Origin of the sequence: Ardenticatena maritima, from assembly GCF_001306175.1 — a bacterium.
Lineage (GTDB): Bacteria > Chloroflexota > Anaerolineae > Ardenticatenales > Ardenticatenaceae > Ardenticatena > Ardenticatena maritima.
Genome location: NZ_LGKN01000007.1, coordinates 1 through 48,159, shown reverse-complemented (window position 1 = coordinate 48,159; position 48,159 = coordinate 1). Strand labels below are relative to the sequence as shown.

Below are 48,159 nucleotides of genomic sequence, written 5' to 3'. Positions count from 1 at the left end.
AGTCTTCGACCACCAACTCCACCGGGTGCCCCTTGATTTCCGGCTTGTCTTCCACCGCCAACTCCGCGGCGTTCTGCATGTCAATCCCCAGGTTCGCCACGTCGCCGCTCAGCCCCGCGGCAAACCCAATCCTCACCGGTTCACCCGGCGCCAACTCCACTACGCCCCACGGGTCATTGCTCACGTCCACAGCGCCTTCTTCACCGCCCATGCTTTCGCCCTCAGGCGGGAAGACGCGCACCCATTCGCCGTTCTGCACCTGGTAGATGATGATGTTCGCCGAACCACAGTCGCCTTTCTCGTCGCACGTAATCGTGCCGCTCAGACCCTGGTAGTTCTTCGTCGCACGCACCGCTTCCGCCAACGCCTTGCGCGGAATCAGCAGCGTGCCGTCTTCCCGTTCCACCGCCACTTTCTCAATCGCGTTCAGCAGCACCATCGTCGCGTCATACGCGTGCGCGTGGAACGGTCCCAGTTCGCTCGGCTCCACGCCGTACTTCTCCTTGTACCGTGCGCGGAACGCTTCCAACTCCGGCGACCCCGCCGGCAGGTCTGCAAACGTCGCATACGACCCTTCCGCCGCCCCACCGGCCGCTTCAATGTACTGGTCCGAGAACGCACCGTCGTCCGTGAAGAAAATCGCATCTTCCAGGCCCACTTCGTTCTTCTGGCTCACCAGCAACGCCGCTTCCGCCTGGAACCCACCAAAGTAAATCGCCTCCGGTGCGTTCGCCGCAATCTTCGTCAACGTCGCACGGAAGTCCTTTTCGCCAACCGTGATCCCTTCGTAGTCGGTCACTTCCCCGCCAAGACCCTCGAACGTTTCCTTGAACACGTCCGCCAGGCCCTGACCATACGCCGACCCGTCGTGAATCACCGCGACCTTCCGCACTCCCAACTCGTTGTACAGGTACTCGGCTGCCGCCGACCCCTGCACTGCGTCGTTCCACGCCACGCGGTTCACCGTCTCCAACCCGCGGCTCGTCAGCGCCACCGCCGTCGAAGACGGGCTAATCATCACGATGTGCGCCTGTTCGTAAATGTCGCTCGCCGGAATCGATGCGCTCGAGCACATGTGCCCCACAACGCCCAGGATCTTCCCGTCCGCCGCAAACTTCTGCGCCACGGCCGTCCCGCCTTCACCCGAGCATTGCGAGTCTTCGACCACCAACTCCACCGGGTGCCCCTTGATTTCCGGCTTGTCTTCCACCGCCAACTCCGCGGCGTTCTGCATGTCAATCCCCAGGTTCGCCACGTCGCCGCTCAGCCCCGCGGCAAACCCTATCTTCACCGGTTCTCCCGGCGCCAACTCCACCACACCCCACGGGTCTTCCACTGTCGCGGCTTCCCCGCCGGTCTGCTCCGTGGTTTCCCTGCCGGCTTGCGGTTCTTCCGTCGCCGTCGTCTCTTCACCGCCACCACCACAGGCGGCCAACGCCAGCGCCAGAAGCACCATCAAGGCAATGAGATATTTGCGCATAGGCCTCCTCCTTTTGCGGTTGGTTGACACAACGCAACCACGTTGGCAGAACCGTCTCAACCGCCCAGATAGGCGGCTTTGACTTCCTCGCTATCCATCAACTCGGCCGCCGGTCCGGCCAAGCGAATGCGTCCGGTTTCGAGGACATAGCCGCGCGTAGCAATTGAAAGCGCCAAGCGCGCGTTTTGTTCCACCAGCAGGACAGTTGTGCCTTGCTCGTTGATTTCCTTGATGATGTCGAAAATTTGCTGAACCAGAATCGGCGCCAACCCCATGCTCGGCTCGTCCAACAGGAGAATGCGCGGACGGCTCATCAACGCGCGTCCAATCGCCAGCATCTGCTGTTCACCGCCGGAGAGTGTTCCCCCCGGTTGTTTGAGCCGTTCGCGCAAGCGCGGGAACAGGTTGAGCACACGCTCGAAGTCTTCCTTGATACCATCTTTATCTTTACGCAAAAAAGCGCCCAGTTCCAAATTTTCGCGCACCGTCAAACGCCCGAAAATTTTGCGCCCTTCGGGACAATGCGCGATACCCATCTCGGTAATCTTGTGCGCCGGCAAGCCGTCAATACGCTGTCCTTCAAACCAAATTTCCCCTTCGCGCGGCGTCAACAAGCCGCTGATGGTGCGCAGGGTGGTTGTTTTCCCGGCGCCGTTCGAGCCAATCAGGGTGACAATCTCGCCTTCTTCCACCGTCAGCGAGATCCCTTTCAGCGCGTGAATATGACCATAGAACGTGTGAACATTCTTCAATTCGAGCACTAGTCGTCCCTCCCGCGTCGCCGTGCTTCGGCGGCCTGTTCCGTCCCCACTGTCCCAAGATACGCCTCAATGACCTTGGGATTCTTTTGCACTTCTTCGGGCGTCCCCTCGGCGATGAGTTCGCCATGGTCAAGCACGCTGACTTTGTCGGAAATCCCCATCACCACACGCATATCGTGTTCAATCAGCAGAATGCTCAGCCCCAAATCATCACACAAGCGCCGAATCAGGTCGGTCATCTCTTCGGTTTCGTTCGGGTTCATCCCCGCCGTCGGCTCGTCGAGCAAGAGCAGTTTCGGCTCGGTTGCCAACGCGCGGGCGATTTCCAGGCGGCGCTGGTAGCCATAGGGCAGGCTGGTTGCCACTTCATCCGCGGCATCCGCCATTCCCACGTATTCCAGCAATTCCAGCGCACGTTTGCGCGCCCACGCCTCTTCACGGCGATAGCGCGGCGTGTGGAAAATCGCATCAATCATGTTCGACTTGGTGCGGCAATGCGTGCCGACCATGACATTTTCCAACGCCGTCATACTCCCGAAAAGACGAATGTTCTGGAACGTGCGGCTAATCCCCAACGCCGTAATACGGTCGGGCGGGACGCCAATCAGCGAATACTTGCCGTCAAAGATGATTTCGCCCTCATCAGCCTTGTACAATCCGGTGAGACAGTTGAAAAACGTCGTCTTGCCAGCCCCGTTTGGGCCAATCAGCCCGGCAATCGTGCGGCGTTCAATCGTGAAATTGACGCGATTGACCGCCACCAGACCGCCAAAGCGTTTGGTCACCCCACGTGCTTCGAGAATGTAATCGCTCATCTGCGTGCTCCGTCTTCTCACACTCGGCTATGCCGTACTTTTCAACTCGGCTTCGTCAATCTCGATGTCTTCCATGGCTTCATGGATTTCGCGTGCACGTCGGCGCGAGGGCAACAACCCTTCGGGGCGTACCAGCATCATCACCACCAGCAAAGCCCCGTAGATGAGCAGGCGGTATTCCTGCAAGGCGCGCAACAGCTCAGGCAACCCCTTGAGCGCCACCGCGCCGGCAATCACGCCGGGAATCGAGCCCATCCCACCGATGATGATGAGCGAAAGCGCTTCAATCGAAACCAGCAACCCAAAGTCGGCGGGGAAGATGTTGCGCTGACGGGCGGCGAAAATCAGCCCGGCCAGGCCGGCAAACGCGGCACCCGTGGCAAACGCCAGCAACTTGTAATTGACGGTGTTGATTCCCATGGCTTGCGCAACGTCTTCATCTTCACGCATTGCAATCCAGGCGCGCCCAATACGCGAATTGTTGAGCCGCGCCGTCACAAACGCAACCAACACCGCCCCGATGAAAATCAAGTAGTAGAAGCGCAGCGGTGTATTGATGACAAAGCCAAAAATCTCCGGCGGCTGAATCTGCAAAATGCCCTGCGCCCCACCGGTCAGCTCAGTCTGGTTGTTCATGATGAGGCGGATGATTTCACCAAAGCCCAGCGTCACAATCGCCAGGTAGTCGCCACGCATCCGCAACACCGGCACACCCAGGATAATCCCCGCCAACGCCGCCACCATCATCGCAATCGGTAGCGAAAGCCAGAACGAAAGGTCCAGCCCATACTTTGGCGAATTGAGAAAGGCGTAGGTGTACGCGCCAATAGCGAAGAAGGCGACATACCCCAGGTCGAGCAAGCCGGCGAAACCGACCACCACGTTCAAGCCCAACCCCATCATCACGAAAATGCCAATGGTGGTGAGCACCTGGTTCCAATAGCTCCCCAGCGAAAGCGGGAAGAAGAGCGCCAGCAGAATGAAGGCAATGCCAAAGAGGCGGCGCGTGGTGGTCAGGCGTTCTTTGAGGCGCACGGCTTGCGCCGGCGCCGCCAGCGACAGGGCAATCCCGCCCAGATACCCGACAATCAGCACCACAGCACCAATGCGCAAAATGCGGTAGAGGTCATTCGGAAGCGCAAAGCCCAACGGGCCTTCCGCGAGTTCACGCAGGGCGGGCATCCACTGCCCCAAGGCGAACAAGAGCGCCGTCACCCCGCCGACGATGACATAGAGCACCAGCAAGAAGGAAGCGAGGCGGTTGCCCGTTGCGGTTGCGCCTTCGGGCAAACGAATGCGGTTCCACGCCACATTGCCGAAAGCGCCTACCAGCGCCAACACCACGCCGCCAACCACTTGCAGCACCAAACCGGTGGGCACACCGCGCCCAAACGTCAGCAGCTCCACCGTCTCAGGTGTGATATTGGCGAACACGTCGCGCAAGTTGACACGGCTCGCCCAGAAGGTGAAGAGCGCCAGCAAAACCGTCATCGTGGCGCCGGCCACGGCAGCCGACAGCGCACCTTCGCCAATCTGTCCACCATCACGGCGAACCGTTCGCATCACATACGCGCCCACCCACACCCCAAAGAGCGCAAAAATCATATTCGGCACACTGACACCCAGCAGGCTATTGGCGGCAAACGCCCCATACAAGCCCACCAGCACGACGAACAGAAACACAACGCCAAAAATCAGACCGTCGCGGATTCCCAATCGCACGTTCCGCATGGTGGTTTGTCTCCCCAACTAGGCTCGCTTTTCAGACAACACTTCACCCAACAGACCCGTCGGGCGGAAGATGAGCACCAACACCAGCAAACTGAACGCAATCACGTCCTTGTACTGCGACGGAATACCCAGCGCCGTCGGCCCCAGGGATTCCGCCAACCCCAGGAAGAAGCCGCCGAACATAGCGCCGGGGATGTTACCAATCCCCCCCAACACCGCCGCCGTAAAGGCTTTGATTCCGGGGATGAAGCCGATGAAGGCGTTGACCTGGCTATTGTGGAAGCCCAGCATCACCCCGGCGGCACCCGCCAGCAGCGAACCAAGCATAAACGTTTGGACAATCACGCGGTCAACGTCAATCCCCATCAGCGCGGCGGTGTCTTTGTCTTCAGCGACCGCGCGCATGGCTTTCCCCAACTTGGTGTATTGCACCAACAGGTACAAGCCAATCATCAGCAAAATCGAGGTGACGAAAATGAGCACACCGGTGCGCGGCACAAAAATCCCCGATTCACCCAGGCGGAAGCCCCCTTCAATGACACTCGGCTTCACATACACCCGCAACTTGGAACCGAAGATACGCAGCGCCGCATTCTGCAAGAAAATGGACGCCCCAATAGCGGTAATCAGCGGCACAAGGCGCGGCGCACGCCGCAACGGACGATACGCCACCCGTTCCAGGGTAATCCCGGCCAGCATGGAAACGAGCATCCCCGCGATGAACGTAATCACCAGCGTCAAAATCGGGTTCGTTTCCATAAAGCCGCGCGCATTGAGGAACGTCAGGGTGAAGTAGCCCGCATACGCCCCCAGCATCATCACTTCGCCGTGGGCAAAGTTAATCATGAAGAGAATGCCGTACACGAGCGTGTACCCCAACGCAATCAGGGCATAGACACCCCCAAGAACAAGCCCGTTGACCAGCTGGAACCCCCAAATGGTCGCCGTCAGCTCTTCTTGGGTCGTCAGAACAACAAAAATACGGTAGAGAATGACCAGCAAACTAATGCCACCCAACCCCCAAAGAATGAGCGTGGTGAAGTCGGGCATCGTTCGGGCACGGCGTGAGGCTTTGATCGTCATACGCTCCCCCTACGATTTCCCTACAACACGGAGACGGCGCGGATTATAATCGTTCGCAAAGCAAATTGTCAAACGTCTCCAGCGTGCGGAAACCCCGTCAACAAAACGCCTTTGCTATTTGGGCTTTGCTCTCCCCTTCAACCATGCTACCATATCGTGCCGCCGCCACTCTGCTGGCGGCGAATCGTTGTGCAAGCGTCAAGCAACCGAGCGCCAACCGGTGGTATCATTCAAGCACAAGGAGTAGTCAATGAGCCAGGATTGCATTTTCTGCAAAATCGTCCAGGGTGAGATTCCCGCCACGATTGTCTATCAAGACGAACTGGCGACCGCCTTTCGCGATATCAACCCGCAAGCGCCCATGCATGTGTTGGTGGTGCCCAATCGGCACATTGACGATATCACCGCCCTGAGCGAGGCGGATGAGCCACTGGCGGGGCATCTCCTGCGTGTAGCGGCGCAAGTCGCCGCCCAAGAGGGGCTTGCCACACCCGACCGCGGCTTCCGCGTACTCGTCAACTATGGCGATGAAGGGGGGCTGGTCGTGCATCACCTGCACGTACACGTGCTGGGTGGGCGCAAAATGGGGTGGCCGCCAGGCTGAGCAACGACAACACCATCATACAACGACAGCATACGGGGGAAACAATGAGCCTGAAAGAACGTTTGCAACAAGACCTGAAAGAAGCCTTGCGCAATCGTGATGACGTGCGCCGCAACACCATTCGATTGCTGCTCACCGCCATCAAAAACGCCGAAATCGAACATGGCGGTGAACTGAGCGACGAACAAATCGTGCAATTGCTGCAAAAGCAAGCCAAGCAGCGGCGCGATTCCATCGAGCAATATCGGCAAGGGGGGCGCGAGGATTTGGTGGCCGAAGAAAGCGCCGAACTCGCCATCATCGAAGAATATCTGCCCGAACAATTGAGCGAGGATGAAATCCGCGCCGAAGCGCTTGCGCAAATTGAAGCCGTTGGCGCCACAAGCCCGCGCGATATGGGCAAAGTCATGGGGCCGCTCATGGCGAAACTGCGTGGGCGCGCCGACGGGGCGTTGGTGCAAAAGGTTGTACGCGAATTGTTAGCCGAACGCTCGGCATCCTAAACCTGTATGACTGAACCGCACATTGCCATACCACTCCCACAACAAAAAACGCCGCCCACATCACGCCTGACCTGGCGGCAGACCTCTATCGGTCTGGTGCTGTTGTTGGCGTTTTGGGCGGCTTTGCTGATTATTTTCTTCGCAAACGACTTTATCGGGGCGCGACCACTCAAAGCGGGGAACGTCAGCCCCGTGGATATTCGCGCCCCGCGCCGCATTTCCTACATTAGTAATATCCGCACCGAACGCGCACGCGAGCAAGCCGCCAATCTTGTCGCCGACATCTACACCCCACCCGACCGCTCCATTGCCTTGCAACAATTGCGCACCGCGCAAGATATCGCCAATGTGCTGAGCAATATCCGCCAGTCGTCTTCGCTGACCTTGGAAGAGAAACGCCGCCAGATTGAAGAAATCGAACCCGTTCCCTTTTCGCCAGACGCCATTGACACCATTTTGCAACTCGATGAGACAAGATGGCAACGGGTTGTCAGCGAGGTGCAGCGTATTCTCGACCAACTCTATCGGCGCGGTGTGCGCGAAGACCAGGTGGAAGCGCGTCGCCGTGAAATCAGTTCGCAAATTAGCACGACCATGAGCGACGCCGAAAGCCTGATTATCGAAGAATGGGTCGCGGCGCTCCTGGTGCCCAACAGTTTCCTCGATATCGAAGCCACCGAAAACGCCCGCGAAAACGCCCGCCAGAATGTCCAGCCGGTTGAGGTGCATCTGGAACAGGGGCAAAGCATTGTACGCGCGGGTGAGGTGGTTCAACCTGAACACGTTGAAGCGCTCGAAGCGCTGGGACTGCAATCGTCCACCCCCTCGCGCCAGCAAATCGCCAGCACTGCCTTGCTCCTGGGGTTGCTGGTGCTCATCGTCGGGCTGTACACTGCACGGCTGCACCCCTACACGTGGCAACAACCGCGCTACCTGTTCGCCTACCTTGGCATTCTGGCAGGGGCGGCGGGGTTGGCTTCGTTGTTCCTCGATGCCGAAACGGCGCTGGTCTATCTTGTGCCGCTTTCCGCGGGCATCATGGTGCTAGCGGGTGTGCTGAGCATTGACCTGGCGATTGTCGCCAGCCTGGTGATGACGGTGCTGGTGTTCGACATGACCCGCTCCTACGAACTCAGCCTCTACACGCTTTTGGGAAGCAGTGTCGGCGCACTCGCCATGTGGCAACTCGACCGCCTGCAAGGGTTTGTGCGCGCGGGGCTGCTGGTGGGGCTGACCAACGTGGCGACGTTGCTGGTGTTTGCCCTGCGAGACACCAGCATGGAGCAATCGCTTTCCATGATTTCGCATCTGGGCGCCGCTCTGGGGAACGGGTTGCTCAGCGCCGCCATCACGCTGGCGAGTTTCTACGTGCTGGGGCAATTCCTGGGCGTCACAACCTTCTTGCAACTTTGGGAACTCTCACGCCCCAACCATCCCTTGCTGCGCGAACTCTTGCTCACCGCCCCCGGTACCTACCACCATTCGATTGTGGTGGGCAACCTGGCTGAACGTGCCGCCGACGCGATCGGCGCGGATTCGCTTCTGGTGCGTGTGGCGGCCTACTACCACGACATCGGGAAAACCAAAAACCCCGTCTTTTTCGTGGAAAACCAAACCGGCACGCTCAACCCCCACGACGAACTCAACAACCCATGGGAAAGCGCCAAAATCATCATCGGGCACGTCACGGACGGCATCAAAATTGCGCGCAAACATCGCTTGCCGCGTCGCATCATTGACTTGATCGCCCAACACCACGGGACAACCATGGTCTCCTATTTTTACCGCGTGGCGGTGCGCGAATACGGCGAAGAAAACGTAAACCCCGCCGATTTCACCTACCCCGGCCCACGCCCGCAAAGCGTCGAAGCCGCCATTCTCATGCTGGCGGATTCGGTCGAAGCCATTGCCCGCGCCGAAAAACCCGCCACCGCCGACGCCATTGACGACCTGGTCTGCTCGGTCATTGCCCAAAAATTGCAAGAAGGGCAACTCGTTGACACCAATCTGACCTTGCAAGACCTGGAACAAATCCGCCAGGCGTTCATCAAAACGCTGATGAGCATCTACCATCCGCGCATCAAATACCCAAAACCGGCACCGCGCCAAGACTTCATCAACCTGGTACACGTCCCGCTTGACGAACTAACCCCCGACGCCGAGGTGGCTCATGCTTCATCTGCACGTTGACCCACAATTTGCCGATTTGATTGACGAAGAGCGCCTGCACCGCGCCGTCGAAACGGCGTTGCGTGCCGAACAAGCGCCCCCCCATGCGGCGCTTTCACTTGTCATCGTTGGCGATGAGGAGATGAGCCGCCTGCATCTCCACTTCCGCGGCGAAGAGGGTCCCACCGACGTCCTCACGTTTCCCGCCGATGAAATGCCCGCCGAAGCCGACGAGGAAATCTACTTGGGGGATATTATCGTATGCTGGCCGCAGGCGGAGCGCCAAGCCGCCGAATACGGCGGCCACCAGCCCCATGAAGAATTGGAACTGCTCGCGGTGCACGGCGTCCTGCACCTGCTAGGCTACGACGACGAAGAGGAAACCGCCCGACGCGCCATGTGGGCACGTCAGGCGGCAATTATGGAGCAATTGGGGCTGGGGCATATTGCCCCGCGCGACGGCTCATCCACATCGTCATCCACACCCAGCACGCCGCCACACACGCGATGAACGCCGCCCCAAACGCAAACCAGAGCCGCCATGCGCCCCCCAGTGCGGCAGGCCACACGCCGGTCAAAGGCAGAAGCGACACCTGCACCAGTACGATAGCCCCGACCAGCCCACGGATAGCCGGTTGCGTTGACGGGAAGCGTTCAGCATAACGCGCCAGCAACACGACCGAAACCGTCCCCAACAAGAACCAATGCAGGTAGGGAATTCGCAAACCGACTTGCTCACCCCACATCGCCCCCGCGGGAAGGCTGGCAACCATCAAGCCCGTTGCTTTCAACACGAGGAAGAAAAGCGCCAACCGCTCAACACCGCGCACCTCGCGCCAGAGCGCCAGCGCGTACCCCACACAGCCAAGCGCCAACAGAAGCCCCCCACCACTCGCCACCCAGCGCACATGCGGCGGGGTAAGGGCAACAGGCACACCCAGCAAAAACGCCAGCGGCGCCCCCACAGCCATGCCAAGCGTCAACAGGCGCAAGCGTGGCGTCCAGAGCGCGGGGAAGCGCGCCAGCCAGACCCCCAACAGTGCAAACAAGAACCAACCGTCAGAAAAGAGGTCGAGGAAGAGGTGCACCGCCGCCGTCGTCAAAAAGGGGTCGCGCACATCAAGCGCCACAAAAGCCGCGCGCGCCCACGCCCCACCCGAAGCAAGCACCAAAAACGCCAGCGCCACATCCCACACACGGAGCGCGGGCGTGCGGCGCATTCCCCACGTCGCCCGCACGTATGCCGCTGCAAACGCATACCAGACGAGCATATGCAGGCTTGAAAAAATGGTCGCCAGCGGCAAACGCGCCTCACCCAGCGCCACAACGCCATACCCATATCGCAAAAAAAGCGCCCATGTTGGCACCGCCAGGGCAATCAGCCCCCACACCAACCGCCGCCCAAAGGGGCGCTGTGGCGCGACTGTTTCACTGATGAGAACCATGAGGAGCGGCGTCACCCAGCCAAAGTACATGAGATGAGAGTGGGCATGGCGCACATTGGGCAACGCCAAACCGCCGGGCAACGGGGTGAGCATCCCGTAGCGGTAGAAGACGCCTGTCGCAATCGCCACCACAAACAACGCTAACGAGGCATCCCATATTCGCGTCGGGCGAACCGATATGGCTTTCATGCATGCGCTCCTTCTTCAGCGTCCTTGTTCAGCGGCAAATCAAGCCGCAAAGCCACGCGCCGCGCCAGCGCCATAAACGCATCCGCCAAGGGCGAGTTTTCATCCGCCGCGACGGGACGCCCTGCATCACCGGCAAACGCCAGCGCCGGGTCAAAGGGCAATTGGGCAAGCGGCTGCCACTCGCCGCCAAGCACTTCGGGCGCAGGGCGATTTTGTGGGAAGAACAGGTGCCGCTTCCCGCATTCATCACACACAAAATACGCCATATTCTCCACAAACCCCAGAAGCGGTATATCCAATTTGTGGAACATCGTTGCCGCTTTCAAGGCGTCGTCCCATGCGACAGCCTGCGGTGTGACAACAAGAAGCGCCCCCTCAGGTCGCCCGTATTTTGCCAGCGCCATGGCAATATCCCCCGTCCCAGGCGGCAAATCCACCACCAACACGTCGAGGTCGCCCCATTCCACATCCGCCAGGAACTGACGAATGAGTTTATCCGTCATGGGACCGCGCCAGGCAATCGCCTGGTTGGGCTGCACCATAAAGCCCACCGAAATCAAGCGCACGCCATACGCTTCCGCCGTGGGAATACGCCCCCGCTGGCGGCGCGGCGGCAACGTATCCACCCCCATCATGCGCGGCACATTGGGTCCATACACATCGGCATCCAACAAGCCCACGCGCAACCCCAACCGCGCAAGCGCAACCGCCAGATTGACGCTCACTGTGGATTTGCCAACGCCCCCCTTGCCACTTCCCACAGCCAACACACGCCGAACCGTGGGCGGGCGCGCATGCGACGGGTCTTGTGATGCAGAAACCGCCTGCTGTGTTGCGTGCTCAACGCGAATTACCACATCATCGGGCAACGCCCCCAACGCCTCTTGCACCAGGCGCATCACCTCTTCCTGGCGCTGGGCGGGCAAATGCGAAAGCATCAACGAGACCGTCACCTGACGCCCTTCAACATGCACGCGCTCCACCAACCCGAAAGAAACAATGTCGCGTGTATAGCCAGGGTATGTAATGCGCTTCAACGCTTGCCAAACCCGTTGTTTCAATTCTTGTTCGTTCATCGTATCCACCCCAATGCTCGCTTGGCTTCTTCTGTCATCATGCCGGCATGCCATGGCGGGTCCCACACCAACTGCACATCCACCGCCGAGACACCATCCAACCGCCAGAGCGCCGCTTCCACAGCATCCGTCAAATAGCGCGAAAGCGGACACGCGGGCGTCGTCATCGTCATTTTGACCTGCACGCGCCCTTCCGGCGTGCAATGCACCTCATACACCAACCCCAAATCCACGATATTGACGCCCAATTCCGGGTCAATCACCTGCTTCAAAGCCTCCCACACCTCTTTTTCGGCAACCATACTGAACTCCTTTCTTCGCTTCACGTCTCTGTATGAACACCTCTCACACCGTATCATATGCGTTCTTTGGGGCGTATCTTTGAGCCAGCGCAAAGACAAGCCGTCTTTGTTGAGTAAACTGCTCAACGAAGTGATAAATATCACGATCCTATCACTTCCAAATGGAACAATGAAGGAGGCAACTCATGTCAACAGCAATCAAGGAACTCGACGTCCGCACCATTCCGCCCCGCGAGCGGCATCCTTTGATTTTCCAGACATTTGATGCACTTGCGCCGGGCGAAGCGTTCATCCTGGTCAACGACCACGACCCCAAACCGCTCTTCTACCAATTTTCTTTCGAGCGCGAGGGGCAATTTACGTGGACCTATCTAGAAGAAGGTCCTGACGTCTGGCGTGTTCAGATTGGCAAGGTATAATGCCACACGCTGTAAAAAACGCTTGAAGACCTGACAATCCTAGATGATTGTCAGGTCTTCATTATGTCAATAAAGCAAATGGAGGAAGAGAGCACCAATGAAAGCACTCTACATCGCATCCGTTTGGTTGCACATTCTGGCCGCCATGCTCTGGCTGGGTGGCATGCTCTATTTGGTGTTTGTCCTGGTGCCGGTGCTCCGCCGCCAAACGTATGGTGGTATCGCGGGGCGTTTTCTGCATGAAATGGGCGTCCAGTTCCGCAATCTTGGGTGGGTCTGTTTTGGCTTGCTTCTTGCGAGCGGCACGTTCAATCTCGCCTATCGCGGGTATGGCTGGGCGGATATCTGGAATGGGCGGCTCTGGCAAGGGCCTTTTGGGCGCGCCTTTGCCATCAAAATGGTGCTTTTCACGCTCATTCTGATTGCCAGCGCCCTTCATGACTTCTGGATTGGCCCCAAAGCCACCGCCGCCATGCGCCAAAACCCAACAGACCCCGCGACGCTACGCTTACGGCGGCAAGCAGGGCTTTTTGGGCGCTTCAACCTGCTGTTGGGGTTGCTTGTGGTCTTCATGGCGGTCATGATGGTGCGCGGCTGGTTCTAACGTTTTGACTGATTTGTGATTTTGAGAACAAACTTGCGCCAGCGCAAAGAAAGAACCGCGCAAAGCGACTATGCTCATACTCGACAACGATGGACAACAAGATGTTGAGGTGCCCCATGAGTCCCAAAATATCGCCGGATACAACTGTGGCAACGCTGTTTCAGCAAGAACCACGCCTCGCTCCCTTTTTTGTGGAAAATGGATTGCACTGTGTCGGGTGCATGATGGACATGTTTTGCACGCTGGCGCAGGTAGAAGCCTTCTACGAATTGCCCAATTTTGTCGAACGGGTACAGGCGGCGCTGCAAGCGCTGGCGTCATCAGCGCCGCTTCCCCCCACCAACCACTCGGCAACATGGGAGACGCACGATGACGCGCCGTGAACGGTTCTTTCGCGGTGCGCTGTTTGCCAGCGTCGTCGTGGGGCTGATTGCTGCGCTCGAAGGCGGCTTGTGGCGCATCGGCTGGCAGTTGCCTGGTCCGGCTGATGTGCATGGGCGCTGGGCGGCGTGGCATGGCGCACTTATGGTAGCGGGTTTCCTGGGGACGCTCATCAGCCTGGAACGGGCGGTGGCGTTGCGCCACCCTGCGGGCTATGCGGCGCCGTTTCTGGCGGGCGTCGGGGGGCTGGCGCTGGTGGCGGGCTTTTTCCAAAGCGGCCGGCTTCTGCTTCTCGGCGGGAGCGCGGGGTTGGTTGTGCTGATGTTGGTGGTAGTCCAGAAGCAACGCGCCCTGTTTACCATGACCATGCTCAGCGCCGCGGTGTTCTGGTTCATGGGCCATCTGCTCTGGCTCGTTGGGCAACCTGTTCCCGTTGTAACCTGGTTCTGGCAAGCGTTTCTGGTACTGACCATTGCAGGCGAACGCCTCGAATTGGGGCGTATGCGCCGCCTGACACGCCGCACGTCGCAGGCATTTCTGGCGGTTGCGCTCCTCTACGCGCTGGGGGTGCTCATCGTCCCCTTTGCGCACGCCGTGGGGGTGCGGCTGGCAGGTGTTGGGTTGATGGGGTTAGGGCTTTGGCTCTTGCAGTTTGATATTGCGCGGCGCACCATTCACATGCAAGGGCTGACGCGCTTCATTGCGGCGTGCCTGCTTCCGGGCTACGCCTGGCTGCTGGTCGGTGGACTGCTGGCGCTCATAGCCGGCTTTCAAGGCGGCGGCTTGCTCTACGACGCCCAACTGCATGCGGTGTTCGTGGGCTTCGTGTTCAGCATGATTTTCGGGCACGCGCCCATCATCATGCCGGCGGTGCTGGGTGTTCCCCCCTTCTACCATTCGCGCTTCTACGCGCACCTGGTGTTGCTGCATGCGTCGCTCATCATGCGTGTGGGGGGTGATGTGCTCGCCATCGTGCCCCTGCGACGGTGGGGCGGTTTGCTGAACGGGCTTGCCATCATTCTTTTCTTTGCCAATACCATGCTCGCTGTTTTGCAAGAACGACAAAAACGACGCGAAGGAGGCGCACTCCATGCCGCGTAAGGCACAGATATTCAACATCCACGACCTGGAACGCTACGACGAAGAACCGTTGACGAATGTTTTTCTGTTCCGCGAAGAGGAGTTTTGGGCCTGCATTCTCTACTTCCGCCCCGGCCAAGTGTTGCGGCGGCACAGCCACGAACACGAACATGAAGTGTTTGACGTGCTCGCCGGGCATGGCACAATCTGGCTGGATGGTGAAGCGGTACAAACGCGCCCAGGTGATGTGATTTTCGTCCCGGCGGGTGTGGAGCATGGGTTTGAAAACACGGGTGATGAGCCGTGGATCATCCGCGCCACCATTCACGAACGCACGTATGCACGTCAGGCGTTGCAACGCGCCATCCTCAAACGTCTTGGCAAACTTGAACGTTGACGCAGGAGAACGATGCCACCTGTTACACGCTGGTTCATCAAGTCCGGTTTGCTCTATTTCATCGCCGCCATGGTTGTAGGGTTGTTGCTTGTTCTGCCTTCGTCATTTCCGCTACCGGCGGCTGTCCGTGCCATGACGCCGACCTATTTTCACATGCTCATGGTCGGCTGGGTGACGCAACTCATCTTTGGCGTGGCATTCTGGATGTTTCCGACCATCGGGCGCGGCGCGCAAAAGCGCGGCGACGAACGCCCCGTGTACGCTTCATTCTGGTTGTTGAACGTGGGGTTGGCGTTGCGTGTGCTGGCTGAACCGCTCAACAGCACATCGCCCGGCGGTGTGTGGGGCTGGTTGCTGGTTGTCTCCGCCCTTCTGCAATGGCTGGCGGCGCTGGCGTATGTGGTTCACATTTGGCCGCGTGTACGCGACACCAAAAAACCACGACGCTTGGAGAAGTAGCCATGCCTCTGCTCTCGCGCGTCTACATTCGCACGGCGGCGCTCTATTTTCTGGCGGGTTTCACCGCCGGGGCGCTGATGCTGGCACACAAAGGGGTCTTTCTACACCCCATCATGTGGCGGTTGCTGCCCCTGCATATTGAGTTTTTGCTCTTTGGGTGGACATTTCAATTTGCGTTAGGTGTCGCGTACTGGATTTTGCCCCGCTTTGAGGGGGGCGCTTCGCGTGGGCCGGAAGCCCCTGTGTGGCTGGCGTATGCCCTGCTGAATATCGGGGTGGTGTTGATTGCTCTCGCCGGCTTGCGCGGCGGTGCGCCAACACTCACCCTTATTGGGCGCGTGTGTGAATTGCTGGCGGTGGTCAGTTTTGCAGTCAACGCCTGGCCGCGCGTCAAGCCGTTTCGTGTGGATGCGCACGAGGGGCTTGTTCGCAAATGAAATGAAAGTGTGAAGATGAAAAAACGCCCTGTCAGGGCTTCATGCAACCTGACAGGGCTTTGTTGTTGTTATGCCAGAAAGGTTTACGCGGTTGTGCGTTCCGCCTGCGCCAAATGTTCGCGAACAATGGCGGCAAGCGCTTCAATAAAGCGCGGCGCGGTGTTCATCGAAGCCATACGTTCCAGGTGCAAGCCATGCGCTTCGGCAATCTGCCGCGCTTCGATGTCAATGTCGTAGAGAATTTCGACATGGTCTGCCACAAAGCCCACCGGCGCAACAAGCACCGCTGTTTCACCCTGCGCCGCCAGTTCAGGAAGCACGTCGTTGATGTCGGGTCCCAGCCACTTGGTGTTGCTTGCCCCCGCACTCTGATAGCAGAAGAGCCAGCGGTCTTCCGTCCAGCCGAGCTGCTCAGCGACCAGCCGCGCCGTCGTACGCAATTGGGCGTCGTAGGGGTCTCCCTGTTGCATGATGGCGGCGGGCAAACTGTGCGCCGTGAAGAGCAGTTTGACGCGCTCGCGTTCTTCGGGCGCAAATTTTTGCAACGCCTCGCGAATATGCTCGGCAACGGCTTCGATGTAGAGAGGATGGTCTCCCCAGTGGCGCACATACGTGATGTCCAGGTCAGCGCCCAATTCGGCCACCGCTTCCTCAACCTTCTTGATGTAGGCGCCGATGCTCATGCGCGAATAGTGCGGCGCCATCACCAACGCGACGACGCGCTGCACGCCGTCCGCCACAATCTGCTCGACGGCTTCGCGAATGTAGGGGAACCAGTGGCGCATGCCCACGTAGGGCTTGAAGGTGGCGCGGTTGTCAGCGTTCAAGGCGGCGGCAAGCGCTTCGGCTTGGGCGCGTGTGATATCCAGCAGGGGCGAACGCCCCCCAATCAGCGCATAGCGCTCGCGAATTTCTTCCACCAGTTCGGGGGGCGTCGCGCGACCGCCGCGAATGTCCAGCAAGTAGGGTTCGATGTCGTCCAGTGAATTGGGTCCACCGTATGCCATGACCAGCAAGGCGATGGGGTCTCGTTCGCTCATGCTTGCTCCTCTCTTTCATGTGTTGGCGAAACAACACGCCATTCGTGCACAAAATCCACCAACCGCGCGACGTTGTCAATCGGGGTTTGGGGCAAAATACCATGCCCCAAGTTGAAGATATGGCCGGGGCGACCACCCGCGCGGCGCAAAATATCCTCAGCGCGGCGGCGCAGTTCAGGCCAGGGCGCCATCAGCGCGATGGGGTCGAGATTGCCTTGAATGGCACGGTCGTATCCGATACGCGCCCAGGCGTCGTCCAGGTGGATGCGCCAGTCAATGCTGATGACGTCGCCCCCTGTGGCGCGTATCTGTTCGAGCATGCCGGCTGTGCCCGTGCTGAAATGGATGACGGGCACACCGGTTTGGCGCGCCATGTCGAGCACACGGCGCGAGTAAGGTTGGACATACTCGGCGTAATCGTTGGGGGTGAGCGCCCCCACCCAACTGTCGAACAACTGCAACGCTTGCGCCCCCGCCGCGGCTTGCGCTTGCAAATACGCGCCAATCACCTGCGCCAACTTGTCCATGAGGCTGTGCCACGCCTGCGGTTGGGCGTACATGAAGGTTTTGGTCAGGCGGTAGTGGCGCGATGAACCGCCCTCAATGGCATAACTCGCCAGCGTGAAGGGCGCACCTGAAAAGCCAATCAGCGGCACGCGCCCATCCAACTCACGCCGACAGAGCCGAATCGCCTCGATGGTGAAGGGAGCGATTTCCTCAGCGTCTGGTACGCGCAACGCGGCAACGTCGTCAGGCGTGCGGATGGGGTTGTGAATAACAGGACCTTCCCCCTTCACAAATTCAAGTTCCAGCCCCATGGTCTCCAACAGCGGCAAAATGTCCGCAAAGATGATTGCCGCGTCCAGGTCAAAGCGGCGCAGGGGCTGCAATGTGACTTCGACAGCCAGTTCCGGCGTCTTGATCATCTCCAGGATGGGATGTTTTTCGCGCAAGGCGCGATATTCAGGCAAAAAGCGTCCCGCCTGGCGCATAAACCAGACGGGGGTGGTATCCACGGACTCGCGCCGACAGGCACGGAGAAAACGGTCGTTCATATCGGGTTATCGCTCCTTCCTAGAAAAGTGCCAGCGTCTCTTCGGCTGGGTGATAGACGGCGGTAAAGATGGGTGTATCGCGTTCGGTGTACTTGCGGGCGTCGCTTCCGCGCAATTCCATCACCAGGTCCGAAAATTCGTTCAGGTCGTCGGTTTCATAGGTGACGATGAATTCCTGGTCAGCAAGCCCAAACGAATAGAGCAACAATTGGGTGATTTGCGGGTATTGTTTCCCAATGCGAATATGCTCGTTCATCATCCCCTGGCGCGTATCGCGGCGCAGCAAGTACCAGTCTACGGTTTTCACGAAGGGATAGACGACCATGTAGCGCTTGCGTTCTTCGGCGAAGGGGTCAATCTCTTGCGCGCTGCGCTCACTGCGCGAGTAAATGGATGGCTTGGTGAAGCCCCACATGGTGAAGGTGGGGGTCAGCCAGCGGCGCAACGGGTTGGTTGCTCGCGCAAAGCGTTGGAAGAATTCCGCCGCCACGCCCACTTCCTCGGCGTTGCAAGCGCTCCAGACCATGATGTCGTGTTCATGGCGGGCGGGATAGACCTGGTAAATATCCACACGCTCGGCGGCTTCACGCAAGCCCGCCAGCAATTGCGCCCGAATGGGGGCTTTTTGCTCTTCGTCCAGCGCATAGTAAGCATCCGTGAAACGGAAAAAGGCAAAGTGATTCAACGTCCGAATGCGGCTCATAAACCGTGTTCCTCCCTGTCGTATTTGTTGGTCAGTCTGAGCGTGCCGCGGCGGGGTTATGCTTCCTGCAACCACCGCGCGGCGTCTTTGGCAAAGTAGGTCAAAATCAGGTCGGCGCCTGCACGCTTGATCCCCGTCAACAGTTCAAGCACCACACTCCGCTCGTCAATCCAGCCGTTGGCGGCGGCCGCTTTCACCATGCTGTACTCGCCGCTCACGTTGTACGCCGCCAGCGGCAGGTCAAACGCCTCACGCACCGCACGAATCACATCCAGATAGGGCAGTGCAGGCTTGACCATGAGCATGTCCGCCCCCTCGGCAACGTCCAACGCGGCTTCGCGCAAGGCTTCGCGCACGTTGGCGGGGTCCATTTGGTGCGTCTTGCGGTCGCCAAACTGGGGCGGCGACTCGGCGGCGTCGCGGAAGGGACCGTAGAAGGCGGAGGCGTATTTGACGGCATAGGAGAGCACCGCCACGTTGTGAAAGCCATGGCTGTCAAGCGCTTCACGAATCGCGCCCACCATGCCATCCATCATGCCGCTTGGGGCGACAATGTCGGCGCCCGCCTCGGCATGTGAGACAACCACGCGCTGCAAAATGTTCAGTGTCTCATCGTTGGCAATCTCGAAGGTGTCGCCATGTTGATGCACGATGCCACAGTGGCCATGGTCGGTGTATTCGCACATGCAAACGTCCGTCACAACCACCAACTCAGGGGCGACGTCCTTGATGAGCCGAATCGCTTGCTGGACAATCCCATCGGGGGCAAAGTTTTCGGTACCGATGGGGTCTTTGCTGGCGGGAATACCAAACAGGATGACGGCGGGGATGCCCAATGCGGCAACTTCTTCAATTTCCGCCGCCAGCATGTCCAGCGACCACTGGTATTGCCCCGGCATGGATGGGATTTCGCGCTTCACGCCGCGCCCGTGGGTGACGAAAAGCGGGTAGATGAAGTCGTCCGGCGCGAGCGTTGTTTCGCGCACCATGCGGCGTAAAGCGGGTGTCCGCCGCAACCGACGCATACGCACACGCGGAAACTGCGCGCTTGTGAGCGTTTGCGGTTCATGTTTGCGTGTCATGGCGTCCTCATCTCCACACAGATTTTGACAGTTGATTGCGCTCTGCTTTCAAACAGACAGACTACACGTTGAATACGGAGCCAAAGTTGCCGGCTTGTACCAAAACGCGCTGGTCATGCTTTCATGCACTTGACGATTTCAAGGTTTTGGCGCGCTTCTTCGCGCCTGGCTTTCCCAAACGCATTAGCGCGCCATCACGCCCGCTTGCTGTGCTTCCCACGCGGGGGGCACGTACACGCACAGCGGGTCGCTTTCCAGCGGGTCGCCCGTCGCCGCGTAGGCGCGCGCACGCGAACCGCCACAAACCTTGCGGAACTCACACACCCCACATTTGCCCTTGAAGAGGTCGGGCGTACGCAAGGCGCGGAACAACTCATGCTCACGATAGACCTGCACAGGGTCATCGCGCCGCACATTCCCGACGACGATGGGCAAGAAGCCGGCGGGGTAAATCTCGCCAATGTGGGAAATGAACATGATGCCCGCGCCGTCGCGAATACCGAAGCCCTGGCGCACGCGGCGCGGCTCCTGGTCGTATCCTTCGCTCCGTGTCCGCTGAATCGCCACACGCCGATAGTGATGCGCTTCGGTCGTTTTGATGGCAAAGGGGGCTGTGCGGCTGAAATTGTGAATCCACATCAAGAGGTCTTCGGCTTGCTGTGGCGTAATGTCGCCCAGGACGCGCCCGCGCCCCGTTGAGACGAGGAAGAAGATGCTCCACCGCTCCACGCCCAACGTCGCCAGCAATTCACCAATGGCGGGGATATCGTCATACGTTTCAGCGCATACCAGCGTGTTGATTTGAAGCGGCAAGCCTTCGGCTTTCGCCCACTTGATGGCGCGCACCGTCTGGTCGAAACTGCCCGGCACCTGGCGAATGGCGTCATGGCGTTCGGCGGTTGAGCCGTCGAGACTGACCGACATCATCCAGACGCCTACTTCCTTGAAACGCCGCACCACCTCAGGCGTGAGCGCATACGTGCCGCTGGGCGTAATCGCCGTGAGAAACCCCAGTTCGACCGCGTAGGACATCCAATCGAACAGGTCGGGGCGCTGCAAGGGGTCGCCCCCTGTGAAAACGAGGTGCGGCGGTGGTTCGCTGAATGTGCGCAGACGTTCCAACAAGCGATAGCCTTCCTCGGTCGTCAGTTCCAGGGGATGGCGGCGCGGCATTGCTTCCGCGCGGCAATGGCGGCACGCCAACTCACAAGCACGCGTCACTTCCCAGTAAATCAGCAGTGGGGCTTGATTGAAATCGCGCATAGTGCCTCCTTATTCAGACAGGACGTTTTTCAACAATGCGCCTGCGCCTTGCGCCAGCAACGCTTCGGCGGATGCCATTCCCAACGCTTCAGCATCCGCCCACGCGCCTGAACGCACATCTTCCAACACAGGCGCACCCTCAAAGCCAACAATACGTGTGCGCAACGTCAGGCGGTCAGGCGTCGCCACGGCATACGCCGCCACAGGCAGACGACACCCCGCCCCCAATCGCTGCAAGACTGCCCGCTCAGCACGCACGGCGACATGTGTGGGCGCATCGTCAATCGCCGCTAACAAGGTGCGCATCTCTTCGTCGTCTGCGCGGCACTGCACCCCCAACGCCGCCTGAGCCGGCGCGGGGAGCATCACCTCTACCGGCAAAAATGCGGTCGCGCGGTCGAGCCACCCCAAGCGCGCCAACCCCGCAGCCGCCAGCACAATCGCATCGTACTGACCATCCGCCAGTTTGCGCAGGCGCGTATCCACATTGCCGCGAATATCGGCAACTTGCAGGTCGGGGCGCACCGCGAGGAGTTGCGCCTGACGCCGCAAACTCCCCGTGCCGAGCCGTGCGCCCGCAGGCAAGGCGTCCAGCCCGCCTTCAAAGCGACTGACGAGGACATCGCGCACATCTTCACGTGGGGGAACCGCCGCCAGGCAGAGGCCGTCGGGCATCGTTGAAGGCAAGTCTTTCAGCGAATGTACGGCTACGTCAATGCGCCCATCCAGCAAGGCGGCTTCCAGTTCGCGCGTAAACACCCCCTGGCCACCAATCTGGCGCAATGACGCCGTTGAGTGGTCGCCGCTGGTCTGGATGATGACGGTTTCTATTTCGAGCGCTGGGTGCGCCGCCTGCAACAACGCCACAACGTGCGCTGTTTGTGTTCGCGCCAACAAACTTCCCCGTGTCCCAACTCGAATGCGTCTCATACGGTTTGCTCCGACGCCCGCGAGCCTTCAGCCTGCGGTAATTCAAAAAGTGTTGACAACACCTGCGCATAGAGGTCGCCGTCGCCTTCAACCGCCCGTTGCCGCAACTGCACCGTCGGCGCAGCCAGCAACTTGTTGACGACGTTATGCACCAATGTTTCCAGCACCTTGCGCTCATGGGGGGAAACATCACCCAGGCGGCGCAAGGCGCGTTCCAATTCCGCTTGCTTGATCGCGTCCGCTTTTTGGCGCAACGCCGCCAACGTCGGCGCCACACGCTGGACCGCGTACCACTCCATGAACGCACGCACCTCTTCACGAACAATGGCGGCGGCTTCTTCACGCGCCTGCAACCGCAATTGCATACTGCGGTTGACGACATCGCGCAGGCCATCCACATCAACCAGGGTCACATCGTCAATGTCGGCGCAAAGGGGGTCAATATCGCGCGGCACAGCCAAATCAACCAGCAACAGCGGGCGTCCCTGGCGCTGCTGCATCGCGGCGGCGACGGTTTCGGCATACACAACCAGGTGCGGCGCAGCGGTCGCCGAAATGACAACATCGGCTTCGACCAGCGCTGTTGGAATGGCATCGAGTGGACGAGCATCACCGCCCCATTGTTGCGCCAATTCACACGCCCGCGCCAGCGTGCGGTTTGCAATGGTGAAGTGCGTGGCGCCAAGGTCATGCAACTGCTTGGCGGCGACTTCAATCATCTTGCCGCCCCCAATCAGCAACACATGCCGCCCCTCGAGGTCGCCCAGGTGCTCGCGCACCAGCACTACGGCGGCATGGCTCACGCTCACCGGGTGGCGGGCAATCTCCGTCTCGTGGCGTACCCGCCGCCCACACGCCACCGCTGCATCAAACAGGCGGGTCAGCATCTTGCCGAGCGTGCCGGCATCACGCGCCAATTGCCCCGCCTGTTTCACCTGCCCCAAAATTTGCTTTTCGCCGGGCACCAACGATTCCAGCCCCGCGGCAACGCGGAACAGATGCTCGGCGGCGGCATCTTCGATGAATGAGCGCGTTGTTTCGACAAAATGGGTGCGCGGCAACCGATGCCACGCCGAAAGGAACCCCAATGCGGCGGCTTCCATCGCGCGCGGGTCGTCGCCGTACAACACCACTTCGACGCGGTTGCAGGTGCTCAACAAGGCGGCTTCGGTAATGGCTGGTGAAGCAACCAGCGTTTGCAACGCCTGCGGAATGTCGGTTTCGCGAAACGCCAACCGTTCACGGATTTCGACAGGTGCGGTTGTATGATCAAGTCCCAGCAAAAAGAGTGGCACCGGTCTCTCCTCCACACAGGTTCAATTGGGGCTGAAATTTTCAAAACTATGCAAAACTAAGCAAATCAATCGTTCTTTTGCTCAAAACTGTGCGTGATTGTATGGAATGTGGGTAATTCGTCAACCCTCTTTGTCCCTTCACCCCTTCAATTCGTCATAGGCATTTTAGTGACAAATGTCACAATCTCGATTGCACGCTTGCTGATGGTGTGCATGCGAAAAAATTGCTTTTGCAGCGTTTAGCCTAACGAGCGCCAAATTGGTTCTCCCTATTCAAGCGAGCCCATACAGGAGCCTGCCAGATGTATCAGTTGCGGAAGAAAATTTGCATGCTTGGGTCATTTGCCGTCGGCAAAACCAGCCTGGTGCGCCGCTTCGTAGAAGGAAACTTCGAGCCCACGTATCGGAGCACGCTGGGCGTGCACGTCAGCCGTAAACCTGTTTCCATCGGGGCAACACATCTTGACCTGATTGTGTGCGACCTGACAGGCAATGAGCATTTCACGGGAACACAAGAGCATTACTTGCTTGGCGTTGACGGGGGAATGATTGTGTGCGACCTGACTCGGCCGGAAACCCTGGAAGCGTGGCGGCGATACACAACGCGGCTTCGCGCTGTCAACCCTTATGCGGCTTGCGTGTTGGTCGCCAATAAGTCCGATTTGACCAAACAACAAGCGATTGATGAAGCAGAACTGCATAACATGGCTGAATCCCTTGGCGCCCCCTTCTTTCTCACAAGCGCCAAAACGGGTGAAAATGTTGAGGAAGCCTTCATGGCGTTGGTGCACCAGACACTGAAACGAACGCCTGTGCTGTTGTAATTGTGTTTGTAATCTTTTACGGCTACAGTTTGCAATAGTCCTTGCCAGTATTTTGGTAATTTTTATATCAACCCATTTGGCAAAGGGAATACATTTTGGGTACGTACAACATGCAACAAGGTCTGACCATGGCAGCAGACGACACAAAACAACGCCGAACCAAGGTTCTTATTCTTGAAGATAACCCGACACACCAAAAATTGCTTGAGTGGTTTCTGGCGAAAGAACCATTTGAGATTTTTCTCGCACAGTCCACCGAAGAAGCATGGTCTTATCTTGAAACAGAGTCTCCACGCATCTTGATTGTTGATTGGCTCCTGGAAGATGAATCAAGCGGTCTGGATTTTGTGCGAGCGATTCGCGCACGCAATCTCCCTTACTACACCTACATCATCATGGTGACTGCCAAGAATAGCAAAGCGGAACTCGTCGAGGCGTTGGAAGCCGGCGCCGACGATTTCATCAGCAAACCGTTCGACAGCGATATTTTGCTGGCACGTGTCCATATTGGGCAACGCATTGTGCAGTTGGAAGATTCATTGCGGCAAAACATTGCTGAAATGGAGCAGTTGGCCACATACGACATGCTGACGCACCTCTTGAATCGCCGCGCCGCCACCGAGCAGATAACCGCTGTGCTCGAACGGGCGAAACGCGAGCGCACCCCTGTGGGGTTCTGCATGATTGATATTGACCATTTCAAGCAGGTGAATGATACGTTTGGGCACCTCGCCGGGGATGAAGCCCTGCGAACGGTCGCCGCTCGACTGACGACCAGCGTGCGCCCTTACGACATCGTGGGGCGTTGGGGTGGGGAAGAGTTTGTTGTTATGTTGCCTGATACGCCCGCTGAACAAGTTGCTGAAATTGCGACACGCTTGCTCAACGCTATTCGGAATGAACCCATCCGCCTCAATGAGCAGACAACCATCAACCTGACGGCCAGCATTGGCGCGCTTGCTATTCAAACGCCTGAACAGTCGCTGGACGAATACATCGCCTTGGCAGACAACGCCTTATACGAAGCCAAAAGCGCCGGGCGCAACCGTGTGGCCTTGAAACATCTCGACAGGTAGCCCTCAGGCGTTTTCGCGCCACCAATCGCGAAATGGACGGGACGCCAGCGCAGGCAAATCGCGCTCCCCCGCCGGATGCCAGCGCCCCGGCAAACGGATTTGCCCATCTCGCAGGAACAGCCGTTGCCCCGTAGCCGCCAGGCGGCGCACCAGGCGCAACAGGCGCGGATGCGCCAGTACCCACGCCGCCAGCCGTTCCCCCACACGTTCGTACCATGGCACCAGCCGCCGCTCCACTTCAACCGCGCGCCATTCCAGCAACATACGCGGAATGTCAATGCGCGCGGGGCAGACATCCAGGCACGCGCCGCACAGGGTGCTGGCTTGCGGCAAGCCGCTCATAGCCTCCACGCCAAACAACAAAGGCGCCACAATCGCCCCAATGGGACCACTGTACGGATTGCCATAGGCATGCCCGCCAGCCTCACGGTACACGGGGCAGACATTCAAACACGCCCCACACCGAATGCATTGCAACGCCTCTTCAAAAGGCGACGCCAGCGCCCGACTGCGCCCATTGTCCAGGATGACGATATGCACTTCGCGCGGCCCGTCGGGGTCTTCCGCACGGGCGGGACCTGTGATGACGCTGGTGTAGATGCTCATGGGCTGACCTGTGGCGCTCCGTGCCAACAACGCCAGCCACGCGGCAGCATCACGCCAGGTGGGCACAATCTTTTCGATACCCATCACCGCCACATGCACAGGCGGCACGCTTGTGACCATGCGCCCGTTGCCTTCATTCGTCACCAACACGACGCTCCCCGTTTCGGCAACGGCGACATTCACCCCTGAAATGCCAATCCCCGCCGCCAAAAACTTTTCGCGCAACAAACGGCGCGCTTCGGCGGTCAACACGCCCACATCGTCGGGCGGCAGGGGGCGGCCAACCTCGCGGCTGAAAAGCGCGGCCACTTGTTCGCGCGTTTTGTGAATGGCGGGCCCGATAATGTGTGAAGGTGGTTCGTGCGCCAACTGGATAATCCACTCGCCCAAGTCGGTTTCGACGGGCTGCACGTTGGCGGCCTCCAGGGCGTGGTTCAAATGAATTTCTTCGGTGGTCATGCTCTTGCTTTTGACGGCTAAGCGCGCGCCATGCTGTGCCGCCAGCGCGGTTATCAGCCGCGCCGCATCTTCGGCTGTCTCGCACCAATGCACCTGAGCCCCCGCCGCCAAAGCATTCTGCTCGAACGTTTCCAGATGCTCCGCCAAGCGTGCCAGCGTTGCCGCACGCACACGTTTGAAGTGGTCGCGCAGGGCGTCGGCGTCGGGCAGTTCCGCCAATGCGCGCGTGCGCCCTTCGCGAAACTTGGCTGTGGCGCGTTCCAGCGCGCCCTGCATGCGCGCATCAGCAATCGCTTCGGCGGCTTTGCGGCGAAAATCATCTACCGAGACCATGTCATGCCTCCAGGGAAGCGGCTAAAAGCGTGGCAATGTGCTCAATGCGGACACGCTCACGCGCCAGCCCACGCATTTGCATCAGACAACCGGGGTCGGCGGTGGCGAGCACGTGTGCGCCTGTGTCGGTCGCCTGCGCCAACTTCTCCGCCGTCATCGCGTTCGAGACTTCGGGCATGCGCACCGAAAAAAGCCCTCCAAAGCCACAACAGCGGTCTGGTTCCTGCATTTCCACCAGGTCGTACCCGGCGCGGCGCAAGGCATCGCGTGGCGGTTCACGCAAGCCCAGCAGGCGGCACATGTGGCATGAATCGTGGTAGGCGACCCGCACGCCAGCGACACGTCGCGGGGGGTCCCAATCGAGGACCTGTGTCAAAAACTCGCTCAATTCGTAGGTCTTGGCGGCAAGTTCGCGGGCGCGATGCGCCCACCCCGGCCGATCGCCCAGAAGATGAGGGTACTCAACGCGCAACATGGTGGTACACGAACCGCTCGGCGCGACAACGGCATCAAACGGTTCAAAAGCGGCAATGGTGCGCTCGGCCAAACGGCGGGCTTCGGGGCGAAAGCCACTGTTGAAGAAGGGTTGCCCACAGCAGGTTTGCGCTTCGGGGAAAACCACCTCGCACCCGGCGGCGCGCAAGAGGCGCACAGTTGCGATGCCAATCTCCGGCATCACCTGGTCGACCAGACACGTGACAAAAAGCGCTACACGTTGCATAGAGCCGTGTCCTTTGGTTGAACGCACCTTGGCTTGAAAAGCGCGACCCGACAAGTCGGCGGTTTCTTGTCGGGTCGCATGTTCACGCTTCGGGGGTGTCGTCGCCCTGCCGGCGAGCGGTTTCGGCTTCCATGCGCCGCTTGGTTTGGCGCATCAACCGCAAGCCTACATAGAGCGGGAGCCCAACCAGAAAAATGGAAATGAGCCACAAGATGAGCACATAGTTCGCGGGGTCGCCCAAGCCGGCTTTGATGAGGGCGTTTGTGCGTAGAAAAGCGGCGCACCAGCAAAGCCCCCCCAGCACGGCGATGCCCACCAGCCCACTGCCAATGTAGGCGCTGGTGGGCATGCGCTGCTTCTTTTTTGGCGGTTGCGGTTCGGTCATGCTCTGCCTCACGGATAAATGTGGTCCAGCATGCGCGGGAAGGCGATCGTTTCACGCACATGCGGCAACTTGCAAATCCATGCGAGCGTGCGCTCCACACCCAGGCCAAAACCGGCGTGCGGCACAGACCCATAGCGGCGCAAGTCAATGTACCACTCGTAGGCTTCGCGCGGCAGGTTGTGCTCGCGCAAACGCTGTTCCAGCAACTCCACCGAGGCAATGCGCTGCCCACCGCCGATAATTTCGCCATACCCCTCAGGCGCCAACAAGTCCACACTGCGGCAGACTTCGGGGCGGCCAGGCACTTCTTCCATGTAGAACGCCTTGGCTTTGGTCGGGTAGTGGTAGACGAAAACAGGTTTCTCGAACTGGCTGCTGATGGTTGTTTCATGCGGTGCGCCAAAATCTTCGCCCCACGGGAAATCTTCAAAGCCGTTGGCGTGCAAAATCTCCACCGCTTCGTCGTACGAGATGCGCGGGAAGGGGGGCGTAATCTTTTCGAGCACGCTCACATCACGTTCCAGCACTTCTTCCAACTCGCGGCGGTGCTTTTCAAGCACAGTCTGCACCACATACGAGACCATCTGCTCGCCGACGTCCATCACATCTTCCAACGTGGCGAACGCCATTTCAGGCTCCACCATCCAGAACTCGGTGAGATGGCGGCGCGTCTTGGACTTTTCGGCGCGGAATGTGGGGCCAAAGCAATAGACTTTACCCAGCGCAAAAATGTTCGCTTCGTTGTACAACTGCCCGCTTTGCGAGAGGTAGGCCGGCTTGCCGAAATAATCGGTCTCAAAAAGCGTGGTGGTGCCTTCCACGGCGGCGGGCGTCAGGATTGGCGTATCCACATTGACGAAATCGTGGCTATCCAGCCAATCGCGAATGGCGCGGATGACCGTTGCGCGAATCCGCAAGATGGTCGCCTGGCGCGGCGAGCGAATCCACAAATGGCGGTTCTGCATCAAAAAGCCCACGCCGTGCTCTTTCGGCTGGATGGGGTAGTCAGGCTCGGCGTAGTGCACAACTTCGAGGTCGCTCACATCCAGTTCGTAGCCCCCCGGTGCGCGTTCATCCGCCCGCACCGTCCCCGTCACAATCAACGAGGATTCCTGCGTCAACTTGTCGGCGGCTTCCCACGCTTCGGGCGGCACATTCTTCTTGAACACAACCGCCTGAATGACGCCGCTCCCATCACGCACACGCAAGAACTTCAAGCGCCCCTTGTCAGTGCGCAAATAGAGCCATCCTTTCAAGGTGACGGTCTGGCCTTCGTAGTTGCCGATATCACGAATGCGAACCCATTCAGCCACAGTCTCACTCCTTCGTGGGATTTGGTTTCGGTGGTGTGGGGCGATTATAGCAAGGGTGCGCAGATGCGCGAATTGGTTTCGGCGCGCTCATGGCGTGCGCGATTTGGGGTGATAGACCAGCGTGCCCGCGAGCCGTTCCGCAGGCGTGTACGCCTCGCGAATAGCCGCTTCCATTTCAGGCGTCCAATGACGGTCTAAGCCATGCCATGCCGTATCCGACATCAAAATCAAGGCAAACTGCTGCGCCCGAATGGCATCGAGCAGGGGCTGTTGGTCCCACACGCCATCTTCCACCAGGTGCGTGTACTCAAACGGTTGCAGGTAAATCTCCTTCCCGCACACCACAAGCACACTCATCATGTCATCAGCCAGCACGGGCCCCTCTGCCGCGCAAACCAGCGCCTCCAACTGCTCGACTTCACTCGCCAACTCATGGGCAGCCCAAGAGGTGGTCTCCAAAAAGGTTGTATCTTCCCACAAGGCAAGCCCCAAGCCGGCGATCAACAACCCCAGCGGCAAGAGCCGCGCCGTCGGCGTCATCTCGCGTTGCCAGCGCACCACGCCCACACCCACAAGCAGCACACTTGCCGCGCACCATTCCAGTAAGTAATTCACATTACTGCCGACTTTCGCAATTGTGAGCGCAGAAAGACTTGCCCCCACAAAATATCCCAGCAACAGCCAACTCCTCGCCTGCCGACGACGCACATGCCGCACATGCCGCGGTACCTCCACAAGCGTAATGACCGCCAGTGGAGCCGCAAACAACAAAAGCATGTAGACCCCCAAAAGCAACCGCCACCACTCTAACCGGTTCCGGTTCGCCACGACAACATGCAGCCAAAAGCCGCCGTCCGTCCACCAGACGGCGAGCGCGCCCAGCCCCGCTACCAGAAGCGCGAACAGCGCCACAAACCGCACCGCCCAGCGCCGTTCGTGGGCGGCAAGCCAGCACAACACCGCCAGCGGCGCCGCCAGCAGGTACGACTGGCGGGTGAACGCCGCCGCTGTGAGCAACACCGCCGCGCCGATGACGCCCCGCCACGCCTGCGGCCAGCGCACCGCCCACCAGATACCCCACAGGCTGAGCGCCAACGCGAGCATATCCACCCGCCCCAGCACGCCCCAATAAAAAACAATCGGGAACGCCAGGAAAAGCGCCCCCGCCAGCGCGCCCGCCCGACGATCACCGGTCAGCGCCTGCACCAGCGCCCACACCGCCCCCGCCGCCGCGAGGCTTGCCGCCGCCGACACCCAACGCCCCGTGGCGTAGGTAAAGCCGACCACAGCCCCCACCAGCGCCACCAACATCTGGTAGAGCGGGGGGTAATTGGTGATCGTGTAGGGCGGTTCGTCCAGCGTGGGACGATAGAGCGGGCGCCCCTGCACCAGCAAGCGCGCCTGGTTCAAAAGCGGCCCTTCGCCGTAGTCGAGCGGGGCGTCTGCACGCACCGCCAGCCACACATGCACCAGAAACAGCGCCGCCGCCGCAAGCAACAGCACCAGCAGCAGCCGCCACGCCCAGCGTTCAACTCGCGCCGCCAACGACATCGCTCACCCTTCGCGCGCCGCGCGCGCCTGGCGCACAATCTCTTCGATTTGCCCCAGGTGGTCGCTATCGTGCCACAGCCCCACCACAAACGCCCCCACGGCGTTCAATTCGCCCGCCATGTCAAAGGGCACATACGTGTTATCCAGGTGCGGCTCGTCAGGCCAGACATCCAGCGTCGCCAGGCGCATACGGCGGCTCTCTTCCAGCCGGTGCCGGCACTGCGCGATGGTTCGCATGGTCTGCCAGGGCACTTCATAGCGCGAACGCCCGTGGTAGGGCACGCCGCGCGCCAATTCGGCCGCGATGAACGCCGCTTCTTCCGCCGAGGCGGTGGTGTGCACAATCACATGCCCCAGCGTCCAGGCGGCGGTTTGCTCTTCCTCCGGCGCAAAGGGGTCGTAGGCGTTGGGGTCATGCGGCACAAAGACCACATCCGCATCGGTGCAGTCCGCAATCAACGCCAGCATGGCGTCAATCATGCGGTTGGTCATCTCGCGCAGGTCGTCGCGCGTCAACTCGGCAACCCGCTCCGCCAATGATTGTTCGCCACGATTGACAGGCGCGAAAAACGCATCGAAGAAGGCTTTGCTCATGCCACACCTCCCGGTTGATTGGTCTCCGCCGGTTCATCCACTGGCTCAAACACCAACACCACCCGCCGCCCACCGCGCAGGCGTCCCATCACTTCAAACGCCCGAAACAGCAAGCCATACTTGCGCCGAAAACGCGCCAGCACCTCACGCGCGGCGGTTTCATCCGCCAGAATGCGCCCGCGCGCCGCCACAAACGGCCCTTGCGGATTGCCGCGCGAATCGCTCGGCGCAATCTGCGCCCGCCCATTCGCCCGCAAGCGCTTGACTTTGCCGCTCTCCGCCTCCGTCCAGACGTAGAGCCGCCCATCTTCGTCCAGCACGAACCAGACGGGCGTCGGCACAGGGGTGCCGTTTTTGCGAAAGGTTGTCAGGTTGATGTATGTCGCCGATTGCAAATGGTCGAAAGAGGCTGCTGGCATGGAATGACTCCTTTGATTTGCCAATTTGTCAGTGTCATATTCTTCAGTATCATTTTTGTATCAAGTTTCGTAAAAATACCAACAAACGGAGTGGAAAGATGACGCTGCCGGCGACAACTCACATTGGACCCGTCCATCTCATCGTGCGCGATCTCTCGCGTGCGCTTCATTTTTACAGCACTCTGCTCGGTTTTCAAGAAATGCAACGCCACGGTGAAACCGTCGTGCTCACCAGCGGCCCCGACCGGCCGCCGCGGCTCATTCTCACCGCGCGCGCCGACGCCGTTCCCAAACCGCCCCGCACCACGGGACTGTACCACGTTGCCATTCGTCTGCCCAATCGGCAAGAACTGGCGCGCGTGTTTGCCCGCCTGGTGGCGCATGAGTGGCGTTTCCACGGCTTTTCAGACCACAAGGTAAGCGAGGCCATCTACCTGCCCGACCCCGACGGCAACGGTCTGGAACTCTACCGCGACCGCCCCCGCGAGACGTGGCCCTGGCGCGGGGGGCAAGTCGCCATGCGGACCGACCCGCTGGACGTGAACGCGCTCTTGCGTGAAGCGCAAGCCGACGCGCGCCCCTGGACGGGCATTCACCCCGACACGGACATTGGGCACGTGCACCTGCATGTGCGCGACCTGGACGAAGCCGAGGCCTTCTATGCGGGCGTGCTTGGGCTGGACTGCACCCAGCGCGACTACCCCGGCGCGCGCTTTTTTGCCGCGGGGGGGTACCATCATCACGTGGGCACGAACATTTGGGCTGGGCAAGGCGCGCCGCCGCCGCCCCCGCACGCGGTGGGGTTGCGGTTCTTCACGCTGGTGGTGCCCGACGCGCAAGCCGTGGCGGAGATTATCGCCCGCGCCGAAGCCGCCAACGTGCTGGAAACGCGCCTCAACGCGCAAGCGGCCTTCCTCCGCGACCAATCGGGCAACCGCGTGCTCGTCGCCACGGATGAGGCCGCCGCGCTCTAACCGCGCCCCACGCCCACGCCACCCCTCGCGTCTGCGAGGGGTGATTTTTTTTGCAAGCGGTTGCTCACCCCCGATAACGTGCTTATACTGAACGCATACAACCCTTCAACAAACGGAGCGGCGCGATGCTCTTGGAACCTCTCATCGGCACAATCACCGAAGCCGTTTTCGGCTACGCCCTCGAACAAAGTGGGTTGGGCGACCGCCTGCGCCACTGGCTGGGGCGCGACCCCACCCGCCTGGCGTTCCAGACCGCCCTGCTGCATGCGCTGGAACGCTTTGCCGACCGGCACCCCGCCTGGGCCGCCTCCCTGCTAGACGAGACCTTCTTCACCGGCGAGACGGTGAGCCGCGAATTAGCCCGTTTTCTCACCCGAGATACGCCCGATGTAAATGCTATCGCCACGACATGGGCCGCCCAATTGCATGACGTGGACGAAGACCAACAAGAAAAGGCAGTTCGCGCCTTAGCCGACTTCTTGCGTTTCTTCAATGAGGAATTGAGAAAAGAAGAAGCCCTGCAACCGCTCTTCGACAGCCGGGCGTTGGAGCGTATTGCTGAAAACACCGAGGCACTGCTGGCAACCTTACGCGCGGATTACATCACCGCGCTCCGCACCGCCGAACGCAGTGTGCGCATCGCCGGAGACGTACACCACGCCGTTCTCGTCACCGGCGACCAGAACACGGTCAACTACTTCGCCGAACCGGCGCGCACACTTCCGACCGACTATGCCGGACGAGTGGAAAATTTTCTCCATGAATACCTGGGAACGCCCGACCGCCCGGTGCCTTTCGGCGGCCGCACCGCAGAACTCGCCGACCTCAGCCGGTGGCTGGAAGACGAAACCGCCCGCCCCTATCTTCTCATCACCGCGCCGGCCGGTCGCGGCAAAAGCGCCCTGCTCACCCGCTGGGCGGCCGCTCTGCAACAACGCCCCGACGTGGCTGTGGCCTTTGCCCCCATCAGCATCCGTTTCAACACCAACCTTTACGGCGTCACATTCGCTATTTTGGCGACCCAACTGGCGCAGATCTACAACAAGCCAGCCCCCCAGAAAGACGAAACGCCCGAAATGTGGCGCGCCTTTGTGACGGAAATCCTGCGCCAGCCGCCGCCCGACGGCAAACGGCTGGTGCTGGTGGTGGATGGGCTGGACGAAGCCGCCGACTGGACCCCCGGCGCCGACCTCTTCCCCACCCAACCGGCAGAGCGCGTGCGCGTGGTGGTGAGCGCGCGATTGACCGCCACCCGCCACACACCCGATAAATGGCTGGACACCCTCAACTGGCGGGACCGCGCCCAAGCTCGCACACTCGAAGGGCTAGACCAGAAGGGCATTGCCGAAGCCCTGGCCTCGATGGGCTTCCCGCTCGATGAACTGGGGCGCAACGTGGACATCGTGGAAGAACTGGCGCGTTTGACCGAAGGCGACCCCCTGCTGGTCCGCCTCTATGTGGATGACCTGTGGAAGCGAGGAGAAGACGCCGCCCGTCTGCAACCGGAAGACCTGCAAACACTTGAACCGGGCTATAAGGGCTACTTCGATCGCTGGTGGGAAGATCAACGTAAACTGTGGGGCGAGCAAGCCCCCTTGAAGGAACGAGATGTGCGCGAGGTGCTCACCCTGCTGGCTTGCGCGCTGGGTCCCCTCACCCAGGATGACTTGCTGGCTCTGGCCGACAAGTCGGCCGATCTGGACCCCTGGACCCTGGGAGAGGCACTGCGCCCCATCGCACGCTTTGTGGTGGGCGATCGTAAACAGGGCTATACGCTGAGCCATCCCAAACTGGGCGAATACTTCCGCGAAGAGGTCCTACACCAGGAGGCGAAACAGGTGCAGCACCGCTTTGCGGCATGGGCGCAAGAAACTCTCGCCACATTGGTAAAAGGGGAAACGCCCGCCGAAGCGGTTTCTCCCTACCTGCTGCACTATGCCAGCGTCCATTTCCAGCAGATTGGCGACCTGGAATCCCTCTCCCAACTCATCGAAACACCCGCCTGGTACAGAGCCAGCCGCACCTACGACCCCAGCCGCCACCTCTTCGCCGCAGACGTGGAACGCGCCCTGACCATGGCTGAGGAGCGTGTACCCACAGGCGCAGTGGACACCCTGCCCCAAGTGGTGGCCTGGAGCCTGCTCTACGCCACCGTGCGCACGCTGGCAACCAACGTACCGCTTGAAGCGCTAGAAGCGATGGTCCTGCTGGGCGAGCACGAACGCGCCCTGCGCTACGCCGCCCTCATCACTGATCCCGAACAACAAGCCGACGCCTACCGGCGCATGGCTCTGACACTGCTCACACACGACGTCCCCAACGCCACTGCGCGCGCCCGTCAGATTTTGCAAAACGCCCTCGCCGCCGCCGAAAAAATTGAACGCTACCGCGACCGCGCACACGCCCTCGCCACCATCGCCCAAGCCTTCGTTCAACTTGGCGATACCAACCACGCCCTCGCCGTCGCCGAAAAAATTGAAGATGATGACAAACGCGCACACGCCCTCGCCAACATCGCCCAAGTCCTTGCCCAGGCTGGCGATACCAACCACGCCCTCGCCGTCGCCGAAAAAATTGAACGCTACCGCTTCCGCGCACACGCCCTCGCCAACATCGCCCACGCCTTTGCTCAACTCGGCGCTACCAACCACGCCCGCCAGACCCTCCAAATCGCTCTCGCCGTCGCCGAAAAAATTGAAGATGATTACACACGCGCACACGCCCTCGCCAACATCGCCCAAGTCCTTGCCCAGGCTGGTGATATCAACGACGCCCTCGCCGTCGCCGAAAAAATTGAAGATGATTACACACGCGCACACGCCCTCGCCAACATCGCCCAAGTCCTTGCCCAGGCTGGTGATATCAACGACGCCCTCGCCGTCGCCGAAAAAATTGAAGATGATTACACACGCGCACACGCCCTCGCCAACATCGCCCAAGTCCTTGCCCAGGCTGGTGATACCAACCACGCCCTCGCCGCCGCCGAAAAAATTGAATTCGACTTCTTCCGCGCACACGCCCTCGCCAACATCGCCCAAGTCCTTGCCCAGGCTGGTGATACCAACCACGCCCTCGCCGTCGCCGAAAAAATTGAAGATGATTACACACGCGCACACGCCCTCGCCAACATCGCCCAAGTCCTTGCCCAGGCTGGTGATACCAACCACGCCCTCGCCGTCGCCGAAAAAATTGAACGCTACCGCGACCGCGCACAAGCCCTCGCCAACATCGCCCAAGCCTTCGTTCAACTTGGCGATACCAACCACGCCCGCCAGACCATCCAAATCGCCCTCGCCGTCGCCGAAAAAATTGAAGATGATGACACACGCGCACACGCCCTCGCCAACATCGCCCAAGCCTTCGTTCAACTTGGCGATACCAACCACGCCCTCGCCGTCGCCGAAAAAATTGAACGCTACCGCGACCGCGCACAAGCCCTCGCCAACATCGCCCAAGCCCTTGCCCAAGCTGGCGATACCGACCACGCCCTCGCCGTCGCCGAAAAAATTGAACACTACCGCGACCGCGCACAACCCCTCGCCACCATCGCCCAAGTCCTTGCCCAGGCTGGCGATACCGACCACGCCCTCGCCGTCGCCGAAAAAATTGAAGATGATTACACACGCGCACACGCCCTCGCCAACATCGCCCAAGCCCTTGCCCAAGCTGGCGATACCGACCACGCCCTCGCCGTCGCCGAAAAAATTGAAGATGATTACAAGCGCGCACAAGCCCTCGCCACCATCGCCCAAGTCCTTGCCCAGGCTGGCGATACCGACCACGCCCTCGCCGTCGCCGAAAAAATTGAACGCTACCGCGACCGCGCACAAGCCCTCGCCACCATCGCCCACGAACTTGCCCAGGCTGGTGATATCAACCACGCCCGCCAGACCCTCCAAACCGCCCTCGCCGTCGCCGAAAAAATTGAAGATGATTACAAGCGCGCACAAGCCCTCGCCAACATCGCTCACGCCCTTGCTCAGGTTGGTGAGGCCGACCACGCCCGCCAGACCATCCAAATCGCCCTCGCCGTCGCCGAAAAAATTGAAGATGATTACAAGCGCGCACAAGCCCTCGCCACCATCGCCCAAGCCTTTGTTCAACTTGGCGATACCAACCACGCCCGCCAGACCATCCAAATCGCCCTCGCCGTCGCCGAAAAAATTGAGCTCAACAGCCTCCGCGCACAAGCCCTCGCCACCATCGCCAACACGCTAACCGAAATCGCAGAAAGCCAACCAGAAGTGGTAGCACAACTGGTGGCGACCGCCTTCCGCTACGCTCGGGCGCAGGGACGAGATAGTGCATGGGCGCATATCGCTGCCTTCGCGCCGGTGCTGGGCCGGCTGGGTGTCATCACGGAGACGTGGGAACGCATTCAGGCGGTGGAGGCGGTGGTGGGGGGCGCAGCCTGAGCCACACAAAAAGGGCGGCATGCCTCTGCACGCCGCCCTGTGCCATCCGGCAACGTTGGGCTTAGTGTGAATCGCCTTCCTCATGCATGTGGCCGTCTTCGTGCATCTCGCCCATGCCGCCCTCTTCGTGCATGTTCTGCATGCCCATATCGTCGAACGTGCGAATGTAGTTCACCACATGCCAGCGGTCTTCTTCACTCAGCACATTCTCCCACGCCGGCATCGCCGTGCCTTCAACCCCGTGGCTGATGATCCAGAACAAGCCACCGTCCGGGAGCATTTGCACGTGCCCCATGTGCAGGTTCGCCGGTTTGGGGTCCAGCCCCGCCGCCGCAGGCCCATCGCCATAGCCTTCATCCCCGTGGCACGAGGCGCAATTTTGGGCATAGATTTCGCGCCCACGCGCAATGGATTCCTCTGTGGCGGGAATGGGGTTTTCCAGTTGCAGGGCTTCTTCGGGCAAGCCATGCGCTTCGGCGTGCGCTTCATCGGCCACGTGCTCCTCGCTCGCATCATGCGCCGGAGCTGCGGAAACATCATGCTCGCTTTCATCTGGTGCGGTCGCCGTGTTCCCACCGCACGCCGCCAGCACCAACGCCAACAGAACCAACACCACACTCAGCCAACGCACTTTGGTTCGCATACCACCCTCCTTTGGGTATTTTGTTGCAAGAGCCCCACCCCCAGGGGGGTGGGAGAAGAAGCGTAAATCCGCTCGCCATTTTGCGCAAGTTGCGTAAAATAGGGCTTATCAACCAACATGCCATTGAGGGACCAGCATGGGTTCATTGGAAACGTGGAGCGCCGTCGCCGCCAGTTTTTTGCTCTTGCAATGCATCGTCGGCATGTTGATCCTGGCGGCGCTGGGGTTTGGGCTCTGGAAAGGCATGGCCTGGGTTGTCGCCCACGCCGACCTCGCCTTCCAGAAAGCCCACACCTACCTGCAAGAAGGTCGCCGCCACCTGCGCCGTATCGAGCAACGCGTGAGCGCCCCCTTTGTGCGGGCAAACGCCCTCTTGGCGGGGGCTGAAGAAGCCTTGCGAGTCTTGCGCCAACGAGAAGGAGGAGACCACCAATGACTGAAACCCTTATGCCACTTTTCACCGCCTTCGCCTGGTTCTCGCTGACGTTCGTCATCGTCGCCGGAGTGGGCATTCTCTCCATGCCGCTGGTTCTTGGGAAAGCGCAAGCAGCGCTACGCGCCCAACCGCCGCATGGGCCGGCATGGGCGCACCGCGTCTGGTACGAACGCCGCCGCGTGTACGGCGTCATCTTCGCCGTCGCAACCGTAGCGGGTCTGCTGGTCGCCTTGCCGCATCTCTTCTGAACCCCACACTTGGCAACCAAAAACGCCGCGCGGCAAAGGTCCGCGCGGCGTTTCACTTTCCCCCCGCAAGCCGTCAAAGCGCCTCGTCCATCTCCACATCCAGCGCCGTGGTCAATTCGCGCAGGAAGAGCTCCGCATCCGTCACCAGCCCCACTGCTTGCCACGAACCGCGGTCAGCCAGCTTGGTGACCACCGCCGGGTTGATATCCACCGCAACGGTCTTCACGGTCGCCGGCAGCATGTTGCCGGTGGCAATGCTGTGCAGCATGGTTGAAATCATCAGCACCAGTTCCACACCGGGCAGCGCCGCCCGCATGGCTTTCTGCGCTTCGATAACGTCGGTAATCACGTCCGGCAGTGGGCCGTCGTCGCGGATGGAGCCGGCGAGCACCAGGGTAATGCCCTTGCGGATGGCTTCGTACATGACGCCGCGCGTGAGAATGCCCTGCTCCACCGCGGCGCGCAACGAACCGGCGTTGCGAATGGCGTTGATGGCGCGCATATGGTGGCGGTGCCCCCCTTCAACCGGCACACCGCTTTGCAAGTTCACCCCCAAGCTGGTGCCAAACAGCGCCGCTTCAACATCATGCACGGCGATGGCGTTGCCGCCAAAGAGCACGTCCACGTAGCCGTTGCGAATCAGCGCCGCCAGATAAGGTCCCGCCCCGCTGTGAATAATCGCCGGACCGGCCACCACGAGGATTTTGCCGCCGCGCTCTTTCACCTGGCGCATCTCGCGCGCAATTTCATGAATCATCAACTTCTTGGGCTTTTCCGAACTCACATCACTCTGCATGAAGGAGAACACATCCGCCTGGCGCGAACGTTCCAACGGGCGCACCCGAATACCGGCATGCCCCACCACCACATGCTCCCCCTTCTTGACTTCGAGCATGGGCTTGGTCATCGCCGTTTCGTTCTCCCAATCCACCACAATCGCCACATCCATTTCGATGGGATAGACCGGCACCCAACGCCCATTGATACGCACCTCGGTCGGCAAATTGGTGGTGCTGTAAAAATCGGGCGGCAACGCGCCATCCTTGGGCGCCGGCTCCGTGCGCACATCCTGCGCCGTCACCAGCGACGCCCCCAAGTTTTGCAACTGCGCCAGAATCTCGTGCAACGTCTCTTCATCTTCGGCTTTCACGCGCAACCGCGCATAACTGGGGTCTTCCTTGTGGCGGCCAACTTCAATGTGCAAGACATCGAAATCGCCGCCCATGTCCATAATCGTGTCGAACGCTTTGGGCAGAATGAGCGAGTCAATGATATGCCCACGCAACTCCACATCTTCGGTAAACAGCGGTGTCATCCTTCCTCACCTCTCGCTTGTTGTTTTGCACACCATGACAGACGTTGTCAGGTACGCATTGTTTCGGGCACCAGCATAACGCCTTCGCGGCGCAAGGCAATTTGAATCGTCTCGCCGGGCGCCAGCCGCAACGGTGTGTAGGCGTAGTGGGGAAAGTGAATTTCCAACACGTGCCCATTGGGCACTTCCACAAACAACACGCGCACCTGCGCCCCCTCACGCACCTCGCGGATACGAGCCTGCATCTGGTTGAAGCGCACCGTCTCCGCCACCGGGCGGTCGGGATAGAGAATTTTGACATCCTCGGGGCGCACATACGCCGTCACGCGCGGGTGGACGGGCACAGGTTGCGGCGCCGCCCAAAGCGGCAAACCGTCCCAATCCAGCAGAATGCCCGTCGGCTCCACGCGCACCACCGTCGCCCGAAAGAGATTGCGCACACCAATGCTTTCCGCCACCGCCAGGCTGGACGGACGCCGCACCACTTCCTCAATGGGACCCACCTGCATCACGCGCCCTTCCCGAATCACCGCCAGGCGGTCGCCCACCGCGAACGCATCTTCCAGCCGGTGCGTCACGTAGAGCACCACCAGCCCCAACTCCTCCTGAAGCGCCTTCACATCGGCTTGCAGGCGCTCGCGCACCGCCACATCCAGCGCCGAAAAAGGCTCGTCCAGCAAAAGCAAGCGCGGCGAAGAAGCCAGCGCGCGCGCAATCGCCACACGCTGCTGTTGCCCCCCCGACATCTGGCGCGGATAGCGGTCGGCAAGGTGGGCGATATGCATCCGTTCCAGCCACTCACGGGCGCGGCGGTCGGCGTCGGGCTGGCGGCGCAGGGGGAAACGGACATTTTCCAGCGCGGTCATGTGGGGAAAAAGCGCATAGTGCTGAAACACGTAACCCACGCGCCGCTTGCGCGCCGGCAGGTTCACCGTTGGCGCGCCCGGACGCCGCCGAAAGAAGATCGTACCCTCAAAACGGATTTCCCCCTCGTCGGGCGTGAGCAAGCCGGCAATGGCGTTCAGCACGCTGGTTTTGCCCGCCCCCGACGGCCCGAAAAGCACCAGAATTTCACGCCCCACGTCCAGGCGCATGTCGAGCGTGAAGGCGTCAAGTTGTTTGCAAAACGCCACGTGGAGCAAAGCGTTTTCATGCGGCATGGCGGCTCATCTCCACTCGGCGCACGCCCCACAACGCCAAAAACGCCAGCGCCGTCATCAGCAAGACCATCTGGTTCGCCAGGTCGTACTGGCGGTTCTGCACAGCGTCGTAAATGGCAAGCGGCAGGGTTTGCGTGCGCCCTGGAATGTTGCCGGCGACCATCAAGGTTGCGCCAAATTCACCTAACGCCCGTGCGCCACCCAGCAGCACCCCCGCCAGAATACCGCGGCGGGCGAGGGGGAGTGTGATATGCCAGAAAATCTCCACCTCGTTGACGCCCAACGTCCGCGCGGCGTTTTCCAGCGCCGGGTCAACATCGGCGATTGCCGCCTGCACCGACTGCACCATGAGCGGCAACGCCACCACGGTTGAAGCCACAGCCGCCGCTTGCCACGTAAACAATATGTCCAGATTCAGCCACGCCACCAGTGGGCTTCCACGCCCCAACGCGCGCAGCAAGTAGTAGCCCACAACGCTGGGCGGCAAGACCAGCGGCAAGTTGAGCAACGTTTCCACAAACATGCGCCCCCGAAACTGCAAGCGCGCCAGCGCCCAGCCCAGCGGCACACCCAGCACCATCAAGGCGGCTGTCGCCACCGCCGTAATGCGAATGGATAACCAGAACGCCGTCCACATCATCTTTCTCCTCGTTCAAGGCCGCAACGCGGCAGAGTATAACGCGCCGCACGGCAAAGGCAACGTGCTCATTTGCGCGCAGGCTGCGCCCCACCCAACACCCGCACCGCCCAGAGCAGGCGTTGCACCACCGTGGCGAAGACCAGCGCCGTCATCAACCAGTAGAGCGGCACAAGAAAGCGCGGCATGAGCAAAAAGAGCGTGAAGAAGACGAACGTTTCCACACCCCCCACCAGCCCCGCCGGCATGGCGAGCGTCGTGGTGCGCGGTGTCTGGGCGGCGCGTTTTTCCAGCACCCCCGCCAGATACATCCACGACGCCGCGTTGAGGTAGAACGAAGCCAGCAGGCACGCCAGCGCCGGCCACACCCGCGGCGACGCATGCGCGGCGGCAAGCGCCAGCGGCAAAAAGGCGTACACGCTGAAATCGGCGAGAATGTCCACGTAGCCGCCCAGGTCGCTTGTGCGCGCCTGCGCCCGCGCCACAGCGCCATCCAGCGCGTCGAGCACGCGGTTCACCAGCCAGGCCGCGCACGCCCAGGCGAACATGCCCCGCCAGGCGCACACCACCGCCGCCATCCCAACGCCCCACCCCGCCAGCGTCAACGCCAGGGGGGAAACCGGTACGACGTGCGCCAGCGGCATGAGCGCCGCATCTTTCCAGCGTCGCAAGCGTTCATCGAACATCGCCCATTCTCCTTCCCAAAAGAAAAATGGCGAGATGAGACGCCTCATCCCGCCATAGGGTCGTTCAGTTTTGGGCTTATGCCTCTTGCGTGCGGATATGCGCTTTCCCCGCAGCGTCCACATAGGTGCAGGGACGCTCTTCGGGCGCATCCATCTCGGCCGTCTGAAACACGTAGGTGCGCCCCGGACGATTGCTGAACCCCACATGCCCCCCATGCGCATCCATCGCGTAGATGGTCAACACGTTGGCGAACTCATCATCGAGCGCATAGAGGTCGGCGGTCGCTTCGCGGGCGGCGTTCCAGAGCGGCAAGCCCATTTTCATGTAGAGCACAATCGAGCGCGCGGTATTCGCCCGCAACGCCATTTCGCCGCGCCCGGTACACGCCGCCGCGCCATACCGGTTATCGGCGTAGCCGCCCGCGCCCGGAATGGGCGTATCCCCCACCCGGCCGGGATACTTCCACGCCCAGCCGCTTGTACTCGTTGCCACGGCAATGTTGCCCTGCGCATCGCGCGCCAGCACCACCACCGTGCCCATCACGCCCGAACCGGCGTCTTTGGCGGCTTGCTCGGGGTCGCGCGCCAAATCGCGCGCAAAGCGGCGCATGTGGTCATAGTAGCGCGCCACATCTTCGGGCACATCGCTCGCCGTCAACCGCTCGCGCCAAATGCGCTGCGCCTCGTCAGTCAGCAACTCGGCTTCCTCGAACCCCATTTCACGCGCAAAGCGCGCCGCGCCCTCACCCGCCAGCAGCACATGCGGCAATTCTTCCATCACTTTGCGCGCCACCAGCACCGGGTTGCGGAACCCTTTGAGCGCCGCCACCGCGCCGGCTTTGAGTGTGCGCCCATCCATCACCATCGCATCCAATTCGACTTCCCCCAGCAGGTTGGGAAGCCCGCCGTAGCCGACGGTATGATCATCGGGGTTGTCTTCCACAATGCGCACCACTGCAATGGCGGCATCCAACGCCGACGCCCCCTCACGCAGCAAGCGCATGCCTTCATCAAACCCAACCGCCGCATTGCGCGACGCCACCAGCATCGGTTTCGTCATGGTGTTGCCTCTCCCTTCTCGTCTTTGAGCGCCACACGCCGCACCCTCGCCTGGTACACATCAGGACGACGGTCCTCGAAAACGGGGATTTTGCGGCGCACTGCTGAAACAGTTGCGACATCCACATCGGCTGTCAACAGAACGGGGGTTGTCCCGGCTTCAACAATCGGTTCGCCCCACGCATCCAACACCACCGAATGCCCGCCGAAGCGTGTGCCGTCGGTTTCGCCACAGCGGTTGCATGCCACCACAATCGCCTGATTTTCGATGGCACGCGCGCGCAACAAGGTGCGCCAATGCGCCAAGCGCGTCTGCGGCCATTGCGCGCAAATCAAAAAGACCTGCGCTCCTTCCAGTGCATACCGCCGAAACAGTTCAGGAAAACGCAGGTCGTAGCAAATCGCCAACCCCGTTGCCCCCCACGGGGCATCCACGAGGACGGCTTCTTCGCCGGGGGTCAGCCACTGGTCTTCGTCCATCAGGCGAAACAGGTGCACTTTGCTGTACGTGGCGGCGACATCTCCAGATGGGGTAAAAAGCGCCGCCGTATTCGCCGGGCGACCATGCAAACGCCCCAACAACGAGCCGTAGATGAACAGCCCATGCCGCCGTGCCAGCGCCGCCGTTTCAGCGAACAAGCCCTCATGCGGATGGGTAGCGTAGGCGTCGGCATGCGCCAAATCGTAGCCATGCCCCCAGAGTTCCGGGAGCACCAGCAGATCGCTCCCCCGCGCGGCGGCTTCGGCCGCATACGCCGCCACCGTCGCCATATTCGCGGTGGGGTTCGCCTGCTCAACGCTGAATTGGGCGATCGAAATGCGGACGGTGGTCATGGCATGCTCACTCAGGCAGGTAGTCCCAAATGTGGTGTTGCACCGCATACGCGGCGGCTTCGGCGCGATTGCCAAGCCCAAGTTTATGTAAAATACTGCTCACATAATTGCGCACCGTGCCACTGCTCAGATAGAGTTCACGGGCAATTTCCTTGTTGGTTTTGCCTTCGGCCAGCAGCGCCAACACGCGCAATTCCTGGTCGGAAAGGTCGCGGAAGGCTGAGGCTTCGGCTTCGCGCTCGGCATCACGCACCCGCTCAAAGACGCGGCGCGTCAACTTGGGGTCCAGCAGGGCTTCCCCCTTGCCGACGGCATCCAGGGCACGCACCAGGTCGTCGCTCCCAATCTGTTTGAGCACATACCCACTCGCACCCGCCCGTATCGCATCAAACAACAAATCATCTTCGGCATACGACGTGAGGATGATGACTTCTGTCTCTGGATAGGTGGCTTTGATTTCCCGCGTGGCTTCAATCCCGTTCTTGCCAGGCAAGCGCACGTCCATCACCACCACGTCCGGGCGGTACTGTGCCACGCGCGCCAGGGCTTCGTCTGCGGTGCTGGCTTCGGCCACCACCTCAAATTGCGGGTAGCGGTCGAGTAAGGCTTTCAACCCCAACCGCACCACTTCATGGTCATCAACCAGGAGAATGCGCAACTTCTTCATTGTCTTCGTCCTCGCACTTTCTACCTATGCTCTTCAAACAGGGATTGGGCTTCTGTTCAACAACGCATGGCGTCAGCGGTTTATGCTTCTTGAAACATATTCGGAATTGTGATTTCGACAATTGCGCCACCTTCGGGGCGATTGCGGATGACCGCACGCCCCCCCAGCATGCCCGCCCGCGCCAGCAAATTGGGCACACCACGCCCACCCCGGCGATACGCCCCGCCTTCGGGCAATCCACGCCCATTGTCGGCGATGAGCAGGCGCACAGCATCGGCATCGCCCCGCACCACCACGCTGGCCTGTGTCGCGTGGGCGTGTTTCACAATGTTGCTCAGGGCTTCGCGCACCATTTGCTGCACATGCTTGCTGGCTTCAGGCGAAAAATGGGGGACATTGCCTTCGATACGGAAATCAATCTCCAACCCACTTGACGCCCGAAATTCCTCCACCACCTCGCCCAGCAACTCTTCCAGCGAGCCCTCGGTTTCGGCAAGGTCGAAAATGTAGCGCCGAATATCAGCGATGGTCTCATTGAGGGCTTTCATCACATGCTGAATGAGCCGCTCCGCCGTCTCGGGGTCGCTGCGCACAAGGTGGTAGGCGTTTTCCAGTACCAGCCCCGCGCCGTAGATGGATTGGATGGTGCCATCGTGCAATTCGCGCCCAATGCGTTGGCGGTCAGCCGCCAGCGCACGTTCGCGCCCCATCACGACCACCAGGCGCTGCAATTCGTGGCGGAAGATGGTCAAGGCGCGGGTCATGGCATACGCCAGCACCATGCCCACCGCCGCCTGAAAAACGTCAATGGGAATGCCTGTCGCATAGTAAAACCAGGAGCGGCCGTCGGCTGAACGCGGGATAAAAAGCCCACTCACAATGGCGTAGAAGCCAAAACTAAATCCCGCAATGCGCAACCAATCCACAATGAATGAAGGCAATCCCATGCGCTGAATCTGCTCCGCCTCGCGGCGCAATCCCCATGCCGCCAGCAAGGACGCTGGAAACACGATACTCGGACGCCCCAGACGTTGCACCCACAGCAGCACTTCGCCCGCCGGCATGCCTCGCAGTTGGGCGCCGATGGCAAGCATGCTCCCAAGCACTGCCAGCAACCACGGCAGATGCTCACTCACGGGGTGTACCCAGTTCAAACGCAAGGCAAAATGGAGCAGAAAAGCGTAGGCGACAATGTACAACAGGGCATGCCCCAGCCGCAAGGCTTCGATGGCTTCACGCGAAAGATAGACTTGTTGCAGGGGGATGAAAATGTCCGCCCAAATTGCCAGCGAAATGGTCAACCCGAAGGCGGCCAGCAAAGGCACAGAGCGCGCCAGTTCCAATTGGCTTTCACGCCGCCATTGAAGCAACACCGCCAACCCCAAAATGAAATGCCCTTGCGCGTTGAGGGCTTGCACCAGCAAGCCATTGACGGCGAAAAATTGGCGCACGGCGTCAAGCACTCGCCGCCTCCTGCAATGCTTTGCGAATATCCTGCTGGTGCATGCGCTCGTGCATGGCAATAATGCGGAACAACTTGCCCCGTTCAATCTCGCCAAAGACAGGGTGGTGCACTTTTTCCACCATGCCCTCTTCGCCAATCTCGGCGAGCGTTGCCATTGTTTGCGCGCGCACATCCGCCAGGCGCTGCAACAATTCGGGCAACGAGAGCGCCCGCAACGCCTCGGTTTGCTTGCGGTTCCAGGCGTCAAGGTCGAAGGTGGCGGCAAACTCGGCCAATTCCTCAGGCGTGGCAGTGATGGTGCGCAGATGGTCGGCTTCGCTGTGCGCCAAGTGCGCCAGCACATCGAAGGCGCTCCATTCGTCATTCACACGCGCCGCGCGTAAGGTCGCTTCATCGCACCCTTCGATGAGCGCCAATGTTTCGGCGCGCGTTTCTTCAAGTTTGCGCCGTGTTTTTTCCAGAAACATGGTCCCCCCTCATTCACATGGTGGTTGTATCCTGTGGAACGGGCTCATGCCACCAGGATGGATAGTGAACTTCGGTTTGAATCTGCGCCAGCACCGCCGCCACCAGCGCCTGCACATCCAGCGCCGATTCGGCGCGGCGCACTTCGTGCAGTTTGGCGCGTGTTTCCACGCGCTTGGGTTCCAGCAGAGTACAGGCGTCATCTTGCGGCAAAATGCTGATATCAAACGTGCCAATGCGGTGCGCCTCGTCAATGATTTCCTGCTTATCCATGCCAATCAATGGGCGCAACACCGGCATGGTGGCTGCATCTTCAATAGCGGCAAGGTTTTCCAACGTCTGGCTGGCGACTTGTCCTAACGATTCGCCGGTAATAAGCGCCTTGGCTTTGTCCTCGCGCGCAATGGCTTCAGCAATGCGCAGCATGAACCGCCGATACAGAATGGTGCGGAACTTTTCGGGTGTGTAGGCGATAATCGCCTGTTGGGCTTCGATGAAGGGGACGATGGTCAGTTTGAGAGGTCCATGCCAGTCCGCCAACAGGTCCGCCAGCCGACGCGATTTTTCTTCGCTGGCGCGGTCCATAAAGGGCTGCGAATGAAAATGCACCAAATGCACATGCAGCCCGCGCTTCATCATGCGCCATGTGGCCACGGGGGAATCAAGCCCGGCGCTAAACAGCGAGACGGCGCGCCCCGCTGTTCCCACCGGCAAGCCGCCAGGCCCGCGAATTTTGCCAATGTACACCAATCCGCGCTGTTGCGCGACTTCAACAAACACCTCCACATCGGGAGAAGAAAGGTCAACGCGCCAACCCGTCGCCTCAGCCACGGCGGCGCCCACTTCGCGCCCAATGTCTTGCGACGTAAAAGGGTAGTGTTTCTCGGCACGTTTGGCACGCACTGCAAATGTTTCCGCCGGGGGATGAACACGCGCCTGCGCCACCGCCGCCGCCGCCAAAGCCGGCAACGTTGGTTCTACTTCCGCCGCGACGCTGATTGTCGCCAAACCGAAGACCTTTTGCAGACGCGCCAAGGCTTCGGGCACATGCTCGGGGCGCATTCCCCGCACAAGCATACGCCCACGCAGCCGTTTGACGTTGGGCGCACCCAGCGAGCGTAAAGCGGCTTCCACGTTCCGTTTGAGCCGCCGCTCAAAAAAATCGCGATTTCCGCCCTTCAATCCAATTTCATGGTAATGCAACACCAAAACCGGGCGTTCCGGTATCACAAAATCTTGTGTCATGAGATGAACTCCACCATTCGGCAAACTCGCAAGGGGTATTGTGTCGCAAAACAAACAGTCGGTCAATCTTCAAGAAAGGAAACCCCTTTTGTCATTCAACACCATACCAGGACAACAAAAAAACCCGCTCGAATTGAGCGGGTTTTGGTTGCACCCTGACAACTGAATAGGGTATGGCGAATCGCTGCACAGTACGATGAAGCCCTCGCGCGTTAGTACCGGTAGGCTACACGTGTTACCACGCTTCCACCACCGGCCTATCGAACTGGTCGTCTCCCAGCGCGCTTACCCTCTCGCGGAGGTGGGTGGCCTCATCTTGGGGCGAG

50 protein-coding genes and 1 rRNA gene are annotated in these 48,159 nt (G+C 60.3%); 17 read left to right on the top strand and 34 right to left on the bottom strand.

Annotation, left to right across the window (positions count from 1 at the left end):
- The 5 genes from SE16_RS12950 to SE16_RS12930 all read right to left on the bottom strand — a co-directional run.
- The coding region (locus tag SE16_RS12950; RefSeq protein ID WP_060687704.1) for a branched-chain amino acid ABC transporter substrate-binding protein at positions 1-1,480 on the bottom strand (1,480 nt) is incomplete at its 3' end.
- A gap of 56 nt (positions 1,481-1,536) precedes the next feature.
- Positions 1,537-2,241: an ABC transporter ATP-binding protein gene (locus SE16_RS12945; protein ID WP_054493468.1), complete on the bottom strand. Its 705-nt coding sequence runs from the start codon at positions 2,239-2,241 to the stop codon at positions 1,537-1,539.
- Positions 2,241-3,056 carry an ABC transporter ATP-binding protein gene (locus tag SE16_RS12940; protein ID WP_054493469.1) on the bottom strand — a complete coding sequence of 272 codons (816 nt, stop codon included), beginning with the start codon at positions 3,054-3,056 and terminating at the stop codon, positions 2,241-2,243. Before SE16_RS12940 ends, SE16_RS12945 begins: the two co-directional genes overlap by 1 nt.
- Before the next feature lie 27 nt (positions 3,057-3,083).
- Positions 3,084-4,787: a branched-chain amino acid ABC transporter permease gene (locus SE16_RS12935; protein WP_054493470.1), complete on the bottom strand. Its 1,704-nt coding sequence runs from the start codon at positions 4,785-4,787 to the stop codon at positions 3,084-3,086.
- A gap of 18 nt (positions 4,788-4,805) precedes the next feature.
- On the bottom strand, positions 4,806-5,870 hold the full coding sequence (locus tag SE16_RS12930) for a branched-chain amino acid ABC transporter permease (RefSeq protein ID WP_235472394.1): 1,065 nt from the start codon (positions 5,868-5,870) through the stop codon (positions 4,806-4,808).
- 250 nt (positions 5,871-6,120) lie between these two features.
- On the opposite strand from SE16_RS12930, the gene SE16_RS12925 reads away from it, so the two are divergent.
- From SE16_RS12925 to ybeY, 4 genes are read left to right on the top strand one after another with little or no spacing between them, the layout of a single operon-like run.
- Positions 6,121-6,474, top strand: coding sequence for a histidine triad nucleotide-binding protein (locus tag SE16_RS12925; RefSeq protein WP_060687702.1), 354 nt, complete (start codon positions 6,121-6,123; stop codon positions 6,472-6,474).
- A gap of 44 nt (positions 6,475-6,518) precedes the next feature.
- A complete protein-coding gene (locus SE16_RS12920) occupies positions 6,519-6,977 on the top strand; it encodes a GatB/YqeY domain-containing protein (RefSeq protein ID WP_054493472.1) in 459 nt (152 codons plus the stop codon).
- A 6-nt stretch (positions 6,978-6,983) separates the two neighbouring features.
- Positions 6,984-9,167 carry an HD family phosphohydrolase gene (locus SE16_RS12915; RefSeq protein ID WP_054493473.1) on the top strand — a complete coding sequence of 728 codons (2,184 nt, stop codon included), beginning with the start codon at positions 6,984-6,986 and terminating at the stop codon, positions 9,165-9,167.
- A complete protein-coding gene (ybeY, locus tag SE16_RS15510) occupies positions 9,148-9,657 on the top strand; it encodes an rRNA maturation RNase YbeY (protein WP_082374316.1) in 510 nt (169 codons plus the stop codon). Before SE16_RS12915 ends, ybeY begins: the two co-directional genes overlap by 20 nt.
- Here the strand turns inward: ybeY and SE16_RS12905 are convergent.
- Genes SE16_RS12905 through SE16_RS12895 form a run of 3 tightly spaced genes read right to left on the bottom strand, consistent with a single transcriptional unit; the run spans position 9,566 to position 12,158 of the window.
- Entirely contained in the window at positions 9,566-10,780 is a 1,215-nt protein-coding gene (locus SE16_RS12905) for a hypothetical protein (RefSeq protein WP_054493475.1), read from the bottom strand. The two genes, ybeY and SE16_RS12905, sit on opposite strands and share 92 nt — an antisense overlap.
- Positions 10,777-11,856 carry an Mrp/NBP35 family ATP-binding protein gene (locus SE16_RS12900; RefSeq protein WP_054493476.1) on the bottom strand — a complete coding sequence of 360 codons (1,080 nt, stop codon included), beginning with the start codon at positions 11,854-11,856 and terminating at the stop codon, positions 10,777-10,779. The genes SE16_RS12905 and SE16_RS12900 overlap by 4 nt, the downstream gene beginning before the upstream one ends.
- A complete protein-coding gene (locus SE16_RS12895; RefSeq protein ID WP_060687700.1) occupies positions 11,853-12,158 on the bottom strand; it encodes a metal-sulfur cluster assembly factor in 306 nt (101 codons plus the stop codon). The genes SE16_RS12900 and SE16_RS12895 overlap by 4 nt, the downstream gene beginning before the upstream one ends.
- A 185-nt stretch (positions 12,159-12,343) precedes the next feature.
- Between SE16_RS12895 and SE16_RS12890 the strand changes: the two genes are divergently transcribed.
- The 7 genes from SE16_RS12890 to SE16_RS12860 all read left to right on the top strand — a co-directional run bounded on the left by SE16_RS12890 (position 12,344) and on the right by SE16_RS12860 (position 15,935).
- A complete protein-coding gene (locus tag SE16_RS12890) occupies positions 12,344-12,577 on the top strand; it encodes a DUF2249 domain-containing protein (RefSeq protein WP_054493477.1) in 234 nt (77 codons plus the stop codon).
- A gap of 97 nt (positions 12,578-12,674) precedes the next feature.
- Positions 12,675-13,181 (top strand): DUF4149 domain-containing protein, encoded by a 507-nt coding sequence (locus SE16_RS12885; RefSeq protein WP_054493478.1) that lies wholly within the window; start codon positions 12,675-12,677, stop codon positions 13,179-13,181.
- A 116-nt stretch (positions 13,182-13,297) separates the two neighbouring features.
- Positions 13,298-13,564, top strand: a complete 267-nt coding sequence (locus SE16_RS12880; protein ID WP_054493479.1) for a DUF1858 domain-containing protein — start codon at positions 13,298-13,300, stop codon at positions 13,562-13,564.
- On the top strand, positions 13,551-14,663 hold the full coding sequence (locus tag SE16_RS12875; RefSeq protein ID WP_054493480.1) for a hypothetical protein: 1,113 nt from the start codon (positions 13,551-13,553) through the stop codon (positions 14,661-14,663). The genes SE16_RS12880 and SE16_RS12875 overlap by 14 nt, the downstream gene beginning before the upstream one ends.
- Positions 14,653-15,039, top strand: a complete 387-nt coding sequence (locus tag SE16_RS12870) for a cupin domain-containing protein (RefSeq protein ID WP_054493481.1) — start codon at positions 14,653-14,655, stop codon at positions 15,037-15,039. The genes SE16_RS12875 and SE16_RS12870 overlap by 11 nt, the downstream gene beginning before the upstream one ends.
- 12 nt (positions 15,040-15,051) lie before the next feature.
- Positions 15,052-15,498, top strand: coding sequence for a hypothetical protein (locus tag SE16_RS12865; protein ID WP_054493482.1), 447 nt, complete (start codon positions 15,052-15,054; stop codon positions 15,496-15,498).
- 2 nt (positions 15,499-15,500) lie between these two features.
- The gene (locus SE16_RS12860; RefSeq protein ID WP_054493483.1) at positions 15,501-15,935 is read left to right on the top strand and encodes a heme-copper oxidase family protein; all 435 of its coding nucleotides are present in this window, start codon (positions 15,501-15,503) and stop codon (positions 15,933-15,935) included.
- Between the two features lie 83 nt (positions 15,936-16,018).
- Here SE16_RS12860 and hemH read toward each other — a convergent pair whose 3' ends face one another.
- The 7 genes from hemH to hemA form a co-directional block, all read right to left on the bottom strand.
- A complete protein-coding gene (gene hemH / locus SE16_RS12855) occupies positions 16,019-16,975 on the bottom strand; it encodes a ferrochelatase (RefSeq protein WP_054493484.1) in 957 nt (318 codons plus the stop codon).
- A complete protein-coding gene (gene hemE, locus SE16_RS12850; protein WP_054493485.1) occupies positions 16,972-18,030 on the bottom strand; it encodes a uroporphyrinogen decarboxylase in 1,059 nt (352 codons plus the stop codon). Before hemE ends, hemH begins: the two co-directional genes overlap by 4 nt.
- A gap of 19 nt (positions 18,031-18,049) precedes the next feature.
- Complete coding sequence (locus SE16_RS12845) at positions 18,050-18,733, bottom strand: chlorite dismutase family protein (RefSeq protein WP_060687699.1); 684 nt, start codon at positions 18,731-18,733, stop codon at positions 18,050-18,052.
- A gap of 56 nt (positions 18,734-18,789) precedes the next feature.
- The gene (gene hemB / locus SE16_RS12840) at positions 18,790-19,815 is read right to left on the bottom strand and encodes a porphobilinogen synthase (protein WP_054493486.1); all 1,026 of its coding nucleotides are present in this window, start codon (positions 19,813-19,815) and stop codon (positions 18,790-18,792) included.
- A 183-nt stretch (positions 19,816-19,998) separates the two neighbouring features.
- The gene (locus tag SE16_RS12835; protein ID WP_060687697.1) at positions 19,999-21,078 is read right to left on the bottom strand and encodes a TIGR04053 family radical SAM/SPASM domain-containing protein; all 1,080 of its coding nucleotides are present in this window, start codon (positions 21,076-21,078) and stop codon (positions 19,999-20,001) included.
- A gap of 9 nt (positions 21,079-21,087) precedes the next feature.
- On the bottom strand, positions 21,088-22,008 hold the full coding sequence (hemC, locus tag SE16_RS12830; RefSeq protein ID WP_054493487.1) for a hydroxymethylbilane synthase: 921 nt from the start codon (positions 22,006-22,008) through the stop codon (positions 21,088-21,090).
- Positions 22,005-23,303, bottom strand: a complete 1,299-nt coding sequence (gene hemA / locus SE16_RS12825) for a glutamyl-tRNA reductase (RefSeq protein ID WP_054493488.1) — start codon at positions 23,301-23,303, stop codon at positions 22,005-22,007. Before hemA ends, hemC begins: the two co-directional genes overlap by 4 nt.
- Positions 23,304-23,605: 302 nt before the next feature.
- Between hemA and SE16_RS12820 the strand changes: the two genes are divergently transcribed.
- A complete protein-coding gene (locus SE16_RS12820; protein WP_054493489.1) occupies positions 23,606-24,127 on the top strand; it encodes a Rab family GTPase in 522 nt (173 codons plus the stop codon).
- A gap of 128 nt (positions 24,128-24,255) precedes the next feature.
- The gene (locus SE16_RS12815; RefSeq protein ID WP_160317009.1) at positions 24,256-25,203 is read left to right on the top strand and encodes a GGDEF domain-containing response regulator; all 948 of its coding nucleotides are present in this window, start codon (positions 24,256-24,258) and stop codon (positions 25,201-25,203) included.
- Between the two features lie 3 nt (positions 25,204-25,206).
- Here the strand turns inward: SE16_RS12815 and SE16_RS12810 are convergent, their stop codons facing one another.
- The 7 genes from SE16_RS12810 to SE16_RS12780 all read right to left on the bottom strand — a co-directional run bounded on the left by SE16_RS12810 (position 25,207) and on the right by SE16_RS12780 (position 31,584).
- On the bottom strand, positions 25,207-26,601 hold the full coding sequence (locus tag SE16_RS12810) for a LutB/LldF family L-lactate oxidation iron-sulfur protein (RefSeq protein WP_054493491.1): 1,395 nt from the start codon (positions 26,599-26,601) through the stop codon (positions 25,207-25,209).
- A 1-nt stretch (position 26,602) separates the two neighbouring features.
- A complete protein-coding gene (locus SE16_RS12805; protein ID WP_054493492.1) occupies positions 26,603-27,322 on the bottom strand; it encodes a (Fe-S)-binding protein in 720 nt (239 codons plus the stop codon).
- 82 nt (positions 27,323-27,404) lie between these two features.
- Positions 27,405-27,707, bottom strand: coding sequence for a hypothetical protein (locus tag SE16_RS12800; RefSeq protein ID WP_054493493.1), 303 nt, complete (start codon positions 27,705-27,707; stop codon positions 27,405-27,407).
- Positions 27,708-27,715: 8 nt separating this feature from the next.
- The gene (asnS, locus tag SE16_RS12795) at positions 27,716-29,020 is read right to left on the bottom strand and encodes an asparagine--tRNA ligase (RefSeq protein WP_054493494.1); all 1,305 of its coding nucleotides are present in this window, start codon (positions 29,018-29,020) and stop codon (positions 27,716-27,718) included.
- 87 nt (positions 29,021-29,107) lie between these two features.
- Positions 29,108-30,565, bottom strand: coding sequence for an ArnT family glycosyltransferase (locus SE16_RS12790; RefSeq protein ID WP_161804549.1), 1,458 nt, complete (start codon positions 30,563-30,565; stop codon positions 29,108-29,110).
- 9 nt (positions 30,566-30,574) lie between these two features.
- The gene (locus SE16_RS12785) at positions 30,575-31,165 is read right to left on the bottom strand and encodes a DinB family protein (RefSeq protein ID WP_054492944.1); all 591 of its coding nucleotides are present in this window, start codon (positions 31,163-31,165) and stop codon (positions 30,575-30,577) included.
- The gene (locus SE16_RS12780; protein WP_082374223.1) at positions 31,162-31,584 is read right to left on the bottom strand and encodes a PPOX class F420-dependent oxidoreductase; all 423 of its coding nucleotides are present in this window, start codon (positions 31,582-31,584) and stop codon (positions 31,162-31,164) included. Before SE16_RS12780 ends, SE16_RS12785 begins: the two co-directional genes overlap by 4 nt.
- A 98-nt stretch (positions 31,585-31,682) precedes the next feature.
- On the opposite strand from SE16_RS12780, the gene SE16_RS12775 reads away from it, so the two are divergent.
- The gene (locus tag SE16_RS12775) at positions 31,683-32,558 is read left to right on the top strand and encodes a VOC family protein (RefSeq protein WP_054492945.1); all 876 of its coding nucleotides are present in this window, start codon (positions 31,683-31,685) and stop codon (positions 32,556-32,558) included.
- A 125-nt stretch (positions 32,559-32,683) separates the two neighbouring features.
- A complete protein-coding gene (locus SE16_RS12770) occupies positions 32,684-36,973 on the top strand; it encodes an AAA family ATPase (protein WP_060687691.1) in 4,290 nt (1,429 codons plus the stop codon).
- A gap of 61 nt (positions 36,974-37,034) precedes the next feature.
- Here SE16_RS12770 and SE16_RS12765 read toward each other — a convergent pair whose 3' ends face one another.
- Positions 37,035-37,616: a c-type cytochrome gene (locus tag SE16_RS12765; protein WP_054493273.1), complete on the bottom strand. Its 582-nt coding sequence runs from the start codon at positions 37,614-37,616 to the stop codon at positions 37,035-37,037.
- A 136-nt stretch (positions 37,617-37,752) separates the two neighbouring features.
- On the opposite strand from SE16_RS12765, the gene SE16_RS12760 reads away from it, so the two are divergent.
- A complete protein-coding gene (locus SE16_RS12760; protein ID WP_054493274.1) occupies positions 37,753-38,052 on the top strand; it encodes a hypothetical protein in 300 nt (99 codons plus the stop codon).
- Positions 38,049-38,300: a hypothetical protein gene (locus SE16_RS12755; protein WP_054493275.1), complete on the top strand. Its 252-nt coding sequence runs from the start codon at positions 38,049-38,051 to the stop codon at positions 38,298-38,300. The genes SE16_RS12760 and SE16_RS12755 overlap by 4 nt, the downstream gene beginning before the upstream one ends.
- Positions 38,301-38,373: 73 nt before the next feature.
- Here SE16_RS12755 and SE16_RS12750 read toward each other — a convergent pair whose 3' ends face one another.
- The 11 genes from SE16_RS12750 to SE16_RS12700 form a co-directional block, all read right to left on the bottom strand.
- On the bottom strand, positions 38,374-39,606 hold the full coding sequence (locus SE16_RS12750; RefSeq protein ID WP_407922991.1) for an ornithine cyclodeaminase, nickel-pincer nucleotide-dependent: 1,233 nt from the start codon (positions 39,604-39,606) through the stop codon (positions 38,374-38,376).
- A gap of 56 nt (positions 39,607-39,662) precedes the next feature.
- Complete coding sequence (locus tag SE16_RS12745; RefSeq protein ID WP_054493277.1) at positions 39,663-40,775, bottom strand: ABC transporter ATP-binding protein; 1,113 nt, start codon at positions 40,773-40,775, stop codon at positions 39,663-39,665.
- Entirely contained in the window at positions 40,765-41,415 is a 651-nt protein-coding gene (gene modB, locus SE16_RS12740; RefSeq protein WP_054493278.1) for a molybdate ABC transporter permease subunit, read from the bottom strand. Before modB ends, SE16_RS12745 begins: the two co-directional genes overlap by 11 nt.
- Before the next feature lie 65 nt (positions 41,416-41,480).
- Positions 41,481-42,098 carry a CDP-alcohol phosphatidyltransferase family protein gene (locus SE16_RS12735; RefSeq protein ID WP_054493279.1) on the bottom strand — a complete coding sequence of 206 codons (618 nt, stop codon included), beginning with the start codon at positions 42,096-42,098 and terminating at the stop codon, positions 41,481-41,483.
- A gap of 76 nt (positions 42,099-42,174) precedes the next feature.
- Positions 42,175-43,158, bottom strand: a complete 984-nt coding sequence (locus tag SE16_RS12730) for a N(4)-(beta-N-acetylglucosaminyl)-L-asparaginase (protein WP_201782274.1) — start codon at positions 43,156-43,158, stop codon at positions 42,175-42,177.
- Positions 43,155-43,991 (bottom strand): carbon-nitrogen family hydrolase, encoded by an 837-nt coding sequence (locus tag SE16_RS12725; RefSeq protein ID WP_082374167.1) that lies wholly within the window; start codon positions 43,989-43,991, stop codon positions 43,155-43,157. Before SE16_RS12725 ends, SE16_RS12730 begins: the two co-directional genes overlap by 4 nt.
- Positions 43,992-43,998: 7 nt before the next feature.
- Positions 43,999-44,658, bottom strand: a complete 660-nt coding sequence (locus SE16_RS12720) for a response regulator transcription factor (protein WP_054492674.1) — start codon at positions 44,656-44,658, stop codon at positions 43,999-44,001.
- An 80-nt stretch (positions 44,659-44,738) separates the two neighbouring features.
- Positions 44,739-46,121, bottom strand: a complete 1,383-nt coding sequence (locus SE16_RS12715) for a sensor histidine kinase (protein ID WP_060687688.1) — start codon at positions 46,119-46,121, stop codon at positions 44,739-44,741.
- A complete protein-coding gene (locus SE16_RS12710; protein WP_054493943.1) occupies positions 46,114-46,590 on the bottom strand; it encodes a DinB family protein in 477 nt (158 codons plus the stop codon). The genes SE16_RS12715 and SE16_RS12710 overlap by 8 nt, the downstream gene beginning before the upstream one ends.
- A gap of 13 nt (positions 46,591-46,603) precedes the next feature.
- Positions 46,604-47,833, bottom strand: coding sequence for a tRNA uracil 4-sulfurtransferase ThiI (gene thiI / locus SE16_RS12705; protein WP_054493944.1), 1,230 nt, complete (start codon positions 47,831-47,833; stop codon positions 46,604-46,606).
- Positions 47,834-48,025: 192 nt separating this feature from the next.
- Positions 48,026-48,159, bottom strand: a 23S ribosomal RNA gene (locus SE16_RS12700); the annotation flags it as partial.

Coding starts and splice junctions, on each gene's coding strand:
- hemC (WP_054493487.1), bottom strand. CDS start 22,008: ATGAGACGCATTCGAGTTGGGACACGGGGAAGTTTGTTGGCGCGAACA.
- SE16_RS12865 (WP_054493482.1), top strand. CDS start 15,052: ATGCCACCTGTTACACGCTGGTTCATCAAGTCCGGTTTGCTCTATTTC.
- SE16_RS12920 (WP_054493472.1), top strand. CDS start 6,519: ATGAGCCTGAAAGAACGTTTGCAACAAGACCTGAAAGAAGCCTTGCGC.
- SE16_RS12905 (WP_054493475.1), bottom strand. CDS start 10,780: ATGAAAGCCATATCGGTTCGCCCGACGCGAATATGGGATGCCTCGTTA.
- SE16_RS12780 (WP_082374223.1), bottom strand. CDS start 31,584: ATGCCAGCAGCCTCTTTCGACCATTTGCAATCGGCGACATACATCAAC.
- SE16_RS12845 (WP_060687699.1), bottom strand. CDS start 18,733: ATGAGCCGCATTCGGACGTTGAATCACTTTGCCTTTTTCCGTTTCACG.
- SE16_RS12930 (WP_235472394.1), bottom strand. CDS start 5,870: ATGACGATCAAAGCCTCACGCCGTGCCCGAACGATGCCCGACTTCACC.
- SE16_RS12890 (WP_054493477.1), top strand. CDS start 12,344: ATGTCAACAGCAATCAAGGAACTCGACGTCCGCACCATTCCGCCCCGC.
- SE16_RS12785 (WP_054492944.1), bottom strand. CDS start 31,165: ATGAGCAAAGCCTTCTTCGATGCGTTTTTCGCGCCTGTCAATCGTGGC.
- SE16_RS12915 (WP_054493473.1), top strand. CDS start 6,984: ATGACTGAACCGCACATTGCCATACCACTCCCACAACAAAAAACGCCG.
- SE16_RS12900 (WP_054493476.1), bottom strand. CDS start 11,856: ATGAACGAACAAGAATTGAAACAACGGGTTTGGCAAGCGTTGAAGCGC.
- SE16_RS12745 (WP_054493277.1), bottom strand. CDS start 40,775: ATGCCGCATGAAAACGCTTTGCTCCACGTGGCGTTTTGCAAACAACTT.
- SE16_RS12805 (WP_054493492.1), bottom strand. CDS start 27,322: ATGCAACGTGTAGCGCTTTTTGTCACGTGTCTGGTCGACCAGGTGATG.
- SE16_RS12755 (WP_054493275.1), top strand. CDS start 38,049: ATGACTGAAACCCTTATGCCACTTTTCACCGCCTTCGCCTGGTTCTCG.
- modB (WP_054493278.1), bottom strand. CDS start 41,415: ATGATGTGGACGGCGTTCTGGTTATCCATTCGCATTACGGCGGTGGCG.
- SE16_RS12860 (WP_054493483.1), top strand. CDS start 15,501: ATGCCTCTGCTCTCGCGCGTCTACATTCGCACGGCGGCGCTCTATTTT.
- SE16_RS12775 (WP_054492945.1), top strand. CDS start 31,683: ATGACGCTGCCGGCGACAACTCACATTGGACCCGTCCATCTCATCGTG.
- SE16_RS12885 (WP_054493478.1), top strand. CDS start 12,675: ATGAAAGCACTCTACATCGCATCCGTTTGGTTGCACATTCTGGCCGCC.
- SE16_RS12875 (WP_054493480.1), top strand. CDS start 13,551: ATGACGCGCCGTGAACGGTTCTTTCGCGGTGCGCTGTTTGCCAGCGTC.
- SE16_RS12810 (WP_054493491.1), bottom strand. CDS start 26,601: ATGGTCTCGGTAGATGATTTTCGCCGCAAAGCCGCCGAAGCGATTGCT.
- thiI (WP_054493944.1), bottom strand. CDS start 47,833: ATGACACAAGATTTTGTGATACCGGAACGCCCGGTTTTGGTGTTGCAT.
- hemH (WP_054493484.1), bottom strand. CDS start 16,975: ATGAGCGAACGAGACCCCATCGCCTTGCTGGTCATGGCATACGGTGGA.
- SE16_RS12820 (WP_054493489.1), top strand. CDS start 23,606: ATGTATCAGTTGCGGAAGAAAATTTGCATGCTTGGGTCATTTGCCGTC.
- SE16_RS12800 (WP_054493493.1), bottom strand. CDS start 27,707: ATGACCGAACCGCAACCGCCAAAAAAGAAGCAGCGCATGCCCACCAGC.
- SE16_RS12815 (WP_160317009.1), top strand. CDS start 24,256: ATGGCAGCAGACGACACAAAACAACGCCGAACCAAGGTTCTTATTCTT.
- SE16_RS12710 (WP_054493943.1), bottom strand. CDS start 46,590: ATGTTTCTGGAAAAAACACGGCGCAAACTTGAAGAAACGCGCGCCGAA.
- SE16_RS12760 (WP_054493274.1), top strand. CDS start 37,753: ATGGGTTCATTGGAAACGTGGAGCGCCGTCGCCGCCAGTTTTTTGCTC.
- SE16_RS12870 (WP_054493481.1), top strand. CDS start 14,653: ATGCCGCGTAAGGCACAGATATTCAACATCCACGACCTGGAACGCTAC.
- SE16_RS12730 (WP_201782274.1), bottom strand. CDS start 43,158: ATGACGAAACCGATGCTGGTGGCGTCGCGCAATGCGGCGGTTGGGTTT.
- ybeY (WP_082374316.1), top strand. CDS start 9,148: ATGCTTCATCTGCACGTTGACCCACAATTTGCCGATTTGATTGACGAA.
- SE16_RS12720 (WP_054492674.1), bottom strand. CDS start 44,658: ATGAAGAAGTTGCGCATTCTCCTGGTTGATGACCATGAAGTGGTGCGG.
- SE16_RS12880 (WP_054493479.1), top strand. CDS start 13,298: ATGAGTCCCAAAATATCGCCGGATACAACTGTGGCAACGCTGTTTCAG.
- hemB (WP_054493486.1), bottom strand. CDS start 19,815: ATGACACGCAAACATGAACCGCAAACGCTCACAAGCGCGCAGTTTCCG.
- SE16_RS12725 (WP_082374167.1), bottom strand. CDS start 43,991: ATGACCACCGTCCGCATTTCGATCGCCCAATTCAGCGTTGAGCAGGCG.
- SE16_RS12770 (WP_060687691.1), top strand. CDS start 32,684: ATGCTCTTGGAACCTCTCATCGGCACAATCACCGAAGCCGTTTTCGGC.
- SE16_RS12835 (WP_060687697.1), bottom strand. CDS start 21,078: ATGCGCGATTTCAATCAAGCCCCACTGCTGATTTACTGGGAAGTGACG.
- hemE (WP_054493485.1), bottom strand. CDS start 18,030: ATGAACGACCGTTTTCTCCGTGCCTGTCGGCGCGAGTCCGTGGATACC.
- SE16_RS12925 (WP_060687702.1), top strand. CDS start 6,121: ATGAGCCAGGATTGCATTTTCTGCAAAATCGTCCAGGGTGAGATTCCC.
- SE16_RS12895 (WP_060687700.1), bottom strand. CDS start 12,158: ATGGTTGCCGAAAAAGAGGTGTGGGAGGCTTTGAAGCAGGTGATTGAC.
- SE16_RS12735 (WP_054493279.1), bottom strand. CDS start 42,098: ATGTTCGATGAACGCTTGCGACGCTGGAAAGATGCGGCGCTCATGCCG.
- SE16_RS12940 (WP_054493469.1), bottom strand. CDS start 3,056: ATGAGCGATTACATTCTCGAAGCACGTGGGGTGACCAAACGCTTTGGC.
- SE16_RS12935 (WP_054493470.1), bottom strand. CDS start 4,787: ATGCGGAACGTGCGATTGGGAATCCGCGACGGTCTGATTTTTGGCGTT.
- SE16_RS12765 (WP_054493273.1), bottom strand. CDS start 37,616: ATGCGAACCAAAGTGCGTTGGCTGAGTGTGGTGTTGGTTCTGTTGGCG.